35 protein-coding genes are annotated in these 44850 nt (G+C 70.9%); 13 read left to right on the top strand and 22 right to left on the bottom strand.

Annotated features, from left to right (window positions below; all coding sequences use genetic code 11):
* From HNQ01_RS20545 to HNQ01_RS20530, 4 genes are all read right to left on the bottom strand, one after another.
* Window positions 1–191: hypothetical protein (locus HNQ01_RS20545; RefSeq protein ID WP_173807383.1), on the bottom strand; the 191-nt coding region annotated here is incomplete at its 3' end.
* Window positions 192–364: 173 nt separating this feature from the next.
* Window positions 365–577 (bottom strand): helix-turn-helix transcriptional regulator, encoded by a 213-nt coding sequence (locus tag HNQ01_RS20540; RefSeq protein WP_173807382.1) that lies wholly within the window; start codon window positions 575–577, stop codon window positions 365–367.
* Window positions 578–651: 74 nt separating this feature from the next.
* Entirely contained in the window at window positions 652–1350 is a 699-nt protein-coding gene (locus tag HNQ01_RS20535) for a hypothetical protein (RefSeq protein WP_173807381.1), read from the bottom strand.
* A gap of 140 nt (window positions 1351–1490) precedes the next feature.
* The gene (locus HNQ01_RS20530; RefSeq protein ID WP_173807380.1) at window positions 1491–2729 is read right to left on the bottom strand and encodes a tyrosine-type recombinase/integrase; all 1239 of its coding nucleotides are present in this window, start codon (window positions 2727–2729) and stop codon (window positions 1491–1493) included.
* Between the two features lie 225 nt (window positions 2730–2954).
* Between HNQ01_RS20530 and HNQ01_RS20525 the strand changes: the two genes are divergently transcribed.
* Window positions 2955–3344, top strand: coding sequence for a nitrogen regulation protein NR(II) (locus HNQ01_RS20525; RefSeq protein WP_353621750.1), 390 nt, complete (start codon window positions 2955–2957; stop codon window positions 3342–3344).
* A gap of 18 nt (window positions 3345–3362) precedes the next feature.
* On the top strand, window positions 3363–4697 hold the full coding sequence (locus tag HNQ01_RS20520; RefSeq protein ID WP_173807379.1) for a GGDEF domain-containing protein: 1335 nt from the start codon (window positions 3363–3365) through the stop codon (window positions 4695–4697).
* 23 nt (window positions 4698–4720) lie between these two features.
* Here the strand turns inward: HNQ01_RS20520 and HNQ01_RS20515 are convergent, their stop codons facing one another.
* The 7 genes from HNQ01_RS20515 to HNQ01_RS20485 all read right to left on the bottom strand — a co-directional run bounded on the left by HNQ01_RS20515 (window position 4721) and on the right by HNQ01_RS20485 (window position 20503).
* Complete coding sequence (locus HNQ01_RS20515) at window positions 4721–6058, bottom strand: TolC family protein (protein WP_173807378.1); 1338 nt, start codon at window positions 6056–6058, stop codon at window positions 4721–4723.
* Between the two features lie 50 nt (window positions 6059–6108).
* The gene (locus HNQ01_RS20510) at window positions 6109–7383 is read right to left on the bottom strand and encodes a beta-barrel domain-containing protein (RefSeq protein WP_173807377.1); all 1275 of its coding nucleotides are present in this window, start codon (window positions 7381–7383) and stop codon (window positions 6109–6111) included.
* 25 nt (window positions 7384–7408) lie between these two features.
* Window positions 7409–9640 (bottom strand): type I secretion system permease/ATPase, encoded by a 2232-nt coding sequence (locus HNQ01_RS20505; RefSeq protein WP_286181034.1) that lies wholly within the window; start codon window positions 9638–9640, stop codon window positions 7409–7411.
* Entirely contained in the window at window positions 9637–10125 is a 489-nt protein-coding gene (locus tag HNQ01_RS20500; protein ID WP_037477993.1) for a class I SAM-dependent methyltransferase, read from the bottom strand. Before HNQ01_RS20500 ends, HNQ01_RS20505 begins: the two co-directional genes overlap by 4 nt.
* 68 nt (window positions 10126–10193) lie before the next feature.
* Entirely contained in the window at window positions 10194–11006 is an 813-nt protein-coding gene (locus HNQ01_RS20495) for a DUF5672 family protein (RefSeq protein ID WP_173807375.1), read from the bottom strand.
* A gap of 52 nt (window positions 11007–11058) precedes the next feature.
* Window positions 11059–13005 carry an O-linked N-acetylglucosamine transferase, SPINDLY family protein gene (locus HNQ01_RS20490; RefSeq protein ID WP_173807374.1) on the bottom strand — a complete coding sequence of 649 codons (1947 nt, stop codon included), beginning with the start codon at window positions 13003–13005 and terminating at the stop codon, window positions 11059–11061.
* A 136-nt stretch (window positions 13006–13141) separates the two neighbouring features.
* Entirely contained in the window at window positions 13142–20503 is a 7362-nt protein-coding gene (locus tag HNQ01_RS20485) for a beta strand repeat-containing protein (RefSeq protein WP_173807373.1), read from the bottom strand.
* Between the two features lie 476 nt (window positions 20504–20979).
* Here HNQ01_RS20485 and HNQ01_RS20480 point away from each other — a divergent pair, with 476 nt between their 5' ends.
* Together HNQ01_RS20480 and epsE are read left to right on the top strand one after the other, a co-directional pair.
* Window positions 20980–21975, top strand: coding sequence for an EpsD family peptidyl-prolyl cis-trans isomerase (locus HNQ01_RS20480; protein ID WP_173807372.1), 996 nt, complete (start codon window positions 20980–20982; stop codon window positions 21973–21975).
* Window positions 21976–21991: 16 nt separating this feature from the next.
* A complete protein-coding gene (gene epsE / locus HNQ01_RS20475) occupies window positions 21992–22834 on the top strand; it encodes a polysaccharide export protein EpsE (protein ID WP_173807371.1) in 843 nt (280 codons plus the stop codon).
* A 91-nt stretch (window positions 22835–22925) separates the two neighbouring features.
* Here epsE and HNQ01_RS20470 read toward each other — a convergent pair whose 3' ends face one another.
* From HNQ01_RS20470 to epsF, 11 genes are all read right to left on the bottom strand, one after another.
* Complete coding sequence (locus HNQ01_RS20470; protein WP_173807370.1) at window positions 22926–24098, bottom strand: glycosyltransferase family 4 protein; 1173 nt, start codon at window positions 24096–24098, stop codon at window positions 22926–22928.
* A complete protein-coding gene (locus HNQ01_RS20465; RefSeq protein WP_173807369.1) occupies window positions 24095–24727 on the bottom strand; it encodes a CatB-related O-acetyltransferase in 633 nt (210 codons plus the stop codon). Before HNQ01_RS20465 ends, HNQ01_RS20470 begins: the two co-directional genes overlap by 4 nt.
* A gap of 13 nt (window positions 24728–24740) precedes the next feature.
* The gene (locus tag HNQ01_RS20460; RefSeq protein ID WP_173807368.1) at window positions 24741–26030 is read right to left on the bottom strand and encodes a GH39 family glycosyl hydrolase; all 1290 of its coding nucleotides are present in this window, start codon (window positions 26028–26030) and stop codon (window positions 24741–24743) included.
* A complete protein-coding gene (locus tag HNQ01_RS20455; protein ID WP_173807367.1) occupies window positions 26027–26902 on the bottom strand; it encodes a glycosyltransferase family 2 protein in 876 nt (291 codons plus the stop codon). The genes HNQ01_RS20460 and HNQ01_RS20455 overlap by 4 nt, the downstream gene beginning before the upstream one ends.
* Window positions 26903–26906: 4 nt before the next feature.
* Window positions 26907–27899, bottom strand: coding sequence for a glycosyltransferase family 2 protein (locus HNQ01_RS20450; RefSeq protein ID WP_173807366.1), 993 nt, complete (start codon window positions 27897–27899; stop codon window positions 26907–26909).
* Window positions 27900–27917: 18 nt separating this feature from the next.
* Entirely contained in the window at window positions 27918–29387 is a 1470-nt protein-coding gene (locus tag HNQ01_RS20445) for an O-antigen ligase family protein (RefSeq protein ID WP_173807365.1), read from the bottom strand.
* A 3-nt stretch (window positions 29388–29390) separates the two neighbouring features.
* Complete coding sequence (locus tag HNQ01_RS20440) at window positions 29391–30917, bottom strand: oligosaccharide flippase family protein (RefSeq protein ID WP_173807364.1); 1527 nt, start codon at window positions 30915–30917, stop codon at window positions 29391–29393.
* A 16-nt stretch (window positions 30918–30933) separates the two neighbouring features.
* Entirely contained in the window at window positions 30934–31665 is a 732-nt protein-coding gene (gene epsI / locus HNQ01_RS20435; protein WP_173807363.1) for an exosortase-associated protein EpsI, B-type, read from the bottom strand.
* Between the two features lie 22 nt (window positions 31666–31687).
* Window positions 31688–32575 carry an exosortase B gene (gene xrtB, locus HNQ01_RS20430; RefSeq protein WP_173807362.1) on the bottom strand — a complete coding sequence of 296 codons (888 nt, stop codon included), beginning with the start codon at window positions 32573–32575 and terminating at the stop codon, window positions 31688–31690.
* Between the two features lie 58 nt (window positions 32576–32633).
* A complete protein-coding gene (locus HNQ01_RS20425; protein ID WP_173807361.1) occupies window positions 32634–33512 on the bottom strand; it encodes a polysaccharide biosynthesis tyrosine autokinase in 879 nt (292 codons plus the stop codon).
* A 70-nt stretch (window positions 33513–33582) separates the two neighbouring features.
* A complete protein-coding gene (epsF, locus tag HNQ01_RS20420) occupies window positions 33583–35010 on the bottom strand; it encodes a chain length determinant protein EpsF (protein ID WP_173807360.1) in 1428 nt (475 codons plus the stop codon).
* 324 nt (window positions 35011–35334) lie between these two features.
* Here epsF and HNQ01_RS20415 point away from each other — a divergent pair, with 324 nt between their 5' ends.
* From HNQ01_RS20415 to HNQ01_RS20375, 9 genes are all read left to right on the top strand, one after another.
* Complete coding sequence (locus HNQ01_RS20415) at window positions 35335–36639, top strand: nucleotide sugar dehydrogenase (protein ID WP_173807359.1); 1305 nt, start codon at window positions 35335–35337, stop codon at window positions 36637–36639.
* A 149-nt stretch (window positions 36640–36788) separates the two neighbouring features.
* The gene (locus HNQ01_RS20410; RefSeq protein ID WP_353621749.1) at window positions 36789–37550 is read left to right on the top strand and encodes a WecB/TagA/CpsF family glycosyltransferase; all 762 of its coding nucleotides are present in this window, start codon (window positions 36789–36791) and stop codon (window positions 37548–37550) included.
* Window positions 37551–37644: 94 nt separating this feature from the next.
* Window positions 37645–38382 carry a WecB/TagA/CpsF family glycosyltransferase gene (locus tag HNQ01_RS20405; RefSeq protein ID WP_353621748.1) on the top strand — a complete coding sequence of 246 codons (738 nt, stop codon included), beginning with the start codon at window positions 37645–37647 and terminating at the stop codon, window positions 38380–38382.
* 93 nt (window positions 38383–38475) lie between these two features.
* Window positions 38476–39588 carry a DegT/DnrJ/EryC1/StrS family aminotransferase gene (locus HNQ01_RS20400; protein ID WP_173807356.1) on the top strand — a complete coding sequence of 371 codons (1113 nt, stop codon included), beginning with the start codon at window positions 38476–38478 and terminating at the stop codon, window positions 39586–39588.
* 151 nt (window positions 39589–39739) lie between these two features.
* Window positions 39740–40822 (top strand): NAD-dependent epimerase/dehydratase family protein, encoded by a 1083-nt coding sequence (locus tag HNQ01_RS20395; protein WP_173807355.1) that lies wholly within the window; start codon window positions 39740–39742, stop codon window positions 40820–40822.
* A 154-nt stretch (window positions 40823–40976) separates the two neighbouring features.
* Complete coding sequence (locus HNQ01_RS20390; protein WP_286181028.1) at window positions 40977–42419, top strand: undecaprenyl-phosphate glucose phosphotransferase; 1443 nt, start codon at window positions 40977–40979, stop codon at window positions 42417–42419.
* A gap of 127 nt (window positions 42420–42546) precedes the next feature.
* Entirely contained in the window at window positions 42547–43434 is an 888-nt protein-coding gene (gene rfbA, locus HNQ01_RS20385; RefSeq protein WP_173807354.1) for a glucose-1-phosphate thymidylyltransferase RfbA, read from the top strand.
* Between the two features lie 22 nt (window positions 43435–43456).
* Window positions 43457–44008: a dTDP-4-dehydrorhamnose 3,5-epimerase gene (gene rfbC, locus HNQ01_RS20380; protein WP_173807353.1), complete on the top strand. Its 552-nt coding sequence runs from the start codon at window positions 43457–43459 to the stop codon at window positions 44006–44008.
* Window positions 44009–44149: 141 nt separating this feature from the next.
* Window positions 44150–44850, top strand: a 701-nt coding sequence (locus HNQ01_RS20375; protein ID WP_173807352.1) for a UDP-glucose dehydrogenase family protein, incomplete at its 3' end; no start/stop codon positions are given.

Raw genomic sequence — 44850 nt, 5'->3', positions numbered from 1 at the left:
GCGGCGCGGCCATCGGTGAACAGCCGGACCCACAGCGGCCGATTCCGGCCACCGAAGCGGATGAACTCGCCGGGCGTGATGTCGCGCTCGGGCGCGGCGCCGAGAACAGCGCGCAGGGTGTCGTGAAGGCTGGCGGCGGTCTGTTTCGGGCAATGCAGCGGCCAGACCGACCGCTTGGGACGGTTGTTCATGGGGCTCCTTGGGTGTTACCGGACGGGGCCGGCTGCTGCCTGTTGCGCCAGGGCGGCGCGGCGTTGCGTGTTGCGGCGGGTCATGGGATGATTGCCTCGTTCGCTGCTACAGGTTGAACACTCGGGTCGCCAGTCCTTGCAGGGGCTGGCGGCCCTTCTCTTTGGCGCCCACCTCAGGCGCCGGCCAGGTGGCGCCGGACATCGCCGACGCTCCACACGGTCGTGCCGCCGATCTTGGTAGGCGCCGGGATCAGGCCAGCGCGGGCGCGGCGCCAGATCGTGACCTCGCTCACGCCATAGAGCGCGGCCACGGTGTTCACGCGCACCTTGGCGGCGTCGGGGGCCTTGTCGAAGGCTGCAAGGTCAGGGCTGCGGGTCTGTGCCATCGGTAGATCCTTTGTGGTGTTGGCTGATTCGGTGTGCCGAGCTTAAGGAGCGATGTTGGTAAACCCCCAAGGGTCTACCAACCCGCTTGCGTGATTACGTTCTGTTTCTTTAGGTGTTTGCGGATCGTCTGCGCGACGCGCTGCTGATCCTCTTCGCCCTCCGCCCCGCATTGAGCGGCGATCAGCGGCGCGGCTTTGTTGGCGCTCAAGCCTTTGAACTCGGTCCGCCACAGCCTGACCCACTCGGCGCGGTCTTCGTCTGTAGCTGGTGGCGCCTTCGGCCTCTTGGTGCGGCCCCGCTTGTGCACCTCGGCCGCTTTCAGCAATCCGTCCTCGCGTATCTCTTGATCGATTCGGTACACCCTCGCCAGTGCATCTAGGCGCCCAAGATGCAGGGCCGTGCTGATGATCGTGCTGACCGGGTACCCCAGTTCTTCGTACCCGTCCAGGTGGTTGCACTGCTCCACGATGCGCGCGGCCAAGCCAAGCTCAGAGTCAGGGGGGTGTTCGAGGTACTCCACGACATGCCATCGCAGAATCGATCCAGCCGGTCCTTTCTCCAGCAGCTCGGACACCGGGATGCCGGCTGCTTCGAGGATGCGAATCGAGCGGGCGCGCATCTCTTCGCGGGTGGCGTACATGGCGCGGTCCGGCTCCACCATGAGCCCATAGCCATCGACCGGGTGCTCAATCGCCCGCACCTTGGTGAAGCGCCGTCCGACCGTGATGCTCTTTGGTTCCGGCGCTTTCGCGCTAGGATCTGAATCAGCCATGTCGAAGGTCCGTTCTTCGGTGTGGTCAGGGGCTGGTCATCGTTCGCGCGATGGCTGGCCCCGTCTGTTTCTGGCCTGAAGCCGTCAGGCGGCGGGTTTTGTCGGTTTTGGCAGTGCCCGGGGTAGCGGATTTCGTCCGATCAAGCCACCCGGGCCGCGCCGATGCTGACCACCTCGGCGGATGTCTCCACCCGGGCGCAGTAGTCCGCCCATGCCTGCATGAGCTGGCGGCGCTTCTCGAACAGGTCGCCCCGACGGTAGGCGGCTTCCACCTTGTTCCTGATCGTGTGCGCCAGGGCCATTTCCACCACGTCGGGCGGGTAGGCGGTCGATTCGGCAGCCCAGTCCCGGAAGGTGGAGCGGAACCCGTGAGCCGTCACCGGAACGCCCAGGCGCTTCAGGACGGCGCCCAGGGTCGCATCCGACAGCACACCACCGCGAGGGCCCGGGAACACCAGATCGTTGCCGACGAAGCGCGGCAGCCCCTCCAGGAGCCGGACGGCGGCGTCCGACAGCGGGACACGGTGTTCCTTGCCGGCCTTCATCCGCTCGGCTGGCACGGTCCATGTGCGGGCCTGCATGTCGATTTCGCGCCAGGTGGCGCCCCGGGCCTCGCCTGATCGCGCACCCGTCAAGATGGCGAACTCCAGGCAGCGCGCGCCCACGCCCTCGGCGGCGCGCAGGCAGACCATGAACGGGCCGATCTCCCGCCAGTCCAGGGCAGCGTGATGCCCCTTCTTGGCGACCTTGGAAGGCTTGGGCAACAGCTTGTCCAGGTGCCCACGCCACCGGGCCGGGTTCGCGCTGGCGCGCTCTCCACGCACGGCAGCCCAGTCCATGACCAGTTCCAGGCGAGCGCGCAGCCGGGTCGCCGTCTCGGTCTTGTCCTTCCAGATCGGTTCCAGCACGGCCAGGACGTGCCGGGTCTCGACGTGGCGCACCAGCATGTCGCCGATCACCGGGCCGGCGTACTGCGCCAGCGTCGATTCCCACTGTGCGGCGTGCTTGGCGTTCTTCCAGCCCTCGCGGTGCGCCTTGATGTAGGCGGCTGCGCACTGGCTGAAGGTCATCCCCTCGGTCTGCTCGGCGATCAGGCGGGCCCTGATCTCGCGTCGCTCGGCGATCGGGTCAATGCCCTGCTCGATCTGGAGGCGCGCGGCGCGGGCCTTCTCATGGGCGCCGGCCAGGGTGACATCCGGGTAAGCGCCAAGGCCGATCTCTCGACGCTTGGCACCGACCATGACGCGCAGCACCCAGGCCCGGTTTCCAGCGTGCGACACCTTCAGCCCCAGGCCGGCAACAGTGCCGACCGCGTGCCATCCCGGGGCCGTCAGTCGCTTGACTTCCAGGGCGCTTAGTTCCTTCGCTCGCTTCGGCATGGCTCATCCGTTCCACCATAAGACACTAGTGTTGGATGCTAGGCAGTGATCGAACTTGATGCAAATAATCCTTTGAACTAGCCATGAATGAGGCATCTACTGACACGATGCGAGCCGATGTGAGCGATCATGATTCGCCATCCCAGCGGCCACCGCCTCCGCCAGCAGGCCCCCCACCGGGCTGCCTCGGGCGCAGCCCCCCGCCGTCAGTCAGGAAGCACCGACGTGAACGACGCCTCCCTCCCCGGCTTCGACCAGCCCGACCTGCTCGCCCCGCTCGAGGCGATGGACGACGCGACGCTCGACGCGCTCGGCTTCGGCGTCATCGGCTTCCGGCCCGACACCGTGGTGTGCCGCTACAACGCCTACGAGTCGCGCGCCGCCGGCCTGAGTCCGTCGCGGGTGCTCGGCCTGCCGCTGTTCTCGGTCGTGGCGCAGTGCATGAACAACTTTCTCGTCGCGCAGCGCTTCGCCGATGCAGCCGAGGCCGGTCAGCCCCTCGACGCCAGCGTCGACTTCGTGCTGACGCTGCGCATGCGGCCGACGCCGGTGCGGCTGCGGCTGCTGGCCGCGCCGGGCGTCGAGCGGCGCTATGTGCTGATCCAGCGTCTCTGATCCGGACCGGATCGCACGATGGCCGCGCCTTCGCCCGACGAGGAACCCGGCGCCGACGAACAGCAGGAACTGCTGCAGCTGCTCTACGCCGCGCCGGTCGGTCTGGTGCAGACCGACGACGAGGGCCGCATCGCGCTGATCAATGCCGCCGCGGCCCAGCTGCTGCTGCCGCTGGCCGTCGGCGCATCGCTCGCCAACCTGTTCGACCTGCTCGGCCCGGCGATGCCGGACCTGGCGCTGCGGGCCCGCAGCGGCGCGGCCGGCGAGCTGCTGATCGACGGCGAGGCGCTGGCGCTGCGCGTCGGCCCTGAAGGCCGGCAGCGCCCGCTGGTGCTGTCGCTGACGCTGCGGCGGCTGCAGGCCGGGCAGCTCGTCGCGGTGCTGGCGGACATCACCGCCCAGGTCGAGCGCGAGCGCCGGCTGCGCCAGAGCGAGGCCTGGCTGAACGCGGCGCTGACCGGCATCCACGACCATGCGGCGGTCGGCCTGGACGCCGCGGGGCGGGTCGCGCACTGGTCGGAGTCGGCCACGCGGATGACCGGCTTCGCACGCGAGGCGGTGCTGGGCCGGCCGGCGACGATCTTCCATGCCGGCGGCACCACCACGCCGGAGCGGCTGCTCGACCGCCTGCACGAGGCGCGCGCCGACGGCTGGAGCATGGACGAAGGCTGGCTGGTGCGCGCCGACGGCCGGCGCTACTGGGGCAGCACGATGATCGTGCCGGTCGGCGGGGACGATGCATCGCCGGCGCCGGAGCACGCCCCCGGCTTCAGCCTGGTGCTGCGCGACATCAGCGACCGCCGCGACGCGCACGAGCAGCGCCGCCGCGCCAGCGAGACCGACCACCTGACCGGGCTGGCCAACCGGCGCGTCTTCTTCGAGGCCGGCCAGCGCGAGGTCGAGCGCTTCCGCCGCGCGCCGCGCCCGCTGGCGCTGATCCTGCTCGACGCCGACCACTTCAAGCGCATCAACGACCGGCACGGCCACCCGGCCGGCGACGAGGTGCTGCGCCATCTGGCCGGCGTGATGCTGCGCTCGCTGCGCCAGGTCGACGTGCCGGCGCGCATCGGCGGCGAGGAGTTCGCGGTGCTGCTGCCCTCGACCGGACTGGAGGGCGCGCGGCTGGTGGCCGAGCGGCTGCGCCGGGCCATGGCCGCCGACGCGGTCACGCTGGCCGACGGCACGGTCATCCGCTACACCGTCAGCGCCGGCCTGGCGCTGATGCAGTCCGGCCTGGCGCGGCTGGAGGACCTGATCGAGCAGGCCGACCGGGCGCTGTACGCGGCCAAGTCGGGCGGCCGCGACCGGCTGGTCGTCGCCGGCGAGCCTTGCGGCGACGCGGACGCGGGCTGAGCGCAGCCCGTCCGGGGTGCGCTTCAGCGCATCGGCGTGACCGGCACCAGCTCCGGCGCCAGCCACGGCAGCAGGCCGCTGCCCAGCGCGCGCAGCTGCAGCAGCGCCGCCAGCAGCTCGTGCTCGGCCTGCACGCGGCCCTGCAGCAGCTGGTAGTGCTCGGTCTCGGCGGAGATCAGGTCGAAGAGCGAGCGCCGGCCCAGCCGCGCCCACTGCTCGAAGGTCGCACGGCGCAGCTGCTCGCTGTCGGCCAGCAGCGCGTCGAAGCGGCCGATGCGGGCCTGCGCCGCCTGAGCGGCCTCGTGCAGCGTCAGCAGCTGGCGGGTGCGGTCCTCGAGCCGGGCCTCGCGCTGGCGGCGGGCGGCCTCGGCACGCTCGACGGCCGCCTGCACGCCCGCCTCGCTGGCGCCGCCGTCGGCCAGCGTCATGTTCAGCACCAGCCCGGCATTCCAGTTCGTGCTGCCCAGCGCCGGCTGACGGGCCTGGGTCGCACCGATCTGCCAGCGAAGCTGCGGCGCGTCGGCCGCACGCAGCGCCTGGGCATAGCGGTCGAGCGCCTCGGCCTGGCGCTGCAGCTGGCGGATCTCGGGCACGTCGACGAGCGCGTCGAGCAGCGGCTGCAGCGCCGGCAGCTCCGCCGGCAGCGTCTCGGGCAGCTCGGCCTGCGCCGGCGGCAGCCCGGCCAGGCGCTGCAGCCGCACCTCGGCCTGGCGCAGCTGCGCGCCGGTCTCGGCGCGCGAGAGCTCGGCCTGGCGCAGGCTCTTGCCGGCCTGCACCAGCTCGCTGCCCCGGCCGCGGTCGAGCTCGACGATCTGGCCGATCTGCCGCACCAAGCACTGCATGCGGCCGACCTGGCGATCCCACACCTGCAGCAGCCGCTGCTGGCGCCGTCGCTCGATCGCGCCCAGCAGCGTCTCGAGCGCGACCTGCTCGCGCACCGCCAGCACGCCGGACTCGCCCGCCTCGGCCAGACCGCGGTAGTAGCCGGCCTCGGCCTGCACCCGCCCGCCGTCGTACAGCGGCGCCGACAGCGTCAGCCCGAGCGCGGCCTGGCTGGCGTCGCCGCTGCCGTACAGGTCGTTGCGGCTGCGACCCCAGACGGCGCTGCCGCTCAGCGCCAGCTGCGGCGCGGCCCCCGCCTCGGCCTGGCGCTGGTCCTGGCGGTAGGCGCGGCTGCTGCCGATCTGGCTGGCGACCTCGGCGCTGCGGGCCACCGCCTCGCGCGCCAGGCGCGCCAGCACCGGCTGCGCGTCGGCCACGACCACCGGGCCCGGCGACGCCGCCACGACGCGGTCGTCCTCGCCGCAGGACGGCAGCGGCGCCGCAGCGCGCGCCCCGCCGCCGCACAGGAGCAGCAGCACCGCAAGAAGCCCCTGCCGGACAGGCGAGACCCTCGTGCACGGGCTCATGTTCAGCGCTCCCGGAAGGCCTCGCGGCCCTTGAGCATCGGCGAGACCAGGAACTCGAGCACGCTGCGCTCGCCGGTGCGGATCTCGACCGAGCCGGTCATGCCCGGCAGCACCGGCAGCGGCCGGCCGTCGGGCCCGTGCAGCGACGAGGCGCGGGTGCGCACCCGCACCCGGTAGAAGGCCTGGTTCTGCGGGCTGGCGGTCGCGGCGCCCGCCTCCAGCGTGTCCGGGCTGATGTACTCGACCTCGCCCTCGAGGCCGCCGTAGCGGTAGTAGTCGTAGGTGTCGAGCTTGACCGCGACCGGCATGCCCGGATGCACGAAGCCGACGTCGGCCGGCGCCAGCCGGGCCTCGATGCGCAGCGTCTCGCCCAGCGGCACCAGCTCCAGGATCGGCGCACCGGCACCGACGACGCCGCCGCGCGTGGTGATGCGCAGGTTCTTGACGATGCCGCGCACCGGCGCCTTCAGCGTCGTGCGCTGCAGTGCGTCGACCCGCGCGACCTGCTGCTCGTCGAGCTGGGCGATCTCGCCGCGCACCCGCACCAGATCGGTCGCGGCGTCCTGGCGAAAGCGGTTGACGCGTTCGGCGACCTGCATCTGCAGGTCGTTGCGCTGGCGGTCCAGCCGCAGCACCTCGACCTCGGACATCAGCCCGCGCGCGGCCATCTGGCGCGCCGTGGCCAGCTCGGTGTCGAGCAGCGCCAGGCTGGAGCGGCTGACCGCGACCGCCTCGTCGAGCGCGCGGCGCCGCGCCTGGAAGGCCTCGGTCTCGGCGGCGACCAGGCCCGGCTGGGCGCGCACCTCGGCCGAGAAGGACGGCGTCCCGCGGCCGGACGCCTCGGCAGCCAGCCGCGCCGCGGTGGCCTGCAGCGACAGCTGGCGCACCCGGCCCTCGTTCTGCTGCGAGGCGAAGCGGGTCGGGTCGAGCCGCACCAGCTCGGCGCCGGCCTCGACCAGATCGCCCTCGCGCACCAGCACCGCGTCGAGCAGCCCGCCCTCCAGGCTGGCGATCACCTGCTCGTGGCCGTCGGGCACCACCTTGCCGGTGGCCTTGGTGACGATGTCGACGCGCGCCTGCGCGGCCCAGACCCCGGTGGCCACGACGATGCCGCACAGCAGGTACAGCGCCCACAGCGCACGCGGCATCGGCTCGACCAGCTCGGCCTGGCGGCTGCCATGCAGGAAGCGCTCGTCGCCGGGCACGAACAGGCCCTCGGCCAGCGCCTGGCCGGCGCGCGCCGCGGGGGCGGAGGAGGAAAAGGGATTGAATCGCATCTCGGCTCCGTGGCGGATCCGGTGTTCAGCACAGCGCCTCGGCGCGGGGCCCCGCGGCCGGGGCGGCCGAGGCAGCCGGGGCCGGCGGCCGCGTTCCGGCCAGCGCCTGCAGCACCGCCTGCTTCGGACCGTCGGCGATCAGCCGGCCGGCGTCGAGCACCGCGATGCGCTCGACCAGCTCCAGCATCGCCGGCCGGTGCGTGACCACGACCAGCGTGCAGCGCGGCAGCGCCTGGCGCAGCTGCGCGACGAACTGCGCCTCGGTCTGCGCGTCCATCGAGCTGGTCGGCTCGTCCATCAGCAGCACCTGCGGGCGCATCAGCAGCGCGCGCGCCAGCGCGACGAGCTGACGCTGGCCGCCCGAGAGCATCGCGCCGCCCTCGCCCACCGGCATGTCCAGGCCCATCGGGTGCGCGGCGACGACGCGCTCCAGCCCGGTCAGCCGCAGCACCTCGGCGATCCGGTCGGCGCCGGCCTCGCGGCCGAGCAGCAGGTTCTCGCGCACCGTGCCGCGGAACAGCCGCGGCTCCTGCTCGACGAAGCCGATGTGGCGACGGAAGTCGGCCGGATCGAGCTGGCGCAGGTCCAGCCCGTCGATCTCGACCGCGCCGCTGGCCGGCTGGTAGAGGCCGGCGAGCAGCCGCAGCACCGTCGACTTGCCGCTGCCGATGCGCCCGAGCAGCGCGACACGCTCGCCCGCGGCGATGCGCAGCGTCACGTTCGAGAGCACCTGCGGCGCCTGGCCGGCCGGACCGTAGGCGAAGCCGGCCTCGCGCAGCGCCAGCTGGCCGTCCAGCCGCGGGCACGGCAGGAAGCGCCGCCCCGGCTCGCGCTCGACCGGCAGCGCCATCAGCCGGTCGAGCATGCGCAGCGCCGCCCGCGCGCCCTGGTAGCGCGAGGCCAGCGCGACGACGCTGCCCAGCGGTGCCACCGCGCGGCCGGCGAACATCACCGCCGAGATCAGCGCGCCACCGCTGAGCTGGCTGTCGTGGATCAGGTGCACGCCCCAGACCAGCATCACGATGGTGACGATCTGCTGCGAGACCATCGACACGTTGTTGACCCAGCTCGACAGCGCGCGCGCGCGCAGCGCCGACTGCGCCGCCAGCGCGTTGGCGTGCTCGTAGCGGTGCTGGAAGAAGCCCTGCGCGCCGGCGGCGCGGATGGTCTCGATGCCGTCCATCGCCTCGACCAGCAGGCCCTGCATGTCGGCGAGCTGGTGCTGCTGCGCCAGCATGCTGCGCCGCATCAGCGTCTGCACGCCCACCGTCAGCAGCAGGATGACCGGCACCGCGATCACCAGCACCAGCGCCAGCGGCCCGGCCATCATCCAGGTCGCGGCGATGAACAGCACGATGAACGGCAGGTCGCTGATCGCCGACATCGAGGCCGAGGTCGAGAACTCGCGCACCACCTCGAGCTGCGCCATGTGGTGCGCGAAGGAGCCGGCCGACTCCGGCCGGTGCTCGAGCCGCAGCCCCAGCGACTGGCGCAGCAGCACGCTGCCCAGCGCCAGGTCGGCCTTGCGGCCGGCGTGGTCGATCAGGTGGCTGCGCAGCTGGCGCGCGACCAGGTCGAACAGCGTCGCCAGCACCGCGCCGGCCGCCAGCGACCACAGCGTCACCATCGCCTGGTGCGGGATCACCCGGTCGTAGACGACCGACGCGAACAGGCCGGAGAACAGCATCAGCACATTGCTGAGCAGCGCCGCGAGCATCGCGCCGCGGTAGTACGGCAGGTAGCGGCGCAGCACGCGCCAGAACCAGTGCACCTCGAGCGCCTCGGCCGGCGCGTCGGCGCCGCGGCCCGCCGACGGCACCGAGGCCGCGTCGCCCGGGCCGGCCAGCAGCAGGTCGCCGTCATGCAGCGCCTGCAGGCCGGCGTCGTCGAGCTGAAGCGGGGCGGGCGCGGCGGCGGCGCCATCGAAGACGCGCAGCTCGTGCATGCGCCGCCCGTCGGCATCGACGCGGCGGGCCGTCAGCAGCGCCGCGCGGCCGTCGCGCAGCGGCAGCAGCACCGGCAGCAGCAGCGCCAGCACCTCGGTCGCGTCGCGCCGAACCCGGCCGGCCTGCAGGCCGGCGTGCTCGAGCACCCGGCAGGCGCCGGCCGGCGTCAGCGGCCGCTCCAGCCCGAGCCCGTCGAGCAGCGAGGCCGCGCTGCGCTCGATGCCGTGATGGCGGCACAGCGCCTGCACCGCGTCGAGCAGCGCGTCGGCGCTGCCGGCCGCGGCCTGCCCGGACGGTGCGGCGGCGTTCATGCGGTCTTGCGCAGCAGGCTCATCAGGTGAACGCCGCGCCATTCCTGGCTGAGGATCTGGAAGCTGCCGCGGAAGCCGTACATCGAGGCCCACCGCACCTTGTCGTCGAAGTACAGCGGGAAGGTCTCCTCGGTGATGATGTTGACGTGGGTCGGATCCCGGAAGGCCGGTCCGTGCGGGAAGGCCGGCGTGAAGGACATGAACACGCCGCCGGGCTTGAGCACGCGGTGGATCTCGTTCATCACCTCGACGAAGGCGTTGCGGCGCTGCGGCAGGTAGATCAGGCGCGGCACATGCTCGAGGAAGTCGTGCGCGGTCACGTAGTCGAAGCTGTCGTCCGGGAACGGGATCGGCTCGATGACCAGATCGGCCTTGACGATGTGCGCCTCGGCGTCGTCGCGCACGTCGATGCCGTAGACCTCCTGGGCGTTGAACGGGTTCTTGGGCTGCAGGCCGCAGCCGAGGTCGAGGGACTTGGTCGTCATCTGGGTCGTCCTGTTCCGGGAAAGGGTGGGCATCGCGGCGGCGGGCCGCGCAGGAAAGCTCGGGAGGGTCAGGGAGAAGCCGCCGGCTGGGGCAGCTCGGCCAGCGGGCCGGGTTCGGTCAGCCGCACCGGCGCGGCCGGCTCGGGCAGCGGCGGCGGCATGCGGAAGAAGCGCGCCCAGAAGTTCGGGCTGTACTTCCACCAGGCGTGGCCGCCCATCGGCGGGCGGCAGTCGATCGCGTGGTAGTGCTCGGGCTGCAGCTCCCACGAGAAGCGGGCGGCCTCGCGCTCGTTGGGCAGCACGAAGTCGGCCGACAGCAGGCCCATGATCGCGAAGTACAGGTCCTCGCTCGAGCCGGTGCGGCGGAACATGTCCAGCGCCTGAGGGAACTCGCGCAGCAGCGCCTGGCACTTGCGGATGCGCCGCAGGCTCAGGCCGCCGTTGCCCACCAGCGCGCGCACCGTCTTGGCGTGCGGCCCGCAGAACGGATCGAGGTCGACCTTGACCGTCACGCCCTGCGGCCACGGCGCGCCGATGTAGTCGTAGGGGCGGCCCATCCAGTGGTCGAGATCGTCGCGCAGCAGGATCGCGTCGGTCTGCAGCACCAGCATGAACTCGTGCGCCGCGTAGCGCTCGTAGAAGGCCGGCGACAGCATCAGCTGGTTGTAGCCGGCGATCGACGCGAAGTAGGCCGGATCGAAGGCCTCGAACGGGATGCCCGGATAGCGCAGCTGGTAGTAGCCGTAGTCCAGGCCGCGCGGTCCGATGAAGCGCACGTCGCGTCCGGCCAGCAGCGGCAGCGAATGGTCGAGGGAGAACTGTTCCAGCACCGACAGCAATGGCTGGTAGATCGGGATGAGGACGATCGTCGAGGGAGTCACGGTGGACCTCGGCAGGGTCGGTTCGGAAGCGTCGGAGGATCGGCGGGCCGGTTCAGGCCGGCCCGGACAGCGCGTCGACCGCGCTGCCGAGCCGGGAGCGGCGCCACATCGCGATGCAGGCCGCCTCGACGTCGCGGGTGAAGCCCGCCGTGTCGAACAGGGCCGAATGCACGCGCTGCGCCTGCAGCTTCGCCCGCAGCGCCGCGCGCCGCGCCGGATCGCGCGCCAGCGCCAGCGCCAGCGCCTCGTAGTCGGCATGGCTGGTGGTGACCAGCTCCGGCAGGCCGGCGGCCTGCAGCAGGCTGCCGGCCACCCGCGACGGGAAGGCCTGGCCGGAGCAGGTCAGCACCGGCAGGCCCGCCAGCAGCGCGTCCGCCGCGGTGGTGTGGGCGTTGTAGGGATGGGTGTCGAGAAAGAGATCGGCGACGCGGTAGCGTGCCAGGTGGTCCTCGACCCGCGGCACGCGCTGCGCGAACACCAGCCGCGCCGGATCGACGCCGGCGGCCTGCGCGGTGGCGCGCAGGTTGGCTTGCGACAGCTCGCTGCGCGACATCAGCCACAGCACGCTGCCGGGCACCGCCGCCAGCAGCCGCATCCAGATCGCGAAGACGCCGGGCAGGATCTTGTAGTCGTGGTTGAAGGAGCAGAACACCACGCCGTGCTCGGGCAGGCCGCATTCGGTGCGCGTGGGCGTGCGCTCGGCGATCTGCAGGCCGGCGGCCGGCGGCAGGTAGGCGTCGGGCAGGTAGACCACGCGCTCGTCGTAGAAGCGCTGCTGCTCCGGCGGGATCACATGGCGGTCGGCCAGGATGTAGTCCATGTAGCCGTTGCCCAGCGTGCCGGGATAGCCCAGGTAGTTGACCTGCACCGGCGCGGGCCGGTGGCTGAAGATCTCGCTGCGCGAGTCGGCGGTGTAGCCGGCCAGGTCGATGGCGATGTCGACCTCCATCGCACGCAGCTGGCGGGCGATGTCGATCGAGCTCATGCGGCGCGCGTCGATGAAGTGGTCGAAGGCGGCGACCATGCGCGCGCGCAGCCGGCTGCCGTCGTCCGGGCCGAGCGAGACCGCGATGGTCTCGAAGCAGCGGCGGTCGTGGTGCTCGAAGATGCCCGCCATCAGGTGGCCGACCGGATGCTCGCGCAGGTCGGGCGACACATAGGCCAGGCGGATGCGGTCGTGGCGGTAGCGCTCGCCGTTCCACAGCCGGGTGGCCGCCGGCGGATAGCGGTGCGCCGAGAAGGTGCGCGCGCAGCGCTGGTGCTCCTCGGCCGAGTCCGACAGCGCCATGAAGGCCAGCGACTTGCACGCGCGCCGGCCGGCGCGCACGCCCTCGATGACCTGCCGCGACAGCGCCTCGAAGCCGCTCCAGTCGCAGGCATGGAGCTGTTCGTAGACCAGCATGCCGGCGCCGTAGTCGTAGGACGGATTGATCGCCTGCAGCTGACGCAGCATCGCCACCGCCTCCTCGGTGCGGCGGAACTCGGTCAGCAGCGTGGCGCAGTTGGCCAGCGCGGTCTCGTTGCCCGGCTGCAGCGCCAGCACGCGCTGGAAGCGCTCGAGCGCGGCCGCATGCTGCAGCAGCTCGCGCAGCAGCACGCCGCTGTTGATCAGCGCCTCGGTGTAGTCGGGCTTGAGGTCGATCGCGCGCTGGTAGCTCGCCAGCGCCTCGTCGCGCCGGCCCGTGCCCTGCAGCGCGGTCGCATGCGCGAACCACAGCGGTGCGAAGCCCGGCACGTCGCGCACGCCGCGCTCGAGCAGCGCCAGCGCCTCGGTCGCGTCGGCACGCCGCAGCAGGATGACCGCCAGCGAGTACAGCGCGACCGGATCGGCCGGCCAGTGGCCGAGATAGAAGCGGAAGAGCTGCTCGGCCAGCTCGACGCGACCCTGGTTCTGGTGGTCGAGGGCCTGGATCAGCAGCGCGCGGTCGGGGACCGGCGGAACGGCCGTCGCGGGCGTGGCGGCGGCCGGGGTCGGGGCGGGCGTGGCGGTGAGGACCATGGTGTGCCATGGTTGCAGCGATGCCCCGCGCGAACTCGCAGAAAGCGCAAGGCAAGCCCGGCGCATTTCGGCAGTTCGGGGCGGAGCGCCCCGCGCCCCGCCCTCGCCCTCCGGTCGATGACCGCTCGGGGCAGGCTCAGATCAGCGGCTGCTGGCGCAGCAGCTCGTCAAGCTCCGTGCCGGAGGAGGCCACGATGACCGCCGCGGAGGCCGTCGGTGCCGCCACCGGCGTCGCCGACGCCGCCGTCTCGGTGCCGGCCGGGGCCTGGGGCGCCTCGGCCAGCAGCTCGCCCAGGGTCGGTGCGGAGCCCGCCGCGGCGGCCGGCGCCGCCCCGCCCTGCGCGAACCAGACGTCGGCCATCTGGTGCACGCTGCCGTCGCTGCGGGTGTAGCTCGAGCTCAGCCCGATCAGGTTGCCCGCATCGGTCGCGGTGCCGGCCTGCGCGTTCAGGTCGAGCGAGACGATGCCCAGCTCGGCCAGGCCGTGCAGTTCGGCGGCGCTCGAGATGCCGTCGCCATTGGCATCGACCCAGACCTTCAGCTCGCCGAAGGCCGCGTCCCGCGCGTCGAGATGCCCATCCCCGTTGGTGTCGAGCGCCTTCATCGCCAGGTAGCCGTTGCCGGCGTGGTGGCCGTCGACCTGGGTCGCGGTGCCGAACAGCTCGCGGCCGTCGTCGATGCGGCCGTTGCCGTTGACGTCGCGCACCAGCAGGCCGTCATGGGCCGAGACCCAGCCGGTCTGCGCCGCATGACCGCTGGCCAGCAGGTCGAAGCGCACGCCGGCCGAGACCGACACCGTGTGCACGCCGTCGCCGTTCAGGTCCAGCACCACCGGCGACAGCGCCGTCAGCGCGGCGCGCTGCGCGTCGGTCATCGCGTCGATGTCGGTCTGCTCGAAGGCGGCCGCCTGGGTCATCGACATCGCGGCGATGTCGCGCGTCTCGAGCGCATGGACCTGCTCGGTCGTCAGCGCGACGATCTGCGCGGTCGTCAGCGCCGCGGCGTGGGCGGTGGTCATCGCGACGATGTCGGCCGTCTCGAGCGCACCGATCTGCACGGTCGTCAGCGCGGCGAACTGCGTGGTCGTCAGCGCGCTGATCTGCGTGCTGCTCATCGCGACCAGATCGCTGGTCTCGAAGGCGGCGATCTGGTGCGTGCCCAGCGCGCCCAGCTGCGTCGTCGTCAGCGCCGCGGCCTGCGCGCCGGTCAGGCCGGCGATGTCATCGGTGGTGAACGCGGCGATCTGGCGGGTCGACAGCGCGGCGATCTGCGTCGTGCCCAGCGAGGCGATCTGGTCGGCGTGCAGCGCCAGGATGTCGCCGGTCTCGAGCACCGCGATCTGCGCGGTCGTCAGCGCGTTGAGCTGCACGGTCGTCAGCGCCGCCACCTGGGCCGAGCCCAGCGCGACGATCTGCGCGGTGCTCAGTGCCCGCAGCGCCGCCGCGCCCAGCCCGGCCAGGTCGGCGGTCTCGATCGCGCCGATCTGCGCCGCCGTCAGCGCGCCGATCTGCGCGGTCGTCAGCGCGCCGAGCTGGCTGCTGTCGAAGGCCGCGATGTCGCGGGTCTCGAAGGCGGCGATCTGGGCGGTGGTGAAGGCCGCGATCTGGCTGGCCGACAGCGCAGCGATCTGGTGCGAGGCCAGCGAGGCCACGTCCCGGGTCTCGATCGCGGCGATCTGGCTGGTCGACAGCGCGGCGACCTGGTCGGTGCCCAGCGCCGCCAGCTGCACCGCGGTCAGCGCGGCGATCTGCACCGACGAGAAGGCCCGCAGCGTGCCGGTCGACAGCGCCACCAGGTCACGCGTCTCGAACGCGGCGATCTGCACCGTGTTCAGGCCGGCGATCTGGACGCTGCCCAGCGCGGCGACCTGGCTGCTGGAGAGCGCGACGATGTCGGTCGTCTCCAGCGCGCCGAGCTGGCGGCTGTTCAGCGCGGCGATCTGCTCGGTGCCCAGCGCCGCGATCTGGCTGCTGGAGAGCGCGACGATGTCGGCCGTCTCCAGCGCGCCGATCTGGCGGGTGGTCAGCGCGGCGAGCTGGGCGCTGCCGAGCGCGGCGACCTGCGCGGTCGACAGCGCGACGATCTGCGCGGTGCCCAGCACCGCGATGCCGGAGGTGCCCAGCGCCGCCATGTCGCGGGCCTCGAGCGCGGCGACCTGCGTGGTCGACAGCGCGGCGATCTGCGCCGTGCCCAGCGCGGCGATCTGGCCGCTCGACAGCGCGGTGATGTCCTCGGCCTGCAGCGAGGCGACCTGGCGCGTGTTCAGCGCCCCCACCTGCGCGGTCGTCAGCGCCGAGATCTGCAGCGTGTTGAGCGCCACCAGATCGACCGTCTCGAAGGCGGCGACCTGCTCGGTGGTCAGCGCGGCGAGCTGCGAGCTCGACAGCGAGGACAGGTGCGCCGAGCTCAGCGCGACGATCTGCGCGGTCGTCAGCGTGCGCAGCGCGGTCGTGGTCACGCTGGCGAGGTCACGGCTTTCCAGCGCGGCGACCTGCGTCGTGCTGAGCGAGGGCAGCAGGCCGGCATTGCCCAGAGCGACGATGTCGGCCGTCTCCAGCGCGCGGACCTGGGTGGTGGTCAGCGCCCCGACCTGGGTGCTGCTGAGCTGGCCGATCTGCGAGGTCGTCAGCGCGATGATCTGCGCGGTGCCCAGCGCCCGCACCGCGGCGGTCGACAGCGCGGCGATGTCGCGGGTCTCGATCGCGGCGATCTGCGCGGAGTTCAGCGCGGCGATCTGGGTCGAGCGCAGCACGCCGATCTGTTCGCTGGTCAGGCCGGCGATGTCGCGCGTCTCCATCGCCGCGACCTGGCGGCTGGTCAGCGCGGCGATCTGCGCGGTCGACAGCGCGGCGAACTGGTTCGACGACAGCGCGACGACGTCGGCGGTGTTCAGCGCGGCGACCTGGGTGGTCGACAGCGCGGCGAGCTGGTTCGTCGTCAGCGCCGCGGCCTGCTGCGATGTCAGCGCGGCGACCTGCACGGTCGACAGCGCGTGGATCGACTGCGTGCCCAGCGCGGCCAGGTCGCGGGTCTCCATCGCCTGCAGCTGCAGCGTCGTCAGCGCGGCGATCTGCTGGGTGCCCAGCGCCGACAGCTGCACGCTGCTCATCGCGACGATGTCGGCCGTCTCCAGCGCGACGATCTGGCGGGTGGTCAGCGCCGCCATCTGCGTGGTGGTCAGCGCCGCGGTCTGGGTGGTGCCCAGCGCGACCAGGTCGGTCGTCTCCATCGCCGCCAGCTGCGCGGTGCTCAGGCCGGCGACCTGCACGCTGTTGAGCGCCGCCGCCTGGGCGGTGGTCAGCGCGACGATCTGCGCGGTCGACAGCGCGCCGAGCACGCGGGTGGTCAGCGCGACGATGTCGCGGCTCTCGATCGAGGCGATCTGCGTGGTGGTCAGCGCCGCCACCTGGTGGCTGCCCAGCGCGCCGATCTGCGCCGAACTGAAGCCGGCGATGTCGTCGGTCTGCAGCGCGGCGACCTGGCGGGTCGTCAGCGCGGCCACCTGCGTGGTGGTGAACGCGGCCGTCTGGGCGGCGCTCAGCGCGACCAGGTCACCGGTCTCCATCGCCGCCACCTGGGTCGAGGTGAAGGCGGCGACCTGCCCGGTCGTCAGCGCGGCGAACTGGTTCGAGGTCAGCGCGACGACCTGCGCGGTGCTCAGCGAGCGCAGGAAGGTGGTGCTCAGCGCCGGCACGTCGGCCAGCTCGATCGCCTGGATCTGCGCGGTGCCCAGCGCGCCGATCTGCACGGTGCTGAAGGCGCCCAGCTGCGCGCTGCTCAGCGCGACCAGGTCGACCGTCTGCAGCACCGCGACCTGCGCGGTGGTCAGCGCGTTGATCTGCGACGTGCTCATCGCCGAGATCTGCACCGAGCTCATGCCGACGATGTCGGCCGTCTCCAGCGCCCGCAGCTGCACCGTGCTCAGCGACGCCACCTGGGCGGTGTCGAGCGCAGCAACCTGCGCGCTGCTCAGCGCGACGATCTGCTCGGTGTTGAGCGCGCGCAGCTGGGTGCTGCTGAGCGAGCCGATGTCGCGGGTCTCCAGCGCGGCGACCTGGCGGGTCGTCAGCGCGGCGATCTGCGAGCTGCGCAGCGTGGCGATCTGGTCACCCGACAGCGCGGCGATGTCGGAGGTCTCCAGCGCCGCCACCTGCACAGTCGTCAGCGCGCCGAGCTGGGCGCTGCCCATCGCGGTGATCTGGCGCGTCGTCATCGCGACCAGGTCGGCCGTCTCGATCGAGGCGATCTGCTTCGTCGTCAGCGCCGCGACCTGGTCGGTCGTCAGCGCGGCGGCCTGGGCCGAGCTGAGCGCGATGACCTGGCCGGTCGTCAGCGCCGCGACCTGCGCGGTCGTCAGCGCCGCGACATCGCGGGTCTCCATCGCGGCGATCTGCTCGGTCGTCAGGCTGACGACCTGGGCGGTGCTCAGCGCCGCCACCTGCAGGCTGGTCAGCGCGACCACCTCGGCGGTGGTGAAGGCCACCAGCTGGCGGGTCGTCAGCGCCGCGGCCTGCTCGGTGGTCAGCGCGGCGACCTGCGCGGTCGACAGCGCCTGGATGTCGGTGGTCTCGAGCGTGCGCAGCTGGCTGCTGGTCAGCGCGGCCATCTGGCGGGTGGTCAGCGCCGCGACCTGCTCCGGCGCCAGCGCCAGGATCTGGGCGGTCGTCAGCGCCTGCAGCGAGCCGGTCGCCAGCGCGGCGAGGTCGCGCGTCTCCAGCGCCGCCACCTGCAGCGTCGTCATCGCCGCCAGCGCGGCGGTGGACAGCGCGTTGAGCTGGGTGCTGCTGAGCGCCGGAATGTCGGCCGCATCGATCGCGGCGACCTGGCGGCTGCTCAGCGCGGCCATCTGCGTGCTGGTCAGCGCGGCGATCTGGCTGCTCGAGAAGGCCTTCAGGTCGGTGCTCTCCAGCGCGGCGACCTGGGTGCTGGTCAGCGCGGCGACCTGCGCGGTGCTCAGCGCCGAGGTCTGGAAGGTGCTCAGCGCGACGATCTGCGCGGTGCCGAGGCTGCGCAGTGCGGTGGTGCCCAGCACCGCAAGATCATGCGACTCGATCGCCAGCACCTGTGCCGTGCTCAGCGCCTCGATCTGCGCGGTGTTCATCGCATTGATCTGCGCGCTGGACAGCGCGACGATGTCGCGCGTCTCGAGCGCACGGATCTGTGCCGTGGTCAGCGCGGCGACCTGCTGGCTCGTCATCGCCGCGATCTGCACCGAGCTCAGGCCGACGATGTCGGTGCTCTCCAGCGCCTGGACCTGGACGGTCGTCAGCGCCGCCACCTGCGCGGTGCTCATCGCGCCGATCTGGGCGCTCGACATCGCGACGATCTGCGCGGTCGTCAGCGCGCGCACCTCGGCGGTGCTCAGTCCGGCGATGTCGCGGCTCTCGATCGCGGCGACCTGCGCGGTGGTCAGCGCCGCCACCTGCGCGGTGGTCAGCGCCGCCAGCTGCGCGGAGCTCATGGCGACGATGTCCGCCGTCTCCAGCACGCTCACCAGGCGGGTGCCGAGCGCAAGGACCTGGCTGGTCGACAGCGCGGCGATCTGGGCGCTGCTCATCGCGACCAGATCGGTCGACTCGAGCGCGGCGATCTGCGCGGTCGACAGCGCACCGATCAGGGCGGTGCCGAGCGCGGCGGCCTGCGCGGTCGTCAGCGCGGCGATCTGGGTGCTGCTGAGCGCGCGCAGCCCGGCCGATCCGAGCGCGGCGAGGTCGCGGGTCTCGATCGCGGCGATCTGCCCGGCCGACAGCGCCGCGACCTGGCTGGTCGACAGCGCGGCGATCTGCGAGCTCGACAGGCCGGCGATGTCACCGGTGTCGAGCGCGCCGAGCTGGCGGGTGGTCAGCGCGGCGACCTGCACCGTCTTCAGCGCGGCGACCTGGACGCTCGACAGCGCGTCGACCTGCACGGTCGTCAGCGCGCGCAGATCCTGCGTCTCCAGGGCGGCAACCTGCGCGGTCGTCAGCGCGGCGACCTGCTCGGTCGTCAGCGCCGCCACCTGCGCGCTGCCCAGCGCCACCACCTGCTGCGTGCCCAGCGCACGCAGCGCGGCCGTCGTCAGCGCGCCGATGTCGCGGCTCTCGATCGCGGCGACCTGCACGCTGGTCAGCGCGGCGGCCTGCACGCTCGACAGCGTGCCGATCTGGGTGCTGCTCAGCGCCGCGATGTCGGCGCTCTCCAGCGCGACGATCTGCGTCGTGCGCAGCGCGGCGATCTGCTGCGTGCCCATCGAGGCGATCTGCGTCGAGCTCATCGCGATCAGGTCGGTCGTCTGCAGCGCGGCGACCTGGGTGGTCGTCAGCGCCGCGACCTGGCCGGTCGCCAGGCCCGGCATCTGCAGCGAGGTCAGCGCCTGGACCTGCGCGGTGGTCAGCGCGGTGATGTTCTCCGTGCCCAGCGCCTGCAGCTGGGCCGAGCTCAGCACCGAGATCCCGGTGGTGCCCAGCGCCTGAAGCTGCACGGTCGTCAGCGCGCCGATCTGCGCCGTGCCCATCACGACCAGATCGTTGGTGCCGAGAATGGCGATCTGCGCGGTGCTCAGCGCCGCGACCTGCCAGCTGCGCAGCGAGGCGACCTGGGCGGTGCTCAGCGCGTTGATGTCGGACACCGCCATGACGCCGAGCTGCGCGGTCGTCAGCGCGGTCAGCTGCACCGTCGACATCGCACCGAAGTCGCCGGACTCGAGCGCGATCACCTGCGAGGTTGTCAGCGCCGCCACCTGCGCCGAGCTCAGCCCGGCGATCTGCGCGGTGTTCATCGCGACGATCTGCGCGGTCGTCAGCGCGGTGAGGTTCTCCACGCCCAGGCCGGCCAGGTCACGGCTCTCGAGCGCACCGATCTGCACCGTCGTCAGCGCGACGAGCTGCGCGGTCGACAGCGCGCCGACCTGTGCGCTCGACAGCGCGACGATGTCGCCCGTCTCCAGCACGCCGATCTGGCGGGTCGTCAGCGCGCCGATCTGCACCGTCGTCAGCGCGCCCACCTGCACGCTCGACAGCGCCACCACCTGCGACGTGCCCAGGCCGGCGATCTGCTCGACCGTCAGCGAGCGCAGCGCGTTCGTGCCCAGCGCGACCAGATCGGCCGTCTCGATCGCCGCGACCTGCGCGGTCGACAGCTGCGGCAGCTGACTGGTCGTGAAGGCCGCGATCTGCGCCGAGCTGAACGCGGCGATGTCGGCCGCCTCCAGCCCGGCCAGCGCTGCGGTCGACAGCGCGGCGACCTGCCCGGTCGCCAGCATCGCCAGCTGCGTCGAGCTCAGCGCCGCCACCTGGGCGCTGGCCAGCACACCGATCGACGCAGTGCCGAATCCGCGGATCACGTCCGGCGAGATCACCGCCAGATCGGCGGTCTCCAGCGCCTCGACCTGGCTGGTCGACAGCACCGCCAGCTGCGCAGAGCTGACGCCCGCCCAGTCCTCGGTGGTCAGCGCGGCCAGGTCGCTGGGAGACATGTTCGCCACTTCGGCGGGGGTGAGCGTGGTGAAGATCGAAGCCATGGCAGTTCGGGTCCTGTACTGATCGGGAAGCGGCGCGGCCGACGCGCGCGACCGCTTTCACTGCGCTCGATATCGACCGCACCGCCCTGAACTGGAGCAATCCGGTGCGCGAAATGCAAACTTCGCGCAGATCGGCCCCCTGGATGCAGCCCCCCGCACAAAACCGGAAAAGACATAAATCCGCAGACGCCGGAATTGCCAGATCGAGCATCCTTTTTTCGCCATTTCCCCAGGCTATTTCCATTCACGGCAAGGAATTGCGGTGCAGGCAGGCTCAGACACTGAAACCGGACGTGACAGGCTGCCGTGGAGACTTCCCGGAATGAAACCGTTCCCTTCAATCCGGGGAAGCCGCCCCGGCGACCGGTCGCTAAACTGCGCCCGGTTTGACCCGTTTATCACCTCTTTCATTGCAGGCCCCGGCCGGGCCAGGAACCACCCCGGCGCCCGCCTGCCTCCTCTGGAGTATGCAAGTCATGACATCGGCACTGTCCACCCGCCCTGCCCGCCTGAACCGTCTGCTCGCGCTGAGTGCCGTCGCCTGCGCCGTGCTGCTGACGGCCTGCGGTGGCGGCGGTGGCGAGAAGAAGGCCACGCAGGTGGCCGCCAAGGTGAACTCCGGCGAGATCTCGGTGCACCAGGTCAACGACATCCTGCAGCGCCAGCCCGGCCTGAAGCCCGAGCAGGCCCAGGCGCTGAGCCGCCGCGTGCTCGACGGTCTGGTCGACCAGGAGCTCGCGATCCAGCAGGCGGTCGAGCAGAAGCTCGATCGCGATCCGCGCGTGGTCTCGGCGATCGAGGCCGCCCGCCGCGACATCATCGCCCGCGCCTACGCCGACAAGGTCGCCGAGGCCGCCACCGCCCCGACCGCCGACGAGATCAAGGCCTACTACGACAGCAAGCCCGAGCTGTTCTCCAAGCGCCGCATCTACGCGCTGCAGGAATTCAACATCGAGGCCAACGCCGAGCAGAAGGCCGCGCTGCAGGCCAAGATCCCGGGCCTGCGCAATGGCGAGGATCTGGCCGGCGCGCTCAAGGCCGCGGGCATCCGCTTCGCCGCCCGCGCGGTCACCCAGGCGCCGGAGAACATCCCGATGGGCCTGCTGTCGCAGCTGGTCAAGCTCAACGAGGGCCAGTGGCTGGTCGTGGCCATGCCGACCGGCCTGAACGTCGCCTACCTGGCCTCGGCCAAGCCGGCGCCGGTCACCGAGGACGGCGCGAAGAAGGCCATCGAGCAGTTCCTGCTGACCGACCGCAAGCGCCAGCTGGTCGGCGACAGCATCAAGAAGCTGCGCGAATCTGCCAAGATCGAATATGTCGGCCAGTTCGCCAATGCGGCGGCTGTGCCGGCCGATGCGGCCAGTGCCGCGGCGGACGTCGCGCCGACGGTGGCCCCGACCGCGCCGGCTGCGGCCGCATCGGAGTCCCTCGACGCCTCGACGATCCAGAAGGGTCTGTCGGGCCTGAAGTAACCAGCACGACCACCCCATGCCCATCCTGCAACCATCCCCGACGCTTCTCGCTGCGCTGCAGCGCCTCCTGTTCCTCGCCCTGGTGATGCTGCTCGCGCCGTTCGCGGCCCGCGCGCAGCTGGCCGACGCGCAGCGCGACTACGTCATCGGCTCCGGCGACGTGGTGCGCGTGAGCGTCTACCAGAACCAGGACCTGACGCTGGAGACGCGGGTGTCCGAGAGCGGCGTCATCAGCTACCCCCTGCTGGGCCAGCTCCGTCTGGGCGGACTGTCGGTGCCGCAGGCCGAGCGGCTGATCGCCGACGGCCTGAAGAACGGCAACTTCGTGCGCCAGCCGCAGGTGAGCATCCTGGTGACGCAGATCCGCGGCAACCAGGCTTCGGTGCTGGGCATGGTCAACCGGCCGGGACGCTACCCGATCGAGCTGACCGGCATGCGCCTGAGCGAGCTGCTGGCCACCGCCGGCGGCATCGCCCAGGGCGGCAGCGACCTGGTCACGCTCAGCGGCATGCGCGACCGCAAGCCCTTCCGCGTCGTGATCGACCTGCCGACGCTGTTCGCCGACTCGGGCAGCAAGAACGACCCGGTCATCACCAACGGCGACACCGTCTACGTCGACCGCATGCCGATGGTCTACATCTACGGCGAAGTGCAGCGCCCGGGCTCGATGCGGCTGGAGCGCGGCATGACGGTGATCCAGGCGCTGGCTGCCGGCGGTGGCCTGACGCAGCGCGGCACCGAGAAGGGCCTGCGCGTGCATCGCCGCGGTGCCGAGGGCAAGGTCGAGATCCTGCAGCCGGGCATGAACGACGCGCTGAAGGACGGCGACGTGATCTACCTGCGCGAGAGCCTGTTCTGATCTGACCGCACGACCGATCCGCGCCCAGGCGCGGAAGACCGGGGGGCCGCCGACATGCCGTCGCCGGCCCCCCGTGCGTTCCAGATCGGCTTCAGGCCGGCCGCCGCACGCGCCGGCCGTGGCGATCGAGGCAGTCGAGCACGCCGCGGGCGAAGTTCGACACCATGTTGTCGAGCGTGTAGCGGCCCGCCGCCTCGAGGCAGGCCGAGCGCATCGCCTGCAGGCGCGCCTCGTCGCGCATCAGCGCGGTCACCGCATCGGCATAGACCTCGGGGCGCTCGTCGTCGATCACCAGACCGGTCGTGCCGCCCTGCAGATAGGCGATCTCCGGGCTGTGCAGCGCGCGTGCGGTGGTGATCATCGGCAGCCCGGCCGAGAAGGCGTCGAGCACATGCAGCCCGACCAGCCCCGGATTGAGCTGCACGCAGGCCAGGCGGAACAGCGCCGCCTTGTCGGCGCCCTTGCGCACGCCCAGCACATGCAGCCACGGCCGCGACGCGGCCGCCGCGCGCACCTCGGCCGCCCCGGGGCCGTCGCCGATCATCAGCAGATGGAAGTCAGGCAGCGCCGCGCGGATGCGGTCGGCCGCGGCCAGCAGCAGGTCGAGCTTCTTTTCCGGATACATCGAGCCGCAGAAGACCGCGATGCGCTGGCCGTCGCCCAGGCCGAGCTCGGTGCGCCAGCGCGCCAGCTCGGCCTCGGGCACCGCCTCGATCTGGCGCCGGAAGGCCGAGACGTCGATGGCGTTGTTCAGGTTGGAGATGCGGTCGGCCGCGAAGCCGCTGGCGCGCAGATGGTCGACCGTCATCGAGGTGTAGGCGAACCACCAGTCGACCTGGCGCAGCATCAGCGACTTCCAGCGCTCGCGCCAGCCGCTGGGCGCGGTCGTCTGGAAATTGCGCCCATGGCCCCAGAAGGCCAGCGGCGGCGCCCCGGCCCCGGCCAGCCGCCGGCGCAGGATCAGCGGGTAGTTCGACAGCACCCGGTTCTCCTGGATCATCACGCACAGGTCGGCGTCGCGGGCGGACGGCGGCAGCGGCTGCCAGATCAGGTCCTTGCCGGCCACGCCCAGGAAGCGATTGCGCACCCGGGTGGCCCAGGGCAGATGGCCCTCGTCCTTGCGCACCGCCTCGGCAGCCGAGGCCTGGCCGTGGACCAGCATCAGCTCGACGCCGTGGCGGGCCAGCTCGTCGTGCAGGCGCTGGAAGAAATCGACACGGTAGTGCAGCAGCCGATGCTGCAGGATGGCGACCTTGGTGTTCATCGATGCGGGGGGTTCAGGCCGGGCACGCCCGGACCCGGACGGATCACGAAATGGTCGAAGCCGCGTTCGGACGAGCGGAACTCGCCGCCGGCCACCGCCTGCTCGTGGCGGGCGATGTCGGCCGGATCGCGGAAGCGCGCGCCCACGACCCGCGCCGGATTGCCGGCAGCGATGCTGTAGGGCGGCACGTCGCGGGTCACCACCGCACCGGCGGCGATCACGCTGCCGCGGCCGACGGTCACGCCGGTCAGCACGACGGCGCCGTAGCCGATCCAGCAGTCCGGCCCGATGACCGCGCGCTCGTCCAGGAAGGGCGAAGGCTGGCGCCTCGAGGCGATCCAGGGCGTGAAGCGCATCGGCGTGCCGACGGCCGAGAAGTCATGGTCGTGGCGACCGACGATGCCGACGCGGTTGGCGATCAGGCAGTGGTCGCCGATCTCGCAGTTGGCCTCGATGCAGACGTCCTTGCCGATGTAGACGCCGCGGCCGATGACGATCGAGGCGGGCGCCCAGAGCCGCACGCCCTTGCCCACATGCAGGTCCGGCCCGTGGCGCAGGTAGCCCGACTTGCCGGCGACCCGCCAGGCGGTGGCCAGCCGGCGCAGCGCCGCCACGACAGAGGCGATCATCGGCGGCATCCCTTCAGCGCGTGGCCCGCGGGCACAGCAGCGGAGCCGGCTTCAGGGTCAGCGAGGACAGCCGCCCCGCAGGCACCAGGCTCTCGCCCGGCGGCTGGCAGCCGGCCCAGCGCGTGCGCAGGTCCGCCGGCACGGCGGTCATCGACGCGGTGGCGCTCTCCGCCCACAGCAGATCCGCGACGGCACGCCGGCCGGCATCGAGCAGTTCGCAGGACCAGACGCCCGACGCCACCGTGCGGCAGTTCGAGACCTCGCGCTCGTCCAGCCAGGACTGGATCTGGGACAGGGCGGCCAGCGCGGGCTTCGGCGTGCGGCTGGTCGCCTGCAGCAGCCCCAGCCCATAGGGGTTGTCGAGCGAGTACCAGTAGAAACGCCCCAGGCCCTCGGCGCGTCCGAGCACCAGCGCGCGCATCAGCCAGGCCGCGCCGGTCGGGCCGTCGAGCTTCTGCCATCCGCCGCCGGACTGCACCATCGCGGAGACGGCCGTGCCGTCGGTGTCCTCGAGCCACCAGCCGGTCTCGGTGTTCCACAGCGGCAGGTGGTCGATGCCGTTCTGCTTCATCACCTCGCGCACCTGGCGGATCAGCGGCACCATCGCCTCGGGCGACTGGCGCGGCACATAGAAGTGATGGCCGACGATGTCGATGCAGTCGCGCCCGCCCGCGGACAGGAAGCTGGCCAGATAGGCGATGTGCCGCCCGCCGCCCGCCGAGGCCGGCGAGACCACGCGCGCCGCGGGATCGTTCTCGCGGATGATGCGGCGGGCCTCGCAGGCCATCGTGACGAGTTCAGGCAGGGTTCCGGTGTAGTGCCCGGCGTCGCTGGGCTCGTTCCAGATCTCGTAGGCCTGCACCTGTCCCCGGTAGCGGCGCACGACCGCCTCCACGTAGCGACGCCAGTCCTGCATGTCGGCCGGCGGCGCCAGCCGACCCGGCCCGTAGCGGCTGGGCTCGCCGGGGCGGGACGAGGCCCAGGCCGGCGTGTTGGCCAGCGGCACCAGCACCGTCGCACCCTTCTGGCGCGCGGTCTGCACATACTGGTCCAGGCGCGTGAAGTCGAAGCGGTCGCGCTGCGGCTGCAGCTCGGCCCAGGTCAGCTGCGCGTCCCAGGTGCGCAGGCTGCCGACGGGAACCTCCGGCCAGGCCGTGCCCCGGCCCAGATAGTGGATGTGCAGGCCGAAGTAGTCGGCCGGCACCGCCTGCGCCGGGCCGGCCGCGCCGAGCGCCGCCAGCGCGACCGCGGTCAGGCCGCGCGTGATCGTCGAGAAACGTGATGACTGGTCCTGCTGGGTCATGAATCCCTCTCATGCTGCCTGCGCCACTCGCGCAGGCCCTCGATGCGTCCACGCACGCAATGCCAGCCGACCCGCGCCGCCTCGGGGCGACCGCGCAGCAGCGGCACCAGCCACGGAGCCAGCAGCCCCCGGCCGATCACCCAGCCCGACAGGGCGTGCTTGACATACAGCGCCCCGGTGCCGCGCTCGCGGCGACGCAGGCGCTCCAGATCGTCGGCGCTGCGGCGCGGGCGCGTCCCGCCGGCGGCAAACGCGTGATGCATGCGCACCGACGGTTCATAGGACATCGGCTCGGCACGCGCGGCGACGCGCATGACCAGATCGGTCTCCTCGGCCGAGCCGAACCACTGGCCGACGCCCAGCCGCTCGTCGAAGCCGCCGAGCTCGCGCAGCAGCGCGGTGCGCACGAACAGCGTGATCGAGCTGGCGCGCCGGCCCCGGAAGGCTCGCACCTCGTCCGGCCGGAGCGCCTGGGCGGGCGCGTCGAGATCGCCCACCGCGGCGGCCTGCTCGACCCAGCAGCCCACCATCAGGGCCGGCGGCACCGCAGCCGCCTGCCAGCGCTCGGCCAGCCGGGCGACCGTGTCCGGTTCGTACCAGCAGTCGTCGTCGGGAAAGCCGACCACCTCGCCGGCGGCCAGCTGCAGGCCGTGATTGCGTGCGCCGGACAGGCTGCGCCGATCGAAGCGGACATGGCGCAGCGTCACGCCCGCCTGCCGGGCCTCCTGCAGCAGGGGCAGCAGCCGGTCGTCGCCGTTCTGGTCGATCACCAGCACCTCGAAGTCGCGGCAGGTCTGCGCCGCCAGGGCCTGCAGGCCACGGGCCAGTTCGGTCGTCCGTCCGACGGTGGCCAGCACGAGCGAGACGAGCATGGATTCAGTTCTCCGTTCGAGGCCGGCGGGCGTCCTGGCCGGATCGCAGCCGCAGGCCCAGGCGCTGCACCGCCCAGCGCAGCACGGTGCGCAGCCAGTAGATGCGCCGCGCCGAGGCCCCGGACGAGAACAGCAGCTGCGCCGCTCCGGCCGGATCGCCCCGGTCGAGACGTGCCGAGGCGACATTGATCCGGTGCACCGACAGCAGCTGGCGCGCGCCGTCGCGCAGCGCCTCGGGCACCGCACCGGACTGCAGGCGCCGCGCCAGCCGCTGGTAGCACGGCAGCACGTCGGCCAGCGCCGGGTTCTGCATCGCGCTGCCGGCGACATCCATCCGGTATTCGGTCAGAGGCACGTTCGCGAAGGCCACCGGCGCCGCCTCGGCCACCCGCAGCCACAGGTCCTGGTCCTCGCCGAGGCGCTCGCCCGGCATGAAACGCAGCGACGGATCGCGCTGCAGCAGCTCGCGGCGCAGCGCGATCGAGTTCGTGTGGGTGAACGCGCCCCGGCTCCACCAGTCGTGGAAGCTGTCGACGCGCCCCAGGCTGCCCTCGGGCCGTGCCGGGCGCCCCGGAGAACCCGAGAGGACGCGCCGGCCGTCAGGCCAGCGGCGCGCGAAGCCGGTGCAGTACATGCCGGCCTGCGGATGCGCGGCGGCCAGGGCCGCCAGCATCGCGAAGTAGCCCGGCAGGTAGCGGTCGTCGGCATCGAGAAAGGTCACCAGCTCGCCCCGCGCCAGGTCGATGCCCCGGTTGCGCGCCACCGAGACGCCTGCATTGGCCTGGCGCAGCAGCCGGACGATGCGCCCGGCCTCGTGCCCGGCGATCCAACGCTCGACCCGCTCCGGACCGCCATCGGTCGAGCCGTCGTCGATGACCAGGATCTCGGCCGCCGCCGGCTGCTGGGCGAGCACCGACTCGATCGCCTCCAGCACATAGGCCGCCTTGTCGTGCAGCGGGATGATCACCGACAGCGCGGGACAGGCAGACGCAGTCATTGCCGCTCGAGTCCCGAGTCAGATCCGGGCCAGCGGCGACGTCCTGTCGACGGCCGCCGGCGCGATCACGGCCGAGGCGATGCGCGACGCGGGCACGGTCCGCGGAAGGGACAGGCCGCGGGCGGCGATCACGGCAAGCAGCATGTGGGTGAACATCTCGCCATTAAACAGCGTGCTCACCGTCAGCGGCGTCTCGGTCATCGAGCGGATCAGCACAAAGATGAGGATTGCAAGAGATGCTCCACGAGTCGGGCGGGTCATGCGGATGCAGCCGATGATCATCACGACCAGGTACAGCAGCAGCGCCAGGGCGCTGAACGCGCCGCCCTGGCTGAGGCTCTGCAGCCACTGGTTGTGCGCATGGGTCGCGAAGGGCATGCCCAGCGAGGCGCGGAACGCCGGATCCCAGATCGTCGGACCGTAGCCGAACAGCGGATGCTCGAGCCAGACATCGATCGCCACGTTCCAGATCTGGCTGCGGCCGGTCAGCGTGACCAGCTCGCTGCCGGCCTTGGTCTCGGAGACCGCCGCCATCAGCTTCTGCGGCGGCACGATCAGCATGCCGATCAGCAGCAGCGACAGCAGCGCGGTGACGAAGATGACCGTGCCGAAGCGCAGCCGGCCCTGCCGGTCGAGCCCGAAGCGGAACAGCGACACGCAGGTCCCGGCCACCAGCGTGGCCATCCAGGCCGTCTTCGACTGGGCCAGCACCAGCGTCGCCAGACCGCAGCCCACCAGCAGCCAGCGCAGGCGCCGGTCGCGGGTCGGCGCGATGTATTCGAGCAGCAGCGACAGCAGCGCCAGCGGACCGATGCTGTTCGGGCTCGACCCGATGCCCCACAGCCGGATGCTCAGGCCCGGGACCCAGCCGGCATAGCCGGGCTGCAGCGCCAGGCTGGGCTGGACGGCCATCGCCACCAGACTGCCCAGCGTCATGCCGAGCAGCGAGAACTTCGCCCAGCGCAGCACCCGGTCGAAGGAATGCACGCCATCGACGATCGCGGCGAGGAAGACCGGCAGCGCGTAGTAGACGTTCATCGTGAACGACGGCTTGGCGCCCAGCACGGACGGAACGATGTAGGTCGCGGCGAAATACAGCACGAACGCCTCGGCGAAGCGCCGCTGTGCCGCGTTGACCGGCGCGTCGCCGGGGAGCTGCAGCCGGCGCGTGCGGAAGTAGCGGTTGAACAGCGCCGCCAGGCTCATGCCCAGCATCAGGCCGGTCAGCAGCCGCGTCGGCCAGGCGGCGCCGCCGGCATCGGCGCCGATGTTGTCGGTGCCGAAGGCGGCGAAGCGCACGTCGCGATGCGACAGCACCACCGCGAGCGCCATGCCGATCGTGCAGCAGACGAAGGTCATCGGCACGAAGTAGCGACCGAGCCGGAGCTGCCCGTGCAGCATCAGCGCGAACATCAGCACCGCCACGATCGCGACGATCGTCAGCACCGATCCGCCCATCGCGAGAAAGATCAGCTCACCCTTGCTCATCGCTCACTCCTCCAGCAGGCCACGCAGGGCCCGCAGCGTGCGCAGCCTCGCCGGCAGTCGCCCCAGCACCGGACGCAGCGCCTGCCGGGCCGGGACCGGCACGTCCAGACGGCAGACGGTCGCCAGCACGCCCATCGTTCCTGCCCAGCCGGGCAGCAGCACCAGCGGCAGCACCAGCCAGGGCGAATCGAGACCGCCCCTTGCCGCCAGCCACAGTCCGGCCTGGCAGACGGCCGCCACCGCCAGGCAGGCCAGCAGGCCCGGCAGGATCACCTTCAGCATCGCAGCCCGCCCGATCGACAGCACCTGGCAGGCCTGGCCGACCATCGTCGCGGCCCGGGCCGCGAACAGCACGGCCACGCCCCAGGCCACCCCGGTCACCGGACCGCGCGAGGCCGCGGCGCAGACCGCCAGCCACAGGGCCAGCACCGGCAGCTGCGAGCGGAACTCGCGCCGCGCCTGTCCGGCCGACCACAGCATCGGCGTCGACATGCCCCAGACCAGGAAGGCCGGCATCGCCAGCGCGAACGGCGCCAGCAGCGCACCGGCCTGGGTCCACTTCGGCCCGTACAGCAGCGCGACGATCGGCCCGGACAGCACCGCCACCGCGACATACAGCGGCGCCAGCAGCAGCAGGATCAGCAGCAGCGCGCCCTGGTAGGCGGCCGCCTGCCGGGGCAGATCGGCCGTGCCCATCCGGGCGGTGGCCGAATAGAACACCGGCTGGATCACGCCCAGCAGCGTCGTCGTCGGGGTGTAGATCAGGTTGTAGGCGGCGGAATAGCTGCCGATGCTGGCCGCGGCGTAGCGGTGGGCGACGATCGTGCGGTCGACGTTCTGCATCGCCCAGTTGACCAGGTTCGTCACCATCACCGTCAGGCCGGTGGACAGCATCGCGGGCCGGTCGGCGGTGTTCCACAGCGGCGCCAGGGGATGGCGCACCGCCGAATAGAGCCAGCCGGTCGACACCAGCGCCTGCACCAGCCAGGCGATGCCCAGCGCGCGCACGTCGCCCAGCCACAGCGCCAGCGGCAGCCCGCACATCACGTAGCCGGCGACGTAGGAGCCGATCTGCGCCATCTGGATCGAGCGGAAGTCCATGCGCCGCTTGAGCATGTTCAGCGACGGCGCCGAGATCGCGTTGAGCAGGCACACCAGCGACAGGCCGGCGATCACGCCGGTGGCGCGCACATCGCCGAGACCGCGCGCGATCAGCGGTGCGGCCGCGAACACGCCGGCAGCCACCATCAGGCCGATCAGCACCTGCCAGGTGAAGACGCAGCGCAGGTCCTCGTCGCTGACCTCGGGCTTCTGGATCAGGCCGTAGGCCATGCCGAAATCGGCCAGGAAGGTCGCCAGGCTGACCACCAGCACGCCGATCGCGAACAGGCCGTACTGGTCGGGGCCGAGAATGCGCACCAGCAGGATCTGGGTGCCGAACTGCAGCAGCAGCTTGGCCAGCGCGCCGAAGGCTCCCCAGCGCACCGCGCGGACCGCCCGGCCGGCCAGGTCGGAGCCGGCCGCGCTCATCGGATCGGCACGACGGTCACTTCAGCCCCGCCAGCCTCAGTCGGGCGGCCGGATCCAGCGCCGACAGCAGATCGACCGCGAAGCGGTCCTGCATCGCGTACGCATGCTCGCTGTCCGGATCGATGCTCGACATCCGGAACAGCAGCCCGTCGGCGATGTAGCCCTTCAGCGCGTACTGCATCTCCTGCATCTTCTTGTCGACGCCGCTGCGCACCGCATGGTCGCCCAGCGTCGTCCAGTAGGTGACCGGCTCCGGGCGGGTCGAGCCGCGGGTGGTCTCGACGCGCTTGACCGGCACCGCGCCGAAGGGCGTCGCCATCTCCTGCTGACGCACGCGCTGGACCTGGAAGCCCTGGGCCGGGTAGCAGATCTCCGGCTTGTGGACCTGGAAGGCATCGCTCTGGTCGCGGCCGTAGGCGACGGACAGCAGCACCATCTCGCCGCGCGAGTTGCGGTAGACCCGGTTGAGCAGGTCCGAATAGAGCTTGTCCTGCATGACCTGCGCCTGCGGATTGACGACGCCCTGGGCCTGGGGCACATGCTCCCAGTCGCCGAAGCGGGCCGGGATCATCGTCTCCAGCCTGACGGCCGGGCGGGTGTCGGACAGGTGCAGGGTCGGCTTCATCGTCGAGCCGATTCCCGAGGTGGCCGCCATCGCGACGGCCAGCGCCGCGGCGGTGAGCATCATCCGCCGGGAGGCGGGCCGCGGCGCGGGAACGGCCGGCAGGGACGGGGAATTCGTCGTCATGATCGGGTTCCTTGTCGGGAGGTCAGGCCAGCGCGGCCGGAGCCGGCGTGCGGCGCACCAGCACCAGGCGGATCAGCGAGTCCACCATCATGATCAGCACCAGCGCCGCGAGGAACAGCACCATGCCGGCGAAGCCATGCAGGAAGCCCTGGCCGGCCTCGTCGCCCAGGTAGTAGGTGATCAGCGTCAGCGTGACCACGCGGATCACGTTGGCCGAGAAGCTGATCGGCACGACCAGCAGCGCCAGCGTCACGTTGCGCACCATCGAATCGTGGCGCACCAGGTTCATGTACAGCAGGCCCATCGCCTCGAGCGTGAACAGCGTGTTCAGGCCGGCGCAGGCATCGGCCACCAGCAGCTGGTACTGGCCGATCTGCAGGATCACGCCGCTGCGGCTGATCGGGTAGCCGGCGTGGTAGAGCAGCCACTCGACCGCGTACGAGACGGCGATCTTCATCGGCTGGGTCAGCGCATCGACGATCTGCCCCGGCAGCGGCACCATGAAGAACATGAAGAGCAGCCCGAACAGCAGCGCACGCAGCGCCGCCGAACCCTTCATCAGCAGCACCGAGCCGGCGGTCACGCCGATGATCGAGCCCAGCTCGAGCATGATGATGTCCTGCGAGCGCCCCAGCACGAACAGCAGCAGCGAAGGCACCAGCACCAGCAGCCCGGTCACGCGGCGCGGCGCCTCCGGCGCGGCCAGCACCACCGGCATGCGCTGCCACAGCAGCCACAGGCACAGCGCGAACACCACCGGCCCGTGGCCGAACTGGTCGCTCGACCACAGTCCGTGGAACAGGTCCCTGAACGTCGGCCCGTAGAGCGCCGTCAGCCCCAGGCCCAGGACCATCCAGGGTTTCCAGACCGACAGGTCGAGACCCTGCACCTTCGATTGCACCGCAGACATTTCCAGTTCCCCGCATCAGCCGGCCGTCTCCGTGCGGAGCGGCCGATCCGTACTCGACTCAGTACTCGTTGACCACCACGCCGGCCATCTTGGCCGAGGCCGCCACCAGCGTCTCGATCAGGCCGTTGAGCCCGTTCATGCGCGTGCTGTCCTTGCGCGCCAGCAGCAGCGCGGCACCGCAGCGCGACGCGATCACCGCGGCATCGCTGCCGCTGGAGGCCGGCGGCGTGTCGACGATGACATGGTCGAACTTGCGCAGCAGCTCGGTCACCAGCAGCCGGAAGGCCGGCCGCTCGAGCAGCTCGAGCGGATTGGGCGGCGTGATGCCCACCGGCATCACGAACAGGCTCGGGATGTCCGAGGCCTGGTAGATCACGTTCTCCTCCTGCCGGCCGCTCAGGATGCCGCTCAGGCCCGAGCCGTTGGGCACGCCGAACAGCTCGTGCAGGCGGGGATTGCGGAAGTTCGCGTCCATGATCAGCGTGCGCCCGCCCAGCTGGGCCAGCACGACACCGAGGTTGGCGACGAAATAGGAGCGGCCGTCCCCGTGATCCGGACTGACCACGGCCAGCGCGCGACGCGGCTCGGTCGGACTGAACACCCGCATCATCAGCTGGCTGCGGATCGCCCGGAACGCCTCGGCCCGGTGGCCGAAGGGCTGGGTCGTGGTGATCAGGTCCGGATGGATGTCGCGCTGCCCCTCCGGCGTGTAGGGATAGTGGAACTGCTGGCTCAGCGCGAAGACCACGTCCGAGTCGGTGGCCAGGCCCAGCGCGACGGCCGCCTCGCCGAAGCGCACGCCGCGCTCCTTCTGGTAGGTGACGATCGCCTCGACCTGCTTCTCGGTCAGGTGCTTCTTCTCCCGGATCAGGTCGCCGATGCAGCGATCCTCTCCGGCCGGAGTCAGTTCATCAGCGCGGGTCAGGGTTCCGTCCATCCGGCGACCATGCTCTTTCTGTTGTCGGGCGAGATTCAGGTGGCTCATGCTCATGGAGCGTCACTGCCTTTCATGCACCGGAGCCGGGAAGCCGGCCGATGACCGATCCGGACACCAGCGAGGGCAGCTGCCCCGCGGCCCGGGCCGAACGCCGTCCCGGGCCGGGTAGCGTGCCCAGCACCGGCAGGCCGATCGACTCGGAGAAGTCGCCAAGCGTGCGCACCCGGCGGTCGAAGACCTCGCGCACCAGCACGAAGGTGACGCCCAGCAGGATGCCCAGGAAGATGCTCAGCAGGGAGTTGAGCAGCAGCTTCGGCGACGAGGGCTGCGTCGGCTCGGTGGCCGCCGTCAGCAGCGAGATGTTGGTCTGCGTGGCCTGGCTTTCCATGCTGGTCTGCAGCACGCGCTGGTTGATCTGGTCGTAGGAGCGCTGCAGCGACTCGACCTCGCGCTGCAGCGCGGCCAGATCGTTGCGCTGCTCCTTCATGCGCAGCACCTTCGCGCGCTGGGCCTCGAGCGCGGCACGCGCCTCGGCCTCGCGCTGGCGGTTGATGTTGTTGGTCACGCCGACGCTGCCGCCGACCCGGCGCGACTCGCTGTCGATGCGCCGGCGCAGCTCCTCGATGTTGGCCTTGAGCTCGACGACCTGCGGGTGCGCGTCACCGAAGCGCGCGCCGAGCTCGCCCAGCCGGGCCTCCTGACGCGACAGGTCGGCACGCAGGCCGGCCACCACCGGGTTGGCGATGACATCCTGCAGCTGGTCGGAGCCGGCGCGGACCTGGGCCGAGCGGCTGCCCGAGTCGGCGGCCTGGGCCTGGATGGCGACCAGCTGCGAGCTGAGCTCGTTGAGCCGCTGCGTCTCGATGTCGAAGCGCTCCTCGGCCACCGTGATGCCGTAGAGCTTCTGGGTGTCGGAGAGCTTGGCCTGCGCCTTCTCGAGCGAGGTGCGCACCTCGGCCGCCTGCTTGTTGAAGAAGTCGGAATACTGCTGGGCCGGCGAGGTGCGCAGACCCAGGCTGATGTCCATGTAGGCCCGGGCGAAGCCGTTGGCCAGCGCGGAGGCGAATCGCGGGTCGGCGTTCGAGTACGACACGTAGATGACGTTGCCTTCGCGCGAGGGCTTCACGTCGAGCTTCTTGCCGATCATCTGCGCCAGCCAGGCCTCGAAGCTGCCCTGCCCGTCGGTCTCCTTCTTCCACTGCTCGCGAGTCTGGGCGCTCTCGGCCAGACGCAGGCCCTGGACCACCCGCAGCGCGACGCGCTCGCTCTGCAGCACCTCGACCTGGGTGGCCATGTAGGCGGGCATCGTCATCGCGCCCATCGTCATGCCCAGGATCGGGTCGGGCGAGCGCACGTCGAGCACCAGCGAAGCCGTCGCGGTATAGGACTTGGGCAGCAGCAGCGTGACCGACACCGTGGTGCCGATCGTCAGCAGCAGGACCAGCACGGCGGCCTTCCAGCGCGCCCGGAGAATGGCGAAGAACAGTGGAAAGGTCATGAATGTCAGATGTTGAAAGGAGTGTCTCGTCGACGCGGCCGTCGGCGGCTCTCAGGCGGCCCGGACCGCCGCAATGCCGCGATAACAGCCAGTGCGGAGCATCTTATCGACCTGTAACGACCCTCCGGGCCGGCGCTCCGGACCGGGCAGAACCAGCGCGCAATAGCGCCGTTAAGTCTGCACGGAACCCCTCGCTTTCCCGGTCAGGCCGGTTCCTGGCCTGCGGGCTCAACCGGAGACCCCGGTGCCGGACGATGCTAGCACGCCCCTTCCGGCGCCAGCCGGCACAATCACGGCGCCATGCCCTCGATTCCCCCTGACCCAATGACCTCGCCGCCCTCCCTCGCCCAGCCCGTCGTCGCCGTCATCGGCGTCGGCTATGTCGGCCTGCCGCTCGTCGTCGAGTTCGGCCGCCGCCTGCCGACGATCGGCTTCGACATCGCCCACGACAAGATCGCCCGCTGCCAGGCCGGGCAGGACCCCTCGCGCGAGATCCCGGACGCGGACATGGCCGCGGCGGTGCACGCGCGCTACAGCAGCGACCCGGCGGTGCTGCGCGAGGCCGACTTCATCATCGTCGCGGTGCCCACGCCGGTCGACCAGGCGCGCATTCCCGACTTCGGGCCGCTGATCGGCGCCAGCCGCACCATCGGCCCGAACCTCAAGAAGGGCGCCACCGTCATCTTCGAGTCGACCGTCTACCCCGGCGCCACCGAGGAGGTCTGCATCCCCGAGCTGGAACGCGCCTCGGGCCGGACCTGGAAGCGCGACTTCTTCGTCGGCTACAGCCCCGAGCGCATCAACCCCGGCGACCGCGAGCACCGGCTGACCAACGTCGTCAAGGTGGTCGCCGGCGACAGCGAGGCCACGCTCGAGCAGGTCGCCGCGCTCTACGAGACCATCGTCGAGCCGGGCGTGCACCGCTGCTCCAGCATCAAGGTCGCCGAGGCCTGCAAGGTGATCGAGAACACCCAGCGCGACCTCAACATCGCGCTGATGAACGAGCTCTCGATCATCTTCGACAAGATCGGCATCGACACCACCGAGGTGCTCGAGGCCGCCGGCACCAAGTGGAACTTCCTGCCCTTCCGCCCCGGCCTGGTGGGCGGGCACTGCATCGGCGTCGACCCCTACTACCTGACGCACAAGGCCGAGATGCTGGGCTACCACCCGCAGGTCATCCTGGCGGGCCGTCGCATCAACGACGGCATGGGCAAGGTCATCGCCGAGCAGACCGTCAAGCAGATGATCGCCGCCGGCAGCTACATCAAGGGCGCGCGGGTCAACATCCTGGGGCTGACCTTCAAGGAGAACTGCCCGGACCTGCGCAACAGCAAGGTGGTGGACATCATCGCGGAGCTGCGCAGCTACGGCGTCGAGGTCTTCGTGCACGACCCGCAGGCCGACCCGGACGAGGCGATGCACGAGTACGGCGTGCGGCTGCTCGCCTGGAACGACCTGCCCCGGGCCGACGCGATCATCGCGGCCGTCGCGCACCAGGGTTTCCGCTCGCTCGGACCGGAGGACTTCGCTCGCAAGCTCATCAAGGGCGGCTGCGTGATCGACGTGAAGTCGGCCTTCGATGCGCGGGCGTTAACAGATGCCGGAATGCGAGTCTGGCGCCTCTGAATCCCGCCATATTCCCCCGAGTACCGGGGGGGCGTGGGCAATATTGACTGGGACTCCCGCGGATGCGTGCCTACCATCGCGCATCTTTCGAGTTTCAGATCATGCTGCACCGGCCAGAATTTTCCATCTCTTCGGCGTTCGCAGAACCGGTGCCGGGCACCTTCGGCCGAACTGTCGAACGCGTGGTCGGCGCGCCGATCGACGTGCTCAGCTGGGACGATGCGTGCCGGATCATCGGCCGCTGGGCGGCGCGGCGCGAAAGCCGCTACGTGTGCATCTGCAACGTGCATTCGGTCATCACCGCGCGCCATGACCCCGAGTTCCTGAAGGTCATCGAGGAGGCCGACATGGCCACCGCCGACGGCGCACCGGTGGCCTGGATGCTGCGCCGCCTGGGGCATCCCGACCAGCGCCGCATCAACGGACCGGACCTGATGCTGCGCTACTTCGCCCAGGCCGAGCAGCGCGGCGAGGCCGTCTTTCTCTATGGCAACACGCCCGCCACGCTCGAGCGGCTTCAGGAGCGCATGCACGAGCGCTTTCCGGCGCTGCGCATCGCCGGCGCCTACTCGCCGCCCTTCCGTCCGCTGACGCCCGAGGAGGACCAGAAGGTCATCGAGCGCATCAACGCCTCGGGCGCGCGCACCGTCTGGGTCAGCCTCGGCTGCCCGAAGCAGGAGCGCTGGATGGCCGAGCACCGCCACCGCATCCAGGCCGTCACGATCGGTGTCGGCGCGGCCTTCGACTACCACGCCGGCGTGCTGCGCCGCGCGCCGCAATGGATGCAGGATGCCGGCCTCGAGTGGCTGCACCGCTTCTGGAGCGAGCCCCGCCGCCTCGGCCCGCGCTATCTCTCGACGAACACCGAATTCATTCTCCGAGCCGCACGGCAGCTGATCGATCGGCGCTGAGCGGCCTCTTCTGCCCAGCACGATGCCGACACCTGCCGTCCCCTCCCCTCCTGCCCCCCCCGCGTCCGTCACCCGCCCGCGGCGAGTCGCCCCGGTGCTGGGCATTGCCGTGGACGTGATCGACTGGAGCACCGCCGTGCGGCGGATCTGCGACTGGGCCGAACGCCACGAGCCGCGCTACGTCTCCATCTGCGACGCGCACTCGATCGTGCGCGCCACCCGCGACGAAAGCCATCGTCGCCACATTCTCGGCGCCGACATGGTCACGCCGGACGGCTGGCCGGTGGCCTGGATGCTCAGGCGCACCGCCGATCCGGCCCAGCAGCGCATCAACGGGCCGGACCTCATGGGCAGGCTGCTCGACGAGGCCGAAGACCGCGGCCTCGGCATCTATCTCTACGGCACCACCGACGCCACGCTGGACCGGCTCTGCCAGGCGCTGGCGCGCTCGCATCCGCGCCTGCGCATCGTCGGCCGGCGCTCGCCTCCCTTCCGGCCGCTGACGCCCGAGGAGGATGCCGCCGACATCGCGCACATCAATGCCTCCGGTGCGCATCTGGTCATGACCGGCCTGGGCTGCCCGAAGGAAGACCGCTGGATGCACGACCACCGGCCGGCGGTGCGCGCGGTCACGCTCGGCATCGGCGCGGGCATCGACTTCCATGCCGGCACCGTCAGCCGCGCACCGCAATGGATGCGCGACAACGGCCTGGAATGGTTCCATCGCCTCGCCCAGGAGCCGCGCCGGCTCTGGCGCCGCTATCTGGTGCATAACACCCTGTTCGTGTGGGGCGCACTCGGTCAGTTCGCACGCCGCGGGCCCACCCGGTGAGCGTGGGGCACTTGCCGGGGCGCTGGCTGCCCTTACGCTGACATCTCGTCCGAAACGCGCCCATCTCCACGACCCACTGGGGGACCCGACAACATGCAGCTTCAACGTGTCCAGCAAGTCCAGCCCTGGATCGGCCGCCCGGAAGCCGATGCTCTCGCCGCCTGCCTGGAACGCAACTGGCTCACGGAAGGCCCGGCCGCCGCGGCCTTCCGACAGAACCTCGGCCAGCTGACCGGCTCGCCGCACATCTCCTTCGCGCCGAACGGCACGCTGGGCCTGTACCTCGCGCTGCTCGCGCTCGACCTGCCGCGCGGCAGCGAGATCGTCATTCCCGGCTTCACCTTCATGGCCTCGGCCAGCGCGGCGATCTTCGCCGGGCTGAAGCCGGTGCTGATCGATGTCGATCCGCACACCTTCGCCGCCCGGCCCGAAGCCTTCGAACGCGCGATCACGCCGCGCACCTCGGCGCTGATGCCGGTGCACATCTACGGCCAGGCCGCCAACGCCGCCGAGATCGCCCTGATCGGCAAGCGCCACGGCCTGGCGGTCATCGAGGACGCGGCCCAGGCCTGCGGCATCCGCTACCGCGGCCAGCATGCCGGCACCTTCGGCGACATCGGCGTGATCTCCTTCTTCGCCGACAAGTCGGTGACGATGGGCGAAGGCGCGGTGGTCATGACCCGGGATCCGGCGCTGGCCCGGCGGGTGAGCCTGATCCGCAACCAGGGCCGCGAGTCCAGCGGCAGCTTCGTGCACGAGATGCTCGGCATGAACTTCCGCGTCACCGACATGCAGTGCGCGATCGGCAACGCGCAGCTCGCACGGCTGCCGCAGATCCGCTCCGACCGTCTGCGCCGCTACAACCTGTATGTCGAGGGCCTGTCGGGGCTGCCGCAGCTGCGCTTCATGAAGCTGGATCCGAACTCCGACTTCATTCCCTTCCGCTTCCCGATCCTGTGCCCGCGCATGCCCGAGCTGCGCGAGGCGCTGGAGAACGCCAGCATCCAGACGCGCACGATGTTCTATCCGCTGCATCGCCAGCCCTGCCTGCAGGGCCTGGTCGATCCGTGCGACCTGCCGATCTGCGACACGCTGTTCGGCGAAGGCCTGTGCCTGCCGATCCACCAGGGCATGAGCGACGAGGACGTGCGCCGGGTCATCGGCATCATCCGCACCACGCTGACGCACGAGAGCGTCACCTGCTGAGCCGGCGGGCGGCGCGGACCGCAAGAAGTCGCCGACACGGCGAACTTTTTCACTGCGACCTGCATCCGCGGGGGATCCGCGCGAAGATCGCGGACGGCACAGTGCATTTCATGCCTTACCGCCGTCCCCGACGTCCTTCGACCGCTCCATCATGAACCGCCGCCCGTCCATCCTCGTCACCGGGGCCGCCGGCTACATCGGCTCGGCACTGGTGCGCGCGCTGCTCGATCGGGGTCACCCGGTCGTCGCGGTCGACAGCATGCTCTTCGGCGACCGCTCGCTCGCCGAGCTCACGCACCACCCCGCCCTGCAGATCCGGCGCATGGACACCCGCGGCCTGCAGCGCGAGCACCTGACCGGCATCCAGGTGGTGATCGACCTGGCGGGGCTGTCGAGCGACCTGGCCTCGGAGCTCGATCCGGTCTGGACCGATGCGGTCAATCACCGCGCCCAGGTGCGGCTGGCGCGGCTGTCACGCAGCAGCGGCGTCAGCCGCCACATTCTCATCAGCAGCAGCGACGTCTACGGCGACCAGGGCGGCGACGAGGTGCACGAACGCACGCCCGTGCGCCCGCTGACCCATCACGCGACGAGCTGCCTGAGCACCGAGGCCGCGGTGCTGCCGCTGGCCGGCGACGGCTTCGCGCCGGTCGTGCTGCGCCTGGGCCAGGTCTTCGGCCGCTCGGCACGCATGCGCTTCGACCTGCAGGTCAACGCGATGACGCTGAGCGCGCTGCGCCTGCGGCGCATCACGCTCGACCAGGGCGGCGCACGCCGGCGCGGCCACCTGCATCTGCGCGATGCCGTCGCCGCGATCCTGGCCGCGGTCGACGCGCCGCTGAACAACATCTCGCGGCAGATCTTCAACATCAGCCACCTCAGCCCGAGCGCGATCGAGATCGCCGAGACGCTGCGCCAGGCCCTGGGCAGCCACCTATGCATCACCGCCCAGGGCGCCAGCGTCGACCGGCACGACCATCGCCCGGATGCCCGCAAGGCCTGCAAGCTGCTCGGCCTGGCCGCGCCGCTGGCCCTGCGCACCGGCATCGACGAGCTGCTCGACGCCCTCGACCATGGGCTGATCCACGACAGCCCGGAGGCCCATACGATGCTGTGGGTCCGGGAGGTCCTGACCCTCGGGCGGGAAGCGCGCGCCGCGCTGGACCGCACGGCGGAATTCCATCCAGCCTGCCCGCCCCAGCCCGCCAGGGCATCGGATCTCCGTTTGCAATGATTGTTGCCCCAGGCCTGCGCGAGTCACAGACGCATGGCCGGGATTGACGACAATTTTCGTGTCTTTTCCAGTTCTTCGGGCCCGAATCATGGGGCCGGGCATGAATGGTGCTGATCGTCGTCGCACACTTACGAAACATACAGGGGAAACACGCATGACCGCACCCGTCCACCGAGCGCCCGGACCGCTCCAGTTCCCGCCCGGAGCCGGCTCGACGCTCGACACGCTTGCCTTCACGCCGCCGCCGCCCTCCATCCCGGTCTTCATGGCCGCCCTGCTGGAGCCGGTGCTGGCCGTGGCCACGCTGCTGGCCGTGCACTTCGGCCACGGCCATGTGCTCGACCGGGCCTCGATGCTGCTGAGTATCCTGGTGATGCTGCTGGTCTTTCCTGGCACCAACCGCTTCTACGAGAACCGGCTCAACGCCCTGGTCGACCTGCTCGCCGCCTGGGCCACGGTCGTCGCGATCCTGGTGCTGTGCGGCTTCGCGACCAAGAGCTTCAAGTTCTTCGACACCTCGGTGCTGATCTGGTGGGCGGTGCTGACGCCAGCGGTGCAGTACGCCGCGGTGCTCGCCGGTGGCGCACTGATGCGCCGGCACGCGCTCCGTCCCGAGGCACGGCGCCCCGCGCTGGTGATCGGCGCAGGCGCCCTCGGCGCCAAGGTCGGGCACATGCTGGTCAATCGCCGCTCCTACGGCCACGACTTCATCGGCCACCTCGAGGACCGCGATCCCTCGCGCTGCGCACCCGACGCGCGTGACCACATCGTCGGCCGCATCGACGACGCGCTCGAGTGCATCCGCCGCCACAACGTCAAGGACGTCTACATCACGCTGCCGCTGAGCTCGCAGCCGCGCATCGACCGGATGATCGCCGCGCTGCACGACAGCGCCGTCTCGATCTTCTTCGTGCCCGACGTCTTCAGCGTCAACGTCATCCAGGGGCGCATGCGCAACATGGACGGCGTGCCGGTCGTCAGTCTGCTCGAGAGCCCCTTCATCGGCATCAACGGCCTGGTCAAGCGGATCTCCGACATCGTGCTGGCCAGCCTGATCCTGGTGCTGATCTCGCCGATCCTGCTCGCGGTGGCCATCGGCGTGCGCATCAGCTCGCCCGGCCCGATCATCTTCAAGCAGAAGCGCGGCGGCCTGGACGGCGAGGACATCACCGTCTACAAGTTCCGCTCGATGCGGGTGATGGAGAACGGCGCCAAGGTCACCCAGGCCACCCGGGGCGATCCGCGCATCACGCGCTTCGGCGCCTTCATCCGCCGCACCTCGCTGGACGAGCTGCCGCAGTTCATCAACGTGCTGCAGGGCCGCATGAGCATCGTCGGCCCGCGTCCGCACGCCGTGGCCCACAACGAGGAATACCGCGAGCTGGTCAAGGCCTACATGCTGCGCCACAAGGTCAAGCCCGGCATCACCGGCTGGGCCCAGGTCAACGGCCTGCGCGGCGAGACCGAAACCGTCGAGAAGATGGCCGAGCGCGTGCGCTACGACATCGAATACCTGCGCAACTGGTCGCTGACGATGGACCTGCGCATCATCGCTCGCACCATCAAGCTGACGGTGGCTGACAGCAACGCGTACTGAGGCGCCTGCGCGGCACCGGCCGCGCCGCCCGCCCCCGCCAGACGCCACCGCCCCCCGTCATGCCCGCGCAGGCAGGCACCCACGCAAAAGTTTTTCTTTATCCTTCACAGCATCTATACGCACCGTTATGACGACATCACGCAAGGGCATCATCCTGGCCGGCGGCTCCGGCACCCGGCTGCACCCCGCCACGCTGGCCATCAGCAAGCAGCTGCTGCCGGTGTACGACAAGCCGATGATCTACTACCCGCTGACCACGCTGATGCTGGCCGGGATCCGGGACATCCTGATCATCTCGACGCCGCAGGACACGCCGCGCTTCGAGGCGCTGCTGGGCGACGGCAGCCGCTGGGGCCTGAACCTGCAGTACTGTGTGCAGCCCAGTCCGGACGGCCTGGCGCAGGCCTTCATCCTGGGCCGCGAGTTCGTCGGCGGCGCGCCCAGCGCGCTGGTGCTGGGCGACAACATCTTCCACGGCCACGACCTGCAGCAGCTGCTCAACAGCGCGACCAGCCGGGAGACGGGCGCCAGCGTCTTCGCCTACCACGTGCATGACCCGGAGCGCTACGGCGTGGTGGCGTTCGACGATCACAAGCGCGCGCTGAGCATCGAGGAAAAGCCCAAGGTCCCGAAGAGCAACTACGCGGTGACGGGCCTGTACTTCTACGACGAACAGGTCTGCGACATCGCCGCGAACATCGCGCCCAGCCCGCGCGGCGAGCTGGAGATCACGGACGTCAACGCCGAGTACCTGCGCCAGGGCCGCCTGAGCGTGGAGATCATGGGCCGGGGCTACGCGTGGCTGGACACCGGCACGCACGACAGCCTGATGGAGGCGGGGCAGTTCATCGCCACGCTGGAGAAGCGCCAGGGCCTGAAGGTGGCGTGCCCGGAGGAGATCGCCTGGCGCCGCGGCTGGATCGACGACGCGCAGCTGGACAAGCTGGCCGCGCCGATGCTGAAGAACGGCTACGGGCAGTACCTGAAGAAGGTGCTCGCCGAGCAGGTCTTCTGACCCGCGCAGGAAGGACCAGGACATGAACATCATCCGGACCGCCATTCCCGACGTGCTGATCTTCGAGCCGAAGGTGTTCGGCGACGCGCGCGGCTTCTTCATGGAGAGCTGGAACCAGAAGGTCTTCGACGAGGCGGTGGGCCATCCGGTGCGCTTCGTGCAGGACAACCACTCGCGCTCGAGCCGCGGCGTGCTGCGCGGCCTGCACTACCAGCTGCCGCCGCATGCGCAGGGCAAGCTGGTGCGCGTGGTCTCCGGCTCGGTCTTCGACGTCGCGGTGGACCTGCGCCGCGGCAGCCCGACCTTCGGCCAGTGGGCCGGCGTCGAGCTGACCGGCGAGAACCACCGCCAGTTCTGGATCCCGCCGGGCTTCGCGCACGGCTTCGTCGTCACCAGCGAGACGGCCGACTTCCTCTACAAGACCACCGACCTGTACGCGCCGCAGTGCGAGGGCGCGGTGCGCTGGGACGACCCGGCGGTCGGCATCGCCTGGCCGGACCTGGGCATGGCGCCGCTGCTGTCGGCCAAGGATGCGGTGGCGCCGCTGCTGGCCGACGCGCGGCATTTCGACTGACGCGTGAGGAGCAATCTTCCCTGCTTCACAGCAAGCCTCCTGCAGTGGGCTCGCTGAAATGAACAAATCGACCGACGTCCGCATCAAACGCTTCAGCAGAAGTCGGAAAAAAATTAATCATTAATCATCGAAAGTTAAAAAATGAAAGTCACCGTCATCGGCACCGGCTATGTGGGACTCGTGACCGGCGCGTGCCTGTCGGAAATGGGCAACCATGTGATGTGCCTGGACGTGGATCCGGCCAAGATCAGGATCCTGAACGACGGGGGCATCCCGATCCACGAGCCGGGGCTGCTGGAGGTGGTGCGGCGCAACGTGGCGGCGGGCCGGCTGGAGTTCACCACCGACATCGAGAAGTCGGTGGCGCACGGCACGCTGCAGTTCATCGCGGTGGGCACGCCGCCGGACGAGGACGGCTCGGCGGACCTGCAGTACGTCACGGCGGCGGCGCGCAACATCGGCCGGCTGATGACCGACCACAAGGTGATCGTCGACAAGAGCACGGTGCCGGTGGGCACGGGCGACAAGGTGCGCGCGGCGGTGGCCGACGAGCTGGCCAAGCGCGGCCTGTCGGAGATGGAGTTCTCGGTGTGCTCGAACCCCGAGTTCCTGAAGGAAGGCGCGGCGGTGGCGGACTTCATGCGCCCGGACCGCATCGTGGTGGGCGCCGAGGACGAGCGCGCGATCCTGCTGATGAAGGCGCTGTACCAGCCCTTCGTGCGCAACCGCGACCGGATGATCATCACCGACATCCGCTCGGCGGAGTTCATCAAGTACGCGGCCAACTGCATGCTGGCCACGCGGATCAGCTTCATGAACGAGCTGAGCCGGCTGGCGGAGAA

Origin of the sequence: Sphaerotilus uruguayifluvii (assembly GCF_013294065.1) — a bacterium.
Classification (GTDB): domain Bacteria; phylum Pseudomonadota; class Gammaproteobacteria; order Burkholderiales; family Burkholderiaceae_C; genus Sphaerotilus; species Sphaerotilus uruguayifluvii.
The sequence above is the reverse complement of the archived record's forward strand: the minus strand, read 5'-3'. Positions and strand labels throughout refer to the sequence as shown.

Excerpts from the sequence above, each read along its gene's own strand:
- HNQ01_RS20540 (WP_173807382.1), bottom strand. The coding sequence starts at position 577 with ATGGCACAGACCCGCAGCCCTGACCTTGCAGCCTTCGACAAGGCCCCC.
- HNQ01_RS20535 (WP_173807381.1), bottom strand. The coding sequence starts at position 1,350 with ATGGCTGATTCAGATCCTAGCGCGAAAGCGCCGGAACCAAAGAGCATC.
- HNQ01_RS20530 (WP_173807380.1), bottom strand. The coding sequence starts at position 2,729 with ATGCCGAAGCGAGCGAAGGAACTAAGCGCCCTGGAAGTCAAGCGACTG.
- HNQ01_RS20520 (WP_173807379.1), top strand. The coding sequence starts at position 3,363 with ATGGCCGCGCCTTCGCCCGACGAGGAACCCGGCGCCGACGAACAGCAG.
- HNQ01_RS20510 (WP_173807377.1), bottom strand. The coding sequence starts at position 7,383 with ATGCGATTCAATCCCTTTTCCTCCTCCGCCCCCGCGGCGCGCGCCGGC.
- HNQ01_RS20505 (WP_286181034.1), bottom strand. The coding sequence starts at position 9,640 with ATGAACGCCGCCGCACCGTCCGGGCAGGCCGCGGCCGGCAGCGCCGAC.
- HNQ01_RS20500 (WP_037477993.1), bottom strand. The coding sequence starts at position 10,125 with ATGACGACCAAGTCCCTCGACCTCGGCTGCGGCCTGCAGCCCAAGAAC.
- HNQ01_RS20490 (WP_173807374.1), bottom strand. The coding sequence starts at position 13,005 with ATGGTCCTCACCGCCACGCCCGCCCCGACCCCGGCCGCCGCCACGCCC.
- HNQ01_RS20485 (WP_173807373.1), bottom strand. The coding sequence starts at position 20,503 with ATGGCTTCGATCTTCACCACGCTCACCCCCGCCGAAGTGGCGAACATG.
- HNQ01_RS20480 (WP_173807372.1), top strand. The coding sequence starts at position 20,980 with ATGACATCGGCACTGTCCACCCGCCCTGCCCGCCTGAACCGTCTGCTC.
- epsE (WP_173807371.1), top strand. The coding sequence starts at position 21,992 with ATGCCCATCCTGCAACCATCCCCGACGCTTCTCGCTGCGCTGCAGCGC.
- HNQ01_RS20470 (WP_173807370.1), bottom strand. The coding sequence starts at position 24,098 with ATGAACACCAAGGTCGCCATCCTGCAGCATCGGCTGCTGCACTACCGT.
- HNQ01_RS20465 (WP_173807369.1), bottom strand. The coding sequence starts at position 24,727 with ATGATCGCCTCTGTCGTGGCGGCGCTGCGCCGGCTGGCCACCGCCTGG.
- HNQ01_RS20460 (WP_173807368.1), bottom strand. The coding sequence starts at position 26,030 with ATGACCCAGCAGGACCAGTCATCACGTTTCTCGACGATCACGCGCGGC.
- HNQ01_RS20455 (WP_173807367.1), bottom strand. The coding sequence starts at position 26,902 with ATGCTCGTCTCGCTCGTGCTGGCCACCGTCGGACGGACGACCGAACTG.
- HNQ01_RS20450 (WP_173807366.1), bottom strand. The coding sequence starts at position 27,899 with ATGACTGCGTCTGCCTGTCCCGCGCTGTCGGTGATCATCCCGCTGCAC.
- HNQ01_RS20445 (WP_173807365.1), bottom strand. The coding sequence starts at position 29,387 with ATGAGCAAGGGTGAGCTGATCTTTCTCGCGATGGGCGGATCGGTGCTG.
- HNQ01_RS20440 (WP_173807364.1), bottom strand. The coding sequence starts at position 30,917 with ATGAGCGCGGCCGGCTCCGACCTGGCCGGCCGGGCGGTCCGCGCGGTG.
- epsI (WP_173807363.1), bottom strand. The coding sequence starts at position 31,665 with ATGACGACGAATTCCCCGTCCCTGCCGGCCGTTCCCGCGCCGCGGCCC.
- xrtB (WP_173807362.1), bottom strand. The coding sequence starts at position 32,575 with ATGTCTGCGGTGCAATCGAAGGTGCAGGGTCTCGACCTGTCGGTCTGG.
- HNQ01_RS20425 (WP_173807361.1), bottom strand. The coding sequence starts at position 33,512 with ATGGACGGAACCCTGACCCGCGCTGATGAACTGACTCCGGCCGGAGAG.
- epsF (WP_173807360.1), bottom strand. The coding sequence starts at position 35,010 with ATGACCTTTCCACTGTTCTTCGCCATTCTCCGGGCGCGCTGGAAGGCC.
- HNQ01_RS20415 (WP_173807359.1), top strand. The coding sequence starts at position 35,335 with ATGACCTCGCCGCCCTCCCTCGCCCAGCCCGTCGTCGCCGTCATCGGC.
- HNQ01_RS20400 (WP_173807356.1), top strand. The coding sequence starts at position 38,476 with ATGCAGCTTCAACGTGTCCAGCAAGTCCAGCCCTGGATCGGCCGCCCG.
- HNQ01_RS20395 (WP_173807355.1), top strand. The coding sequence starts at position 39,740 with ATGAACCGCCGCCCGTCCATCCTCGTCACCGGGGCCGCCGGCTACATC.
- HNQ01_RS20390 (WP_286181028.1), top strand. The coding sequence starts at position 40,977 with ATGACCGCACCCGTCCACCGAGCGCCCGGACCGCTCCAGTTCCCGCCC.
- rfbA (WP_173807354.1), top strand. The coding sequence starts at position 42,547 with ATGACGACATCACGCAAGGGCATCATCCTGGCCGGCGGCTCCGGCACC.
- rfbC (WP_173807353.1), top strand. The coding sequence starts at position 43,457 with ATGAACATCATCCGGACCGCCATTCCCGACGTGCTGATCTTCGAGCCG.